General features: G+C 62.7%; 48 protein-coding genes and 1 pseudogene (1 of these 49 running past the window's edge). 9 read left to right on the top strand and 40 right to left on the bottom strand.

Annotation, left to right across the window (positions count from 1 at the left end; translation table 11 throughout):
• Nucleotides 1–162 carry the 3' end of a LysR family transcriptional regulator gene (locus tag ACTHL0_RS11955; protein WP_440566949.1) on the top strand. Its footprint begins 741 nt before the window's first position, so 162 of the gene's 903 nt are visible here — the last part of the coding sequence; its start codon lies off the left edge, out of view; the stop codon is at nucleotides 160–162.
• On the opposite strand, the gene ACTHL0_RS11950 is transcribed toward ACTHL0_RS11955, so the two are convergent.
• The 18 genes from ACTHL0_RS11950 to ACTHL0_RS11865 all read right to left on the bottom strand — a co-directional run bounded on the left by ACTHL0_RS11950 (nucleotide 159) and on the right by ACTHL0_RS11865 (nucleotide 21604).
• On the bottom strand, nucleotides 159–1571 hold the full coding sequence (locus tag ACTHL0_RS11950; protein WP_440566965.1) for an efflux transporter outer membrane subunit: 1413 nt from the start codon (nucleotides 1569–1571) through the stop codon (nucleotides 159–161). The two genes, ACTHL0_RS11955 and ACTHL0_RS11950, sit on opposite strands and share 4 nt — an antisense overlap.
• A gap of 23 nt (nucleotides 1572–1594) precedes the next feature.
• Entirely contained in the window at nucleotides 1595–2737 is a 1143-nt protein-coding gene (locus ACTHL0_RS11945) for an efflux RND transporter periplasmic adaptor subunit (RefSeq protein ID WP_440566964.1), read from the bottom strand.
• A gap of 167 nt (nucleotides 2738–2904) precedes the next feature.
• Nucleotides 2905–6075 (bottom strand): efflux RND transporter permease subunit, encoded by a 3171-nt coding sequence (locus ACTHL0_RS11940; RefSeq protein WP_440566948.1) that lies wholly within the window; start codon nucleotides 6073–6075, stop codon nucleotides 2905–2907.
• Between the two features lie 24 nt (nucleotides 6076–6099).
• Entirely contained in the window at nucleotides 6100–7077 is a 978-nt protein-coding gene (locus ACTHL0_RS11935; protein ID WP_440566947.1) for an extracellular solute-binding protein, read from the bottom strand.
• Between the two features lie 24 nt (nucleotides 7078–7101).
• Nucleotides 7102–8232, bottom strand: coding sequence for a 3-deoxy-7-phosphoheptulonate synthase (locus ACTHL0_RS11930; RefSeq protein ID WP_440566946.1), 1131 nt, complete (start codon nucleotides 8230–8232; stop codon nucleotides 7102–7104).
• Between the two features lie 93 nt (nucleotides 8233–8325).
• The gene (locus ACTHL0_RS11925; protein WP_440566945.1) at nucleotides 8326–8883 is read right to left on the bottom strand and encodes a chromate transporter; all 558 of its coding nucleotides are present in this window, start codon (nucleotides 8881–8883) and stop codon (nucleotides 8326–8328) included.
• Nucleotides 8880–9542 carry a chromate transporter gene (locus ACTHL0_RS11920; protein WP_440566944.1) on the bottom strand — a complete coding sequence of 221 codons (663 nt, stop codon included), beginning with the start codon at nucleotides 9540–9542 and terminating at the stop codon, nucleotides 8880–8882. The genes ACTHL0_RS11925 and ACTHL0_RS11920 overlap by 4 nt, the downstream gene beginning before the upstream one ends.
• A gap of 7 nt (nucleotides 9543–9549) precedes the next feature.
• Nucleotides 9550–10377 carry a c-type cytochrome gene (locus ACTHL0_RS11915; RefSeq protein WP_440566943.1) on the bottom strand — a complete coding sequence of 276 codons (828 nt, stop codon included), beginning with the start codon at nucleotides 10375–10377 and terminating at the stop codon, nucleotides 9550–9552.
• Nucleotides 10378–10414: 37 nt separating this feature from the next.
• Nucleotides 10415–11581, bottom strand: coding sequence for a bifunctional 2-methylcitrate synthase/citrate synthase (gene prpC / locus ACTHL0_RS11910; protein ID WP_440566942.1), 1167 nt, complete (start codon nucleotides 11579–11581; stop codon nucleotides 10415–10417).
• Between the two features lie 66 nt (nucleotides 11582–11647).
• Nucleotides 11648–13324, bottom strand: coding sequence for an AMP-binding protein (locus ACTHL0_RS11905; RefSeq protein ID WP_440566941.1), 1677 nt, complete (start codon nucleotides 13322–13324; stop codon nucleotides 11648–11650).
• Nucleotides 13325–13352: 28 nt separating this feature from the next.
• A complete protein-coding gene (locus tag ACTHL0_RS11900; protein ID WP_440566939.1) occupies nucleotides 13353–15854 on the bottom strand; it encodes a lantibiotic dehydratase in 2502 nt (833 codons plus the stop codon).
• A 2-nt stretch (nucleotides 15855–15856) separates the two neighbouring features.
• On the bottom strand, nucleotides 15857–16735 hold the full coding sequence (locus ACTHL0_RS11895) for a hypothetical protein (RefSeq protein ID WP_440566938.1): 879 nt from the start codon (nucleotides 16733–16735) through the stop codon (nucleotides 15857–15859).
• A complete protein-coding gene (locus ACTHL0_RS11890; RefSeq protein ID WP_440566937.1) occupies nucleotides 16732–17664 on the bottom strand; it encodes a DUF692 domain-containing protein in 933 nt (310 codons plus the stop codon). The genes ACTHL0_RS11895 and ACTHL0_RS11890 overlap by 4 nt, the downstream gene beginning before the upstream one ends.
• Nucleotides 17665–17751: 87 nt before the next feature.
• Nucleotides 17752–17925, bottom strand: a complete 174-nt coding sequence (locus ACTHL0_RS11885) for a hypothetical protein (protein WP_440566936.1) — start codon at nucleotides 17923–17925, stop codon at nucleotides 17752–17754.
• A gap of 29 nt (nucleotides 17926–17954) precedes the next feature.
• A complete protein-coding gene (locus ACTHL0_RS11880) occupies nucleotides 17955–19103 on the bottom strand; it encodes a M50 family metallopeptidase (protein WP_440566935.1) in 1149 nt (382 codons plus the stop codon).
• Nucleotides 19100–20053, bottom strand: a complete 954-nt coding sequence (locus ACTHL0_RS11875; RefSeq protein ID WP_440566934.1) for a class I SAM-dependent methyltransferase — start codon at nucleotides 20051–20053, stop codon at nucleotides 19100–19102. The genes ACTHL0_RS11880 and ACTHL0_RS11875 overlap by 4 nt, the downstream gene beginning before the upstream one ends.
• Entirely contained in the window at nucleotides 20041–20793 is a 753-nt protein-coding gene (locus ACTHL0_RS11870; RefSeq protein WP_440566933.1) for a methyltransferase domain-containing protein, read from the bottom strand. Before ACTHL0_RS11870 ends, ACTHL0_RS11875 begins: the two co-directional genes overlap by 13 nt.
• 121 nt (nucleotides 20794–20914) lie before the next feature.
• Entirely contained in the window at nucleotides 20915–21604 is a 690-nt protein-coding gene (locus tag ACTHL0_RS11865; RefSeq protein ID WP_440566931.1) for a sterol desaturase family protein, read from the bottom strand.
• A 520-nt stretch (nucleotides 21605–22124) separates the two neighbouring features.
• On the opposite strand from ACTHL0_RS11865, the gene ACTHL0_RS11860 reads away from it, so the two are divergent.
• From ACTHL0_RS11860 to ACTHL0_RS11850, 3 genes are all read left to right on the top strand, one after another.
• Complete coding sequence (locus ACTHL0_RS11860) at nucleotides 22125–23357, top strand: AAA family ATPase (RefSeq protein WP_440566930.1); 1233 nt, start codon at nucleotides 22125–22127, stop codon at nucleotides 23355–23357.
• Nucleotides 23354–25168 carry a cobaltochelatase CobT-related protein gene (locus ACTHL0_RS11855; protein ID WP_440566929.1) on the top strand — a complete coding sequence of 605 codons (1815 nt, stop codon included), beginning with the start codon at nucleotides 23354–23356 and terminating at the stop codon, nucleotides 25166–25168. The genes ACTHL0_RS11860 and ACTHL0_RS11855 overlap by 4 nt, the downstream gene beginning before the upstream one ends.
• Before the next feature lie 158 nt (nucleotides 25169–25326).
• A complete protein-coding gene (locus tag ACTHL0_RS11850) occupies nucleotides 25327–26280 on the top strand; it encodes an alpha/beta hydrolase family protein (protein WP_440566928.1) in 954 nt (317 codons plus the stop codon).
• A gap of 133 nt (nucleotides 26281–26413) precedes the next feature.
• Here the strand turns inward: ACTHL0_RS11850 and ACTHL0_RS11845 are convergent, their stop codons facing one another.
• The 9 genes from ACTHL0_RS11845 to ACTHL0_RS11805 all read right to left on the bottom strand — a co-directional run bounded on the left by ACTHL0_RS11845 (nucleotide 26414) and on the right by ACTHL0_RS11805 (nucleotide 36939).
• Complete coding sequence (locus ACTHL0_RS11845; protein WP_440566927.1) at nucleotides 26414–28126, bottom strand: methyl-accepting chemotaxis protein; 1713 nt, start codon at nucleotides 28124–28126, stop codon at nucleotides 26414–26416.
• The gene (locus ACTHL0_RS11840) at nucleotides 28060–28401 is read right to left on the bottom strand and encodes an L-rhamnose mutarotase (protein WP_440566926.1); all 342 of its coding nucleotides are present in this window, start codon (nucleotides 28399–28401) and stop codon (nucleotides 28060–28062) included. Before ACTHL0_RS11840 ends, ACTHL0_RS11845 begins: the two co-directional genes overlap by 67 nt.
• Nucleotides 28402–28464: 63 nt before the next feature.
• Nucleotides 28465–29991 (bottom strand): UxaA family hydrolase, encoded by a 1527-nt coding sequence (locus ACTHL0_RS11835; protein ID WP_440566925.1) that lies wholly within the window; start codon nucleotides 29989–29991, stop codon nucleotides 28465–28467.
• Between the two features lie 23 nt (nucleotides 29992–30014).
• Nucleotides 30015–31148 (bottom strand): mannitol dehydrogenase family protein, encoded by a 1134-nt coding sequence (locus ACTHL0_RS11830; RefSeq protein WP_440566924.1) that lies wholly within the window; start codon nucleotides 31146–31148, stop codon nucleotides 30015–30017.
• A 37-nt stretch (nucleotides 31149–31185) separates the two neighbouring features.
• Nucleotides 31186–32196: a zinc-binding alcohol dehydrogenase family protein gene (locus ACTHL0_RS11825; RefSeq protein WP_440566923.1), complete on the bottom strand. Its 1011-nt coding sequence runs from the start codon at nucleotides 32194–32196 to the stop codon at nucleotides 31186–31188.
• A gap of 66 nt (nucleotides 32197–32262) precedes the next feature.
• Nucleotides 32263–33279 (bottom strand): aldo/keto reductase, encoded by a 1017-nt coding sequence (locus ACTHL0_RS11820; protein WP_440566963.1) that lies wholly within the window; start codon nucleotides 33277–33279, stop codon nucleotides 32263–32265.
• Nucleotides 33280–33378: 99 nt separating this feature from the next.
• Nucleotides 33379–34326: an ABC transporter substrate-binding protein gene (locus ACTHL0_RS11815; protein ID WP_440566922.1), complete on the bottom strand. Its 948-nt coding sequence runs from the start codon at nucleotides 34324–34326 to the stop codon at nucleotides 33379–33381.
• Between the two features lie 38 nt (nucleotides 34327–34364).
• Nucleotides 34365–35396: an ABC transporter permease gene (locus ACTHL0_RS11810; RefSeq protein WP_440566921.1), complete on the bottom strand. Its 1032-nt coding sequence runs from the start codon at nucleotides 35394–35396 to the stop codon at nucleotides 34365–34367.
• Nucleotides 35389–36939 carry a sugar ABC transporter ATP-binding protein gene (locus ACTHL0_RS11805; protein WP_440566920.1) on the bottom strand — a complete coding sequence of 517 codons (1551 nt, stop codon included), beginning with the start codon at nucleotides 36937–36939 and terminating at the stop codon, nucleotides 35389–35391. Before ACTHL0_RS11805 ends, ACTHL0_RS11810 begins: the two co-directional genes overlap by 8 nt.
• Nucleotides 36940–37171: 232 nt before the next feature.
• Between ACTHL0_RS11805 and ACTHL0_RS11800 the strand changes: the two genes are divergently transcribed.
• Both ACTHL0_RS11800 and ACTHL0_RS11795 read left to right on the top strand, forming a co-directional pair.
• The gene (locus ACTHL0_RS11800) at nucleotides 37172–37873 is read left to right on the top strand and encodes a FadR/GntR family transcriptional regulator (protein ID WP_440566962.1); all 702 of its coding nucleotides are present in this window, start codon (nucleotides 37172–37174) and stop codon (nucleotides 37871–37873) included.
• A 291-nt stretch (nucleotides 37874–38164) separates the two neighbouring features.
• Nucleotides 38165–38911 carry a methyltransferase domain-containing protein gene (locus ACTHL0_RS11795; RefSeq protein ID WP_440566919.1) on the top strand — a complete coding sequence of 249 codons (747 nt, stop codon included), beginning with the start codon at nucleotides 38165–38167 and terminating at the stop codon, nucleotides 38909–38911.
• An 80-nt stretch (nucleotides 38912–38991) separates the two neighbouring features.
• Here the strand turns inward: ACTHL0_RS11795 and ACTHL0_RS11790 are convergent, their stop codons facing one another.
• The 3 genes from ACTHL0_RS11790 to ACTHL0_RS11780 all read right to left on the bottom strand — a co-directional run bounded on the left by ACTHL0_RS11790 (nucleotide 38992) and on the right by ACTHL0_RS11780 (nucleotide 43910).
• The gene (locus tag ACTHL0_RS11790) at nucleotides 38992–42096 is read right to left on the bottom strand and encodes an efflux RND transporter permease subunit (RefSeq protein ID WP_440566918.1); all 3105 of its coding nucleotides are present in this window, start codon (nucleotides 42094–42096) and stop codon (nucleotides 38992–38994) included.
• Complete coding sequence (locus ACTHL0_RS11785) at nucleotides 42093–43214, bottom strand: efflux RND transporter periplasmic adaptor subunit (protein WP_440566917.1); 1122 nt, start codon at nucleotides 43212–43214, stop codon at nucleotides 42093–42095. The genes ACTHL0_RS11790 and ACTHL0_RS11785 overlap by 4 nt, the downstream gene beginning before the upstream one ends.
• A 78-nt stretch (nucleotides 43215–43292) precedes the next feature.
• Entirely contained in the window at nucleotides 43293–43910 is a 618-nt protein-coding gene (locus tag ACTHL0_RS11780; RefSeq protein WP_440566916.1) for a TetR/AcrR family transcriptional regulator, read from the bottom strand.
• Nucleotides 43911–43997: 87 nt separating this feature from the next.
• On the opposite strand from ACTHL0_RS11780, the gene ACTHL0_RS11775 reads away from it, so the two are divergent.
• From ACTHL0_RS11775 to ACTHL0_RS11765, 3 genes and pseudogenes are all read left to right on the top strand, one after another.
• Complete coding sequence (locus ACTHL0_RS11775) at nucleotides 43998–45467, top strand: efflux transporter outer membrane subunit (protein WP_440566915.1); 1470 nt, start codon at nucleotides 43998–44000, stop codon at nucleotides 45465–45467.
• Nucleotides 45468–45630: 163 nt separating this feature from the next.
• Nucleotides 45631–46437 (top strand): oxidoreductase, encoded by an 807-nt coding sequence (locus tag ACTHL0_RS11770; protein ID WP_440566914.1) that lies wholly within the window; start codon nucleotides 45631–45633, stop codon nucleotides 46435–46437.
• A 20-nt stretch (nucleotides 46438–46457) separates the two neighbouring features.
• Nucleotides 46458–46678 (top strand): annotated as a pseudogene (locus ACTHL0_RS11765) (hypothetical protein); the annotation flags it as partial.
• 19 nt (nucleotides 46679–46697) lie between these two features.
• Here the strand turns inward: ACTHL0_RS11765 and ACTHL0_RS11760 are convergent.
• The 10 genes from ACTHL0_RS11760 to ACTHL0_RS11715 all read right to left on the bottom strand — a co-directional run bounded on the left by ACTHL0_RS11760 (nucleotide 46698) and on the right by ACTHL0_RS11715 (nucleotide 57352).
• Nucleotides 46698–47825: an aminotransferase class V-fold PLP-dependent enzyme gene (locus ACTHL0_RS11760; protein ID WP_440566961.1), complete on the bottom strand. Its 1128-nt coding sequence runs from the start codon at nucleotides 47823–47825 to the stop codon at nucleotides 46698–46700.
• Nucleotides 47826–47914: 89 nt separating this feature from the next.
• A complete protein-coding gene (gene ptsP, locus ACTHL0_RS11755) occupies nucleotides 47915–49915 on the bottom strand; it encodes a phosphoenolpyruvate--protein phosphotransferase (RefSeq protein ID WP_440566913.1) in 2001 nt (666 codons plus the stop codon).
• 57 nt (nucleotides 49916–49972) lie between these two features.
• Nucleotides 49973–50350, bottom strand: a complete 378-nt coding sequence (locus ACTHL0_RS11750; protein WP_440566912.1) for a PTS glucitol/sorbitol transporter subunit IIA — start codon at nucleotides 50348–50350, stop codon at nucleotides 49973–49975.
• A gap of 18 nt (nucleotides 50351–50368) precedes the next feature.
• Entirely contained in the window at nucleotides 50369–51397 is a 1029-nt protein-coding gene (srlE, locus tag ACTHL0_RS11745) for a PTS glucitol/sorbitol transporter subunit IIB (RefSeq protein ID WP_440566910.1), read from the bottom strand.
• 27 nt (nucleotides 51398–51424) lie between these two features.
• Nucleotides 51425–51979 carry a PTS glucitol/sorbitol transporter subunit IIC gene (gene srlA / locus ACTHL0_RS11740; RefSeq protein ID WP_440566908.1) on the bottom strand — a complete coding sequence of 185 codons (555 nt, stop codon included), beginning with the start codon at nucleotides 51977–51979 and terminating at the stop codon, nucleotides 51425–51427.
• 88 nt (nucleotides 51980–52067) lie between these two features.
• The gene (locus tag ACTHL0_RS11735) at nucleotides 52068–52484 is read right to left on the bottom strand and encodes a transcriptional regulator GutM (protein WP_440566906.1); all 417 of its coding nucleotides are present in this window, start codon (nucleotides 52482–52484) and stop codon (nucleotides 52068–52070) included.
• 145 nt (nucleotides 52485–52629) lie between these two features.
• Entirely contained in the window at nucleotides 52630–53964 is a 1335-nt protein-coding gene (locus ACTHL0_RS11730) for an acetoin dehydrogenase dihydrolipoyllysine-residue acetyltransferase subunit (protein ID WP_440566905.1), read from the bottom strand.
• Nucleotide 53965: 1 nt separating this feature from the next.
• Nucleotides 53966–54973 carry an alpha-ketoacid dehydrogenase subunit beta gene (locus ACTHL0_RS11725; protein ID WP_440566904.1) on the bottom strand — a complete coding sequence of 336 codons (1008 nt, stop codon included), beginning with the start codon at nucleotides 54971–54973 and terminating at the stop codon, nucleotides 53966–53968.
• Nucleotides 54970–56010, bottom strand: a complete 1041-nt coding sequence (locus ACTHL0_RS11720) for a thiamine pyrophosphate-dependent dehydrogenase E1 component subunit alpha (RefSeq protein WP_440566903.1) — start codon at nucleotides 56008–56010, stop codon at nucleotides 54970–54972. The genes ACTHL0_RS11725 and ACTHL0_RS11720 overlap by 4 nt, the downstream gene beginning before the upstream one ends.
• A gap of 10 nt (nucleotides 56011–56020) precedes the next feature.
• Nucleotides 56021–57352 carry an NAD(P)H-dependent oxidoreductase gene (locus tag ACTHL0_RS11715; RefSeq protein ID WP_440566902.1) on the bottom strand — a complete coding sequence of 444 codons (1332 nt, stop codon included), beginning with the start codon at nucleotides 57350–57352 and terminating at the stop codon, nucleotides 56021–56023.
• Between the last annotated feature and the right edge of the window lie 319 nt (nucleotides 57353–57671).

The raw sequence follows: 57671 nt of genomic DNA, 5'->3' as shown, positions 1-57671 counted from the left end.
AACGACGCCGTCGTCGACGGCCTGCTCGTGCCGATCTTTCCCGACTGGACCTTCGAAAAACGCTTCGCCTTCCTGATGTGGCGCGACGATCCGTTCGTCGCCCCACGTGTGCTCTCGTTCATTCAGTTCCTGACCGACCACTTCGCCAATGGGCATGGCTAGTTCGGGGCCTGCTCCTGCCAGCCCCCGCCAAGCGCCTTTGCCAGAAAGACGAACGTCGCCAGTTGGCGGCCATGAACGGTCACTTCCTGTTCACGGCTCGTCTGCAGCTGCTGCTGTGCACTGATCACGTCGATAAACGCTGTCATGCCGTCTGTATAACGTTCGTTCGCCATATCGACGAGGCGGCGCGCATCGTCGACAGCCGCATGCGCCTGGCGCGCGGCGACGTCGAGTACCGCGAGGCCGGTGACGCCATCCTGCACCTGCTGCATCGCGTCCAGGACGGTCTGTCTATAGCGCGCCTGTGCTTCGGCATAGCCGGCCCGCGCAAAATCGACGCGCGCCCGGCGCTTGCCACCGTCGAACAGCATCGACTCGGCCGATGCACCCACCGACCACAACAGCGCCGGCGCACTCAGCATACTGGCGAAGCGCGTCGCTTCCCAACCGATGCCCGGGTTCAGCACCAGACTGGGAAAGTACGCGGCGCGTGCCACGCCGATGCGGGCATTGGCCGCCGCCATCACGCGTTCGGCCGCCGCGATATCGGGCCGCCGCTCGAGCAGCTCGCTCGGCAACGCCGGCAAGATGGCGGGCGGCGCAGTATGGGTCAACGACACCACGTTCGGCGCAATCGAGAATGACGACGCGGGCGCGCCGACAAGCGCCGCCAGCGCATGCTCGTATTGCGCACGCGTGGCGACGAGCAGCTGCGCCTGCGTGCGTGTCGCATCGAGCTGCGTCTGCTGCTGCAAGACATCGAGGCCCGATACCGCGCCCAGATCGTGCCGCCTGCGCACGTAATCGAGCGACTGCTGCTGCAGCGCAATGAGTTGCGCCAGCACATCGCTTTGGGCATCGACGACGCGCAGCGCGACGTAGGTGGCCGCCACGTCGGCCGTGATCACGAGCCGCGCGTTGGCCAGATCGTCAGCCGCCGCTTGCGCCGAAGCATTCGCCTCTTCCACTTCGCGACGAATGCGCCCGAACAAATCGAGCTCGTAGCCCACGCTCGCGCGCAGCACGACGTCGTTCTGCACGGTCGAGAACGTCGACACCGCATAGTTGATGCGTGGCCGCTCGGCCGAAATCTTCTCGCGCGCCACCTCTGCCTGCATGCCGAGCTGAGGGGCCTGCGCCGATGCGACTTCGGCGAGACTCGCACGCGCGGCATCGTTATGCGCGCTCGCCGCGCGCAAGGTCTGGTTCCCGGCCAGCGCGGCGGCTTCGAGGCTGTCGAGCTGCGCGTCGCCGAAGCCACGCCACCAATCGAGCGCGAGCGGCGCATGCGCGGGTACCGCCGCATGCCAGTAGGCGTCGCCAGCATCGATGCGCCACGTCGCAGGCATCTCCACATCGGGCCGCCGATAGTCGGGCCCAGCCGCGCAGCCGGCAAGCGCCGCCAACATCGGCAACCAACCCCAGCGCACGTTCACGCGTGCCCCTTCGCCGGAGCGGGATCGCGCGCCGATGCCGGTGCCGGCGCCGGTGCGGCGATGACTTTGTCGCCATCAGCCAGCGAATCCCCGGGATTGACGATGATCTGATCCTTCGGCGTCAGCCCACTCTCGATTTCGAGCGACTGTCCCAGATCGCGTGCGATCACGACGGGCTGCAAATGCACGCGACCGTCGCTACCGACCACCGCCGCACGCGGGCCTTCGGCGCGAAACAGCAGCGCGTTGCCGGGCACTTGCAGACGGGCGTGCGGCGTATCGGCGAACGCCACCTGCACGTAGGCTCCCGGCATCAATGCACCATCGCGGTTGGACAGCGTCACCTCCACCTGCATCGAGCGCGTCGTCACGTCGATGGCCTGCGCCGTGTGCGTGACGGTACCCGCGAACGATCGTTGGGCGAGCTCCGCCTGCGTGACAACAACGTGGGCGCCCGGCGCCACGCCTTGCGCATAGGCTTGCGGCACGTCGATATAGACGCGCAGCGGGTCCGTCTGTGCCAGGGCGAACAGGGCACGACGCGTACCGCCGTTACCTGCGTCGACGAGATCGCCGACATCGACGTTACGCCGCGTCACGACGCCCGCGAACGGCGCGACGATGCGCTTGAACGACTCGAGCTCACCAAGCCGCTTGACGTTCGCATCGGCCGCGGCAAAGCTGGCTGCCGCTTCGTCGTAAGCGCCCGAGCGTTCGTCCAGCTCCTGCTGCGAGACGGCGTCGTGCGCTCGCAGCGCGCGCCAGCGCGTCAGCGAAGTTTTCGCGAGCGCCAACGTCACGTTCGCCTGCCGCCGCTGCGCGAGCGCCTGGGCCAGTTCCTGATCGATCTCGGGCGTATCGAGCTCGGCCAGCAGTTGCCCTTCACGCACGCGCGTGCCGATGTCGGCATACCAGCGCTTCACGTAGCCGTTCGCCCTTGCGTAGATCGGCGATTCCACCGCGCCCCGCAAGGTCCCCGGCAGGACGAGTGCATCGCCGTGGCGCGGCAGCGCCGGCTTGACGACATAGACATACTCGCGCTGATTGCCGGCCGATGCGTCGGCCAGCGCATGCGTGCGCTCGATGCCCTCCACGACGGTCCGGGCCGTCAGCGCGACGATGACGATGGCGATCGACATCGTCGCGATGCGCAGACGTCGCCGTACCGTCTCCTCCGACGGCAACGGCGCGGCGCCGCCCACGCCGCCCAACCGCAACGTGCGGGATGCGTCGGGTGCAGCCTGCAAGCGCTCGGTGTTCAAAGATTCCAGAGAGTCGTCCATGTCGTTGCGTTTTAAATGGATCGTCACCGCGCGTGCCGCGCAACTTGCTTGCGTGCAAGCCGCCCATGCAAGACCGAGAACACGAGCGGCACGAATACGAGCGTCGAGACCGTCGCGAACAGCAGGCCGCCGATCACAGCGCGCCCGAGCGGCGCGTTCTGCTCTGCTGCTTCACCGATGCCCAGCGCCATCGGCAACATCCCGGCGATCATGGCCGTCGCCGTCATCAAGACGGGCCGCATCCGCGTCGCCCCGGCTTCGAGCGCGGCGGCGAGCGGCGCCGCGCCCGCGGCCAGCCGCTCACGCGCGAACGAAACGACGAGAATGCTGTTGGCTGTCGCCACGCCGACAGTCATGATGCCGCCCGTCAGCGCGGGCACCGACAAGCGTGTGCCGGTCAGGAACAGCATCCACGCAATGCCGGCCAATGCCGCAGGCAACGCGCTGATGATGATCAGCGGATCGAGCCACGACTGAAAGTTGACGACAATCAGCAGATAGACAAGCACAACCGCGACGGCCAGTCCGATGAGCAACCCCGAGAACGACGAACGCATCGTCTCGACCTGACCGCGCACGTCGATGTCCGAGCCGCGTACGAGGGATGGCCGCGCTGCCGCGACGAGCTTGTCGATCTCCCGCGCGACGCTGCCGAGGTCGCGCCCTTGCACCGACACCAGCACGTCGAGTGCGGGCCGGATGTTGTAGTGCGATACCTCGGCCGGCAACGCGCGCCGCTCCACGTGCACCAGATTGCCGAGCAGTTGCGGCCGCACCGTGCCGCTCGGTGCCGTCACGGGGATGCGCATGAGACTGTCGAGCGAGGCTGCATCGTATTGCGGCATCTGCACACTGAGCGGGTACTGCACGCCGTTGTGCTCGTTCAGCCAGAACGCCGGTGCCGTCTGCGAGCTGCCGGACAGGGCGACGAGCAGATTCTGCGCGACGTTCTGCGCAGTCAGATCCAACTGCTGCAAGCGGGAACGATCCATCTGAAAGAGGAGCGTCGGCTCGTTCACACGTTGCTGGATATGGACATCGACAGCACCCGGCAGCGAACGCATCGCCTTCATGAGGCGGCTCGCCACGGCGAAGTTCGCACGCTGATTGGCGCCGGTGATCTGCACGTCGATCGCCGCTGGCAAGCCGAAGTTCAAAATCTGCGTCACGATGTCGGCCGGCTGAAAGAAGAACTCGACACCCGGAAAGCGCTGCGGCAGCAGCGCGCGCAAGCGCTCGACGTAGCGTTGCGCGGGCGCGTGGTCCGGCGCCAGCGCGATCATCAGCTCGCCGTCGAACGTGCCGATCGTGCCCGCGTTGCTATACGACAAATTGATTCCGCTGTACGGCAATCCCAGGTTGTCGAGGATCGGGCCCCGCTCGCGTACCGGCACGACGTCGCGCACGACGCCCTCGACTTGATCGGCCAGGCGCGCGGTTTCCTCGATACGCATGCCCGTCGGCCCTCGCATATGTAGGCGGATCGCCCCTGAGTCGACCGACGGAAAGAAATCCATGCCGACGACAAACAGCAGCGCCGTGGACAACAGGCAGCCGCCCAAAAAAACGCCGCCGAAGCGGCCCGGCCGCCGGAGCGCCATCGTCAGCAGCACGACGTAATGGGCATGCAAGCGGTCGAACACGCGCTGAAAGCGCCGATGCACGCGCGCAAACAGCGAACTCCCCGCTTGCTGCGCGTCGTCGGTGTGCATGGGCGGATGTTGCGTCAGCAGCAGTGCGAGCGTCGGCACAAGTGTTCGCGATAGCAAATAAGACGCGAGCATCGCGAATACCACTGCCTCGGCGAGCGGCACGAACAGGTATCGCGCCACGCCTGTCAGAAAAAACATCGGCACGAACACGATGCAGATCGACAGCGTCGACACGAATGCCGGTACGGCGATCTCGCCCGCGCCATCGAGAATCGCCTGACGCAGGCTGCTGCCTGTGTGCAGGTGGCGCTCGATGTTCTCGATCGTGACCGTCGCATCGTCGACGAGAATACCCACGGCCAGCGCGAGCCCGCCCAGCGTCATGATGTTGATGCTCTCGCCGAGCGCCGACAGGACGATCAGCGAAGCCAGGATCGACAGCGGAATCGAGATCGCGATAATCAGCGTACTGCGCCAGTTGCCGAGAAACAGCAGCACCATCGCGGCCGTCAGGGCCGCGGCGATCAGCGCTTCGCGCGCCACGCCCTGCACCGCCGCCTTCACGAACACCGATTGATCGAACAGCGAAACGATCTTCAGATCGGGCGGCAGCGATTGTGCGACGTGCGGCACCAGCGCGTGAATCGCGTCGACGATCGAGAGCGTCGACGCTTCTCCGCTTTTCATCACCGACATCAGCACGCCCCGCCGCCCGTCCTGCCGCACGACATTGGTCTGCGGCGAAAACCCGTCGCGCACGTGGGCCACTTCGCCGAGGTAGGTCGTCGCCCCGTCGATGGTGCGCACGGGAATGCGGTTCAAGCCGTCGATCGTGTCGGGCGAGGCGTTCGTCATGACCGCATATTCGGTTGCCCCGATCTTCGCCGTGCCGCTCGGCAGAATCAGATTCTGCACGTTGACGGCATTGATCACATCGCTCGGTGTGAGGCCCTTGGCCAGCAGCGCACGCGTGTCGAGATCGACCGAGATCACACGCGGCTTGCCGCCGTAGGCGAACGGCACGACGGTGCCGGGAATCGTCACAAGTTGCGGGCGCAGGAAGTTGGTCGCCGCATCGTTGAGCGCCTGTTCCGACATCACGGGACTCGAGATGCCTAATTGCAACACCGGAATGCTCGAGGCCGAGTACGTGAGGATCAAAGGCGGCGTGGCGCCGGGCGGCATGAAGCGCAGTTGCGCCTCCTCGGCCGAAACGGCCTGCGCCATCGCCGTGCGTACGTCGGTGTGCGGCTGCAGAAACAGCTTGATGATCGCGATGCCGGCCAGCGACTGCGACTCACTATGCTGGATATTGCTGACCAGCACGGTCAGATTGCGCTCGTTCGCAGTCGTGATACGGTTGGCCATTTCGTTGGCCGATAACCCGCCGTACGTCCAGATCACGCTGATGACGGGGATGTCGATGTCGGGCAGCACATCGACCGGCGTGCGCACGAGCGTCAGCGGCGTCGCGAGCACGATCGCGAGCGCCATGACGATGAACGTATACGGCCGCGCGAGGGCGAGCTTGACGATCCACATTGCGTCGTTTCCGCGCCGGTACGGTCAGTGCGAAAACAGCGCGGCAAAGCGTTTGAGCACGGTATCGCGGCTCGTCCCGCTATCAGCCGCCTGGCGCTGCGGCGCAGGCAGCAGCTTGATCGCGTCGAGCCCGGGGCGCTTAGCCTCTACGTCGTCGCGCGCGGGGATGATGAACTCGTCGGCGACGTCTTGCTGGCCTTTGCGCGACAGCACGAAATCGACGAAGCGCCTGGCATCGCGCACCTCACGCGTGCGCTTCATGATCATCATCGGACGCGCGGTCGCGATCGTGCCGGAGCGCGGGAAGATCACCTCGATCGGGGCGCCGTGCGCCTTGTCTTCGAGCGCCGTGTGGTCGGCCACCGCGAACAAGGCTGCTTTTCCGCCCTTGAGCACGGCATCCATCGCCTGCGCATTGGAACCCGAAGGCGTGAGGCCGTTCTCGCGCAGCGCGGCGAGCAGCGCCCAGATATCGGTGCCGTGCTGGCCGTCGAGCGCTGCGATGAGATCCAGCGACGAGCCCGATTGCGCGGGATCGACCGTGCCGATACGGTCGCGATAGGCCGGAGCGGCCAAGTCGCTCCAATCTTCGGGCCGCGGCGTGCCGCTGTCGGTGCGCCACACGAGCGCGAGCGTCGCCACGCCCTGCGCAATGAATTGCGGCGTGCGATAGGCGCTGGCGACATGCTCGTAACCGGCGGGCCGATACGGCAGTAATTCACCGCGCCGGCTCATCTCGAGTGCGGTATCCCACGAGCCGAGAATCACCACGTCGGCCGGCGCCGCGCGCTGATCGGCCAAACGCGCGAGCACTTGCCCCGTGTCCCCTTGAAAGACGTTGACCTCGATACCCGTTTCCTCGCGGAAATCCGCCGCGAGCCGACGAATGAGCGGCGCGGGCCCGACGCTATAGACGGTCAACGCTGCCGCATCGGCCGCGGCCGTCGCACATATGAGCGCCGCACAACACGCGCTGAAAAGTCGCATAAAGGGTTGTTTCATCGGTATCGATCGAGCCGCGCTTGTTCAAGCGTTAACGAGTGTTTCCAGATTGGGCAGGCCGCCGAGCCGTGTGCGCCGGGCTTGGCCGGCCGTGCGCCGATGACGTACCGCCAGCGCCAGCTGCTCGACCACGCGCTCGGTGTCGGCCCAGCCGATGCACGCATCCGTGATGCTCTGCCCGTACACGAGTTCGCAGCCTGCCCGCAGATCCTGACGGCCGTCGACAAGATTGGACTCGATCATCACGCCCACGACGGCCGCGTTGCCCTCGGCCACGATCCGCGCCAGGTAATCGCAGACGAGCAGTTGGTTCGCATGACGCTTGCGGCTGTTGCCGTGCGACGCATCGATGACCACGCGCTCGGGCAAGCCGCGCTGCGCGAGTGCGGCACACGCCTGCGCGATGCTCTGCGCGTCGTAATTGGGCTCCTTGCCGCCGCGCAGCACCAGATGGCAGGCCGCGTTGCCGGTCGTGCCGATCGCCGCCAGCGTGCCGTCGGGTGAGACCGAAAGGAACTGATGCGGGCGGCTCGCCGCCGCCAACGCATCGGCCGCGATCGTCACATTGCCGTCGGTGCCGTTCTTGAAGCCGATCGGGCACGGCAACCCCGAGGCGAGCTGTCGATGGATCTGCGACTCCGCCGTGCGCGCGCCAATCGCGCCCCACGCGACAAGATCACTTAGAAAGTGCGCGGCTGCGGGTTCGAGGAATTCGGTCGCCGCCGGTACGCCCAGCAAATTGATATCGATGAGCAGGCGCCGCGCAAGCCGCAGGCCGAGCCGCACATCGCCGCTGCCGTCGAGCAACGGATCGTTGAGCAGACCCTTCCATCCATCGATCGTGCGCGGCTTTTCGAAGTAAGTACGCATGACGATTTCGACGTCGTCCGCATACACGCGCCGCAGCGCCGCGATTTTTTCCGCATAGGCGAGCGCCGCGTCGACGTCATGAATCGAACACGGCCCGACGACGAGCGCCAGACGATCGTCTTCGCGCGCGACGATCGCGCCCAGTGCGCGCCGCGCCCGTTCGACGGTGTCCGCGGCCGCCGCACCGGGCAACACGGTGGACAGTTCCGCCGGGGACGGCAGCGGCGCGACATCCGCGATCCGTCCACCGTAATCGGCACTGCGGGGGTCATGGTCTCCGTTCATGTTTTTGGCCTCGATGATCGTTGGATGCAACGCACGTACGCCTGCGTCGCGTCAAATTCCAAATGTCGAATGTCAAATGTCAATTGCAAAACATCAAACGAGCCCCACTGCGCCGAGCAGGCAGCCCGCCGCGATGAGATAGATTGGATTGAGACGCCGCGTCATCGCGATGCCTGTCGCCGCCGCCGTCAGTAGCAACGTGCGCACCCAGCGATCGTCCATGTGCGAAGCGCCGACCGACAAGATCCAGCCCGTCGCCAGCACGAGCCCCACGGTGAGCGGCGCCAGCGAGCGCCGAATCAGCTTGTGCCATTCGGTGCCGCTGTGGCGTGCGCCGAGCGTCTCGACGGCGAACGCGAGCAGCGACGTCGGCCCGCACATCGCACCGATCGAGGCCAGTGCGCCAGGCAGGCTCGCGACCCAGAAGCCGTACATCGCCACGATCTGCACGTTCGGACCCGGGGCCGCCTGCGCGAGCGCATTCAGCGCGATGAAGTCCTGATCGGTCATCAGACGTAGATCGTCGACGAGAAAGCGATGCATCTCCGGCAACACCGCGCTTGCACCGCCGAACGCGATCAGCGAGATCAGGAAGAAATGCAGCGCCAGCACGCGCGTCAAGCTCAGGTTCAGGTTCAGGTTCAGGTTCACGACGCCCGCCCTCCCTGCTTGCCGCCGTCGATGCCGCGGGCCGCCGAGCTGGCGTGCCTGCGCATCGCGAATTCGCAGGCGATCGCTGCGGGCACGAGCACCAGCATCACGTCGACGAGCGGCAGATGCAAGACCGCAATCGCGATGAAAGGCAACGAAGCGAGCACGATCGTGTGAATGCGACGGGTCAACGCGCGCGCCAGGCGCAGGCCGGTCTCGATACTGAGGCCCGCGGCCACCGCAGCCATCCCTTTCAACGCACCATGTACCTCGGGCAGCTTGCCGTACCACCGGTAGAGCAGCGCGAGCGCGATCAGAATGACGAACGGCGCAAGCAAGAGGCCAGTGACCGCGGCCAAGGCTCCGCGCCAGCCGCACCTTCGCGCACCGAACATCACGGCGAGGTGCGTCCCGTTCGCGCCTGGCAGTACCTGGGCGAAGCCAAGCAGTTCGGTAAATTCCTGGTCCGTCAGCCACGCTTTCGTATCGACGAGCGTCCGCCGCGCCCACGGCAGGATGCCGCCGAAGCCGCACATCCCGATCGTGGCGAACGCGGTGAACAGCGCGGCGGGCGAAATCGGCGCCGGCAGGCGTCCATGCGACGACACGCCCGGCCCGGCGAACGTGTTCAGATTGGAGGTTGTGCTCTCGCCTCGCATCGCGTGCTCAATAACGGGCATCGGCGGGCTTGCCGCCCTTGGGCCAATCGTTGACCTTGGGTGGAAAGTCGGGCCGCGGCTGCTGCGTCACATAGGCCGCCACGTCGACCGCCTCCTGATCGGTCAGCGTATCGCCCCGGCCGAGCGGCATGTTGTGCTTGATGAACGCCGCAGCCGGGCCGAGCCGCGCCATGCTCGCGCCGATGTTGTATGACGCGTCGCCCCACAGCGGCGGAATCGAGAATGTGCCACCCGTGCTCATGCCCTCGCCGTTCGCACCATGGCACGACGCGCATTGCTGGGTATAGACGGCTTGGCCATGCACCCGGTCGGGCGTCATGTTCGAGATGTTCTCGATCTTTCCCATGCCACGGCCCGCCACGAACTCGCCGCCCTTCACGCCGCGCGACAGAAAGGCCATATAGGCGAGCAGGCCGTTCATCTCGGGCGAATCGAACGCGATCGGCGTGCCGTTCTCGGAGCGCACGAAGCAGTTGTTGATCCGCTGCGACAGCGATTCGACGGTCGCGCTGCGCCCGCTGTAGGAAGGCATCACGCCCGTGATGCCCCCCCATGGCGACGCCTTCGGCTGCATTCCGCCGCCGATATGGCAGCTCGCACACGATATTGCGTTGCCGGACACATGGCCCGGTGCGTAGTGCGGTGTGTCGAACGTGATGTTGCGCCCGAGCACGATCGCATCGGTATCGGGGCCCGGCGGCAGCGCGGCAATACGCGCGTCGAGATCGTCGTCCCCATACGCCGCACCGGCGGCCAGTGCCGACAGCACGGCCGCCAGCGCAAGCATCGACGCATGCTTTCGCTTCAATTGCATTGAGTCTCTCCTCGCGTAGATCTTGGTGTTCTTGGTGCTATGGCCGCGCATCGAGCGGCACGAAGCGTTGATTGTCCGGGCCGACGTAGTTCGCGTTCGGGCGAATAATCTTGTTGTCGATGCGCTGCTCGATCACATGCGCGCTCCATCCCGAAGTGCGCGCGATCGCAAAGATAGGCGTGAACATCGCCGTGGGCACGCCCATCTGGTTGTAAGCGATGGCCGAGAACCAGTCCATGTTCGGGAACATCCTCTTCGTGTCGCGCATCACGTGCATGATGCGCTCGGCGATGTCGAACATCTTGCGGTTGCCCGCCGCGTCGGACAGGCGTTCGGCCACCGAACGGATCACCTGATGGCGCGGATCGGCCACCGTGTATACGGGATGGCCGAAGCCGATGATGACTTCCTTCTTTTCGATGCGACGGCGGATGTCCTCTTCCGCTTCGTCGGGCGTGTCGTAACGCTTCTGGATCTCGAACGCGACTTCGTTCGCGCAACCGTGCTTGGGCCCGCGCAGTGCGCCGATCGCGCCCGTGATGGCCGAATAGAAGTCCGAGCCCGTGCTCGCGATCACACGTGCCGTGAACGTCGACGCGTTGAATTCATGCTCGGCGTACAGGTTGAACGAGGTGTGCAGCGCGCGCACCCACGGCTCGGGTGCGGGACGGCCGTGCAGCAGGTGCAGGAAGTGGCCGCTGATCGAATCGTCGTCGGTCTCGACGTCAATGCGCCGGCCGTTCTTGCTAAAGTGAAACCAGTACAGCATCATCGACCCGAGCGATGCCATCAGGCGGTCGGCGATGTCGCGCGTGCCCGAGATGCCGTGGTCGTCTTTTTCCGGCAGCACGGTGCCGAGCACCGACACGCCTGTGCGCAAGACATCGAGCGGGTGCGCACCGGCCGGCGTCGCTTCGAGGGCCTGCTTCACGGCCGCGGGCAGGCCGCGCAACGACTTGAGCTTGGCCTTGTAGGCCACGAGCTCCACCGCGTTCGGCAGCTTGCCATGCACGAGCAAGTGCGCGATCTCTTCGAATTGACACACGTCGGCGATATCGAGAATGTCGTAGCCGCGATAGTGCAAGTCGTTGCCCGCGCGGCCCACCGTGCACAGGCGCGAATCACCGACCACCACGCCTGACAGCGCAACGGACTTCTTGGGCTTGAAGCCAACGGGCTCCGATGCAATCGCACGCTCATCCATCGTGGGTTCTCCTTGTGTGTTCTGAGGCTGGCTCAATCAGCTTCATCAGCTTCATCAGCTTGATGACTAAGTGGAAACAGGTGTCCCTGCAACGGCTTCGCGCAGCGCCACCGCGAGCCGCGCGCGTAGTTCGTGTTTCTGGATCTTGCCCGTCGATGTCTTGGGCAGCGGCTCGAAGCGGATCGCCTTCGGCATCTTGAAACCGGCCAGCCGCGTACGGCAGTGCGCGATGAGTTCGTCCGCGCTCACCTGCATGTTCGGGCGGATCTCGACGAATGCGCACGGCACCTCGCCCCACTTGTCGTCGGGCATCGCGACCACGGCCACCGCGCTTACGGCCGGATGTTGATAGAGCGCGTTCTCGACGTCGATGCTGGAAATGTTCTCGCCGCCCGAAATGATGATGTCCTTGCTGCGATCCTTGATCTGCACATAGCCGTCGGGCCATTGCACGGCCAGATCGCCAGTGTGAAACCACCCGCCCGCGAATGCCTTGTCGGTCGCCTCCGCGTTGGCGAGGTAGCCCTTCATGCACAGGTTGCCGCGGAACATCAATTCGCCGATGGTCGTACCGTCGGCGGGCACGGGCTCGAGCGTGTCGGGATGCCTGACCGTCAACCCGCGCTGCAATTGATACGCCACGCCCTGCCGCGCGCGGTGCGCCGCGCGCTCCGCGGAATCGAGCGCAGCCCATTCGTCGCGCGGCACGCAGATCGCGGCTGGGCCGTAGGTTTCCGTCAGGCCGTAGCCGTGCGAGGGCACGATGCCCAGCGTTTCGAGCCGATCGATCAATGTCGGCGAGGGCGCGGCGCCGGCCAGCAACGCGTGCACGGCGCGCGCGCCGCGTGCATGCCACTGGTCGAGGCGCGCGTCGATTTCGTCGGCGAGCAGCGTCTGGACGATCGGTGCGCCGCAATAGTGGGTGACGCCTTCGGCGCACATCAGATCGACGACGCGCGCCGCATCGACGCGCCGCAAGCACACGTTCGCCCCGGCACGTGCGGCCAGTGCCCACGCGCAGCTCCAGCCGTTGCAGTGAAACAGCGGCAGCGTCCACAGGTACACCGGGTGCATCGGCATATCCCAGTCGAGCACGACGCTGAGTGCACTGAGCGCCGCGCCGCGATGATGCAGCACGACACCCTTGGGCTTGCCGGTCGTGCCCGACGTGTAGTTCAGGGCGATCGCGTCCCACTCGTCGAGCGGGCGCAGCCACGTGAAATGCGGATCGCCGCCGGCGAGAAAGTCTTCATAAACCGTCCAGCCGTGCATGTGGTCTAGCGAGAACGCGACCGGCGCGACGGGATCCATATCGACGATCACGCGCAGGTGCGGACAGGCCGCTTCGATCTCGAGCGCGCGCACCGCGAACTCGACATCGACGAGCAGCACCTTCGCCCCGCAATGCCCGAGCATATAGACGAGCGACGCGGCATCGAGCCGGTGGTTCAGCGCGGCCAACACCGCGCCGGCCATCGGCACGCCGAAATGCGCCTCGATCATCGCTGGCGTATTCGGCATCAACACGGCCACCACGTCGCCACGTTCGACCCCGGCCTGCACGAGCGCACTTGCGAGGCGTCGCGTGCGCGCGTAGGTATCGCGCCAGTTACGGCGCACGGGACCGTGCACGACACCCGGCCGGTCGCCGTGCACCTCGGCCGCACGCGCGATGTAGTCGAGCGGCGTGAGCGCGGCAAAATTGGCGTCACGACGCGGCAAATCGGCTTCGCTGTCGCTCATGAGGCTTCTCCGAATCGAACACCACGCTTCACGACAGGGCTTCTTCGTCGTGTTGCCGAACAGGGGCGGCAGCCCCCTCGTCGCCGCTGCTGCCGACGATCGACGTGCGGAACTCCGCGCAGAACGCGCCGCGCTCGTCGGTCAACCACACTTGGTGCGGTGCCGGCAGCATCTCCGAGACGCCGAGCGTCGTCGCACGTGCCGAAACGGAAGTCAGCGCATCGAGCGAAAGCGGACAGTCGAAGTCGACGAATACAGGCTTGGGCTCCGTGTCGGCCTTGACGAAAATGTGGCGCGGCAAGCCCAGCGCGCTCGCCCAGCGCCGCCACGCGAGAAAGGCCGGCATGCTTTCGCCCACACGCTCGGCGATCGGCAGCTCGCTCGCTTGCAGCGTCCACGTACGGCGCTTGACAATCGTGCGGCCCAGCCGGATACGATCGGCGATGCCCGCGCCCAGCACGTCGGCGGCCAGCGCAAATGCGGCGCGATGGAAGTCGCCCGGCAGCACCGTCAGCAGATGCTCGATCAGTCCACTCGTACCGTCTTCGACGAACAGCGTGCCGTCCTGTTCGATCAACCTCAGCCGCGCCGCCGGCACGCGCCGCTCGCCGGGTACGCGTGCGCTCGCGCCGGGCATCTCGACTTGCCACAGCTCGGGCACATCGAGCCAATCGATATGCGAACGCTGATACGTACTGTCGGAATCGGCCGCGACCATGCGCGAACGGCCGAGCGTGTCCCGCACCTCGTCGCGGACGTTGTCCTGGTAAGGACAGAACGGCTGTGCCACAGGCTGCGATACCGTGTGCACGGTCGGGTGCACCTCGCCGATCACGAGATCGAACTGTCCGGCGCGAATCGCTTCGACACTGGCCGCCGCGATCAGGAAATCGGGGGAGTGGACGCGCGTGCCTAGCGGCTGCGGATCCTGCGCACACACGCCCGCTTGTTCGAACGCCGACACGAGCCGGGAGAGGTCGCCGGCATCGAGCGCGATCTCGCCGTCCACGGCTCGCTTGTCAGCCACTACGCTGCTCCATGCCGCGCGCAACAGCGGACGCAGGACGGAAACCGTCTCCTCGGCCACGCGGTGACGCTGCAATTCGCGCGCAAACGACAGCAAGTCGTGCCGCACCGTCACGTCACCGTTCGCCCGAATGCGCACGTAGGCGGCGCAGACCTGCGTGGCGATCGCACCGGCCAGCCGATCGTAGAGCGCCATCAGCGGCACCAGCTCGGTATCGATCGCGCGCCGTACGTCACCCGCAATACGCACACGCACATTGCGCGCACAGTCTTCGTAGAACGGAAAACGGCCAACGTACATCTTGCCTTGTTCGCGGCTCACGTCGATGCCGTTTTCAGCCAGTAATGTCTCGCAATCGGCAAGCGCCGCTCGCCGCTCGTCGAGGCCGCCCGTTGCGAAGCGTTGACGCTCGCGCTCCAGCGCATCGAACAGCTCGCGCCAGAAGCGCGTGCGCGGATGGCCCGCGTCGAGGTGCGCGAGGTAGGTGCGCAGGGCACCGAGCGGGTCGCTCAACCCCGTCGCGACACGCACGCCGCGCGTGGCGATGCCCTTGGCGAGCACGCTGTCGATAGCCGCATCGACGTTCTGTTCGGTCACCCCCCGCGCGATGCAGCGCTCACGCAGCAGCGTCCGTTTGATGCCATGCGCCCGTTGCGCTTCGAGTTCGTCGAGCACGGCAAAGAGCGCGCCGTCGACAGCGATGCGTCGATTACCCGGCGCATGCAGCGCACCTTCCACCAGGGCGCAGGCAGGCGATAGCGAGATCGGCAGCGTCTCGCCGAGCACCGGGTCTTCCGACATCGCCATCGCCACGCGCGAGATGACCCAATGCTCGAAGTAGGTGCGCCGCTCGCCGATCCAGCCGCCTTCGCCGGCAGTCACGTCGAAGGACGACGCACGATCGTCAGCACGATCCGCCGGCCCGAATTCGCCCCAGGCGATCGGCCCGAAAAAGCTCGTCGTATCGTTCTTCGCGCACAGCCGCTGCACATAGCTCCACGCCAGGCGCAAACGCTGCCGCATGCGGTTGTCGACGCGTTCCGGCGAACATTCAGCCAACGTCTCGACGCGTTCGAGCGCGCTCGGGTTGGACAAGAACACGGCCTCGCGCAGCAGCGGGTCGCGCAACGTCTCGAATAACGCGCCACGCGCCTGCGTCGCAGCGGTACCGAAGCTCGTTTCAAGCGCAGCGCTCAATTGCGCAAGCTCGGCGCGTTCGGCATAGAACGGTTCGAGTTCGGCAGCCGCCAGTGCGGTTTGATCGACGGGCCAGTCCTTGGCCGTCAATGGCATGCCCTCGGTCAGCTTGCGCACGACCTTCAACGCCGCGGGCGAGCCGGCCTTCAGCAAACCTTCCCGGATACGCTCGATGCGCGCCTCGATGGATTCGGTCAGTGCGTAAAAGCGCGCGACCGACTGCGCGTCGAGCCGCACCGCGAAACGCTCGAGCCAGCTGATCGGAAAGCCTGCCGAGCGCATCCAGAAGAACGACGAAAGCGACATGGTTATCCCCGCGAGACGTCAATGGCGCGACACTGACGCAGCAGCTCGAATGCGCGCGCATCAGCGTCGGTAACCGGTGCCAGGCCGCGTGCGGCCAGCCGCGCGTTCAGCGCCGCGCGATCGGCGGGCTGAACGAGCGCGTCATGAATCTGTGCGGCGCGCTCGGGCAACATCCCGAAGCGGTGTGCGCGTTCATCGTCGACGTAGTACGCGACGTACACACCCGGCACTGCCGGCAGCGGCTCGCGCCCGAGCGTGCCCTTTTCGCGCAGCCATTTCGCGAGCTGCGTCGATGAGCGATACAGCTCGCAATACGGCGAACGCACCCAGACGATGCTCGCATCGTCGAACTGCCCAGCCGATGCGCTCGCGCTGCCCGTGGCTTGCTTGCGCGCCGCTTCATCGAGGGCTCCCACGCGCCGCAGCATCGTCACGGCGGCCGCTTCGAGTCCCATCAAATCGGCCATGCCGGGCAGGCGTACCGCGGCCGCATCATTGCGCAGAAAGGCCAGTGCCTCAGCGCAGTAGGTATAGACGAACGGGCCGTAGTCACGCCAACCCACCGTATCCAGGAACCCCGCCCCAAGCTCGTGCACGTCATGGCCGTCAGCCAGCAACGCACGCAGCGTCAACGGCGCGCCGTTTTCCAGCGCGTTGAGGAACGAATTGCGCATGCGGAAGCGATAGTTCTCGACGAACCAGCGCGCACCCGAGGCTTCGTTTGCGTATTCGCGCGCGACCGCGTATTCGTCGTCGGTCAGCGAGAAGCGCTGCTGCAGGTCATCGACCCGGCCCGCGAGCACGGCAGAGGCGAGCGGCTGCTCGCACATGATGCGGCGCCAGGTGAGCCAGACCGTTTGTGCGTTCAAGTTCGCGTTCATGCTTGCTCCGCCATCGTCGACATGTCGTGCCGCGCGCCGTTATGGCGATTCCAGATTTCGCGCGCACGGGCGAGATCGCCCGCGATCATGTCGTGATCGGCCTGCGCCGTCGATTGGCCCAGCACGCGCGTCCCGTCGTGATGCGCCTGCCCTTGGAATTCGAGGATGACGGCAGCCGGCTCGGCGCGCGACAGCACCTCTTCCAGCAGTTCCCATACGGGCTCCGGCACCTTGCTGTCGTGCCAGTCGTGATAACTGCCCCCATACCAGCTGCCGCCCGCGAGATGGATCGCGATCACGCGATCGAGCGGAATCGTGTCGAGGTAATCGGCGCATGAGAACCCGGCGAGGTTCACCGAGTTCGTATAGATGTTGTGCAGATCGAGATGCAGGAATGTGCCCGAGCGTTCGACGAGCCGTGCCATGAATTCGGCCTCGCGCATTTGTGCGCCGGGCGTCGGCATATAGTAGGCCGCGTTCTCATGCGCGAGCGGCATGCCATACGCTTCCTGCACGGCCGCGGCGCGGGCGGCGCAGCGTTCGATCTCTGCGGTCGAGAACTGGATGGGGCTGCTCCAGATGTCGAGCCACGAGTGATCGCCATAGAAGCAGTGGTTGGCCACCCACGGGCTGCCCAGCGCCTTGGCGAGCGGCACGTGGCGCCTCAGCGCAGCCGTCTCCTCGAGCGGCGCAAAACCGAAATCGCAGCCATAGTTCGAATGCGCGAGCAACCGGCCGCGCCCGCGAATCTTCTCGAGTTGCTCGCGTGCGGCGGGACGCATCAGATACGGACCGTCGAGCGGACCCATCAGGTTGTCGAGCAGCACTTCGAATACGTCGACTTCCATGTCCTCGAAGGGAAACCAATCGAGGATCTCCGGGTTGTATTGCAGCCCGACGCCGATGGCGGACGGCTTCGCAAATGTCATGATGGCTCCAAAAGGGGAACGCCCCCAGGCTCGGTGCGCTTGCGCAACGGCATTACACGCGCGTTGGCATGGGGGCCTGCGTTCGCATCACGCGAAGACCTTGCTTTCGATCACCTCGATATCGTCGAGCGAAAAGTCTTCAAAATCCTGCAGCGCTTCGGCTGGCTTGCCTTCGCCCGTGCCCGCGCTCTGCGGTGCGACGCTCGCTTGCATCTCGGCTACGAGCGGGTTCTGCTCTTGGGAAACGGTCGTGTCGTTCATGAGATCCTCCGTCAACAGTCAACAAACAGTCAGTGGGGTTGAAAAGCGGACACAGCAGAAACCGCGATGCGTGCGACGTTGGCCCACACGATGAGCCAGCCGCCCAGGGTGCCGATGACCATGGCCGTGTAAGTCAGCGTCTCGCGCCGCGTGAGCGATACGCGGCGTCCGCGCACGAGCGCCATGAAGGCCGAAAAGGCGCGCTGACGCAGCCGTGGCATATTCATGAGCTCGGTCATCGCCAGGTAGCCGTCGCCGTTGAAGATCGGCAGCAGCGTCGGAATCAGCGCGATCGACGGGCTCGCGATCGCGACCGTCGCAGCGTAGCGCGCCGCGCTGCCGGGTGCCGCCCATGCCCAGACGAAGACAGCCACCGCGGCAAACACGAGGCTCGCAAATGGGCCGGCAAAAATCGTCACGGCCCGCGCCGTCTTGTCGAGGCGGCTCCATTCACGCTGCACGGGCCACGCCCAACCTGTCGCGATGACCACATAAACGGCTACCCCGATCTCCGTCACGCGCACGCGATAAGCGCGGCAAGCGAGCGCATGGCCGAACTCATGCACGACGATCGACGCGATCACGACCGCGTAGTGAATCGGGATCCAGGCGAAGCCCGACGAATAGATCGATACCAGATCGTGCGCGAACGCGTGCCCGTCCAACCCGAGCAGCACACACGCCGCCGCGACGAGCGCGCCAAACGCGCAAAATGCCGTGCGCGTCGCAAGCCACGGCATGCGCGCCATCATCGCGTCGAGCGTGTCGTGCGGATCGAAGCGAAACAAGGTGATCATCAGCACGCGCTTGAACGGCCCGTAGGTAATGCCGGCCGATTGCGAGCGCGGTTTGCCCGCGCTTGAAGCCGACGGCCGCGACGGATCGGTCAGGATGCCGAGTGCGAGCATGCGCTCTTCGAATTGCCTGACGGTCGCCGTCGACGCACGCACCGCGTGCTCTTCACGCAGCCGCTCGACGATCCGATCGATCGAGCACATCCCGTCGAACATGCGCGCGACCAGCAGCTCGCGCTTGCCGAGGACGAACGACTCCTCGGAATCGCGATCGCGTAGCACGAAGCGCTCGGGCTGCCCCGGTTCGACGAGGGACTCGATGTCGAGGTCCTCGCGCAAGCGCGTGTAGCCGCCCGCGATCCGCTGAGCGATATCCGAGTTCAACCGCATGCTCCCGGCAGCATGGCGGCGACGGCCCGCATTTCCGTGCGCTCCTCGGCCGCGCCTTCGCGCGCCGCGGCGGCGAACGCTTCCTCGCTCAACGGCTCGCACGCCCGGCCCAGCACATAGACGCCACCCGGCCGTGTGGGCCCGGTCAGCGGCTCGTCGGTCGAAAGAATCGGCTCCCAGCCATGCTTGCGCATCAACAGGCCGATGCTGCGCAACGTCAGATAGCGCCGATGCGTATGGCTGAATGTACCGAGCGCCACGCCGCCGCGCAGCGCGCGCCCTTCGATGAACAGCAGTCCCCCGGCGCGGCTCGCAAGACGACAGAGCGCGAGCGTGCGATTAACGTCATGCACGTGTTCGAGCGATCCCGTGATCACGACGAGATCGAAGTGCGCTTCGGGCAGCACCATATCCTCGGCGCCAACGGTCTCGATCTTGAGCTTCAGATGGCGGGCACCGTACTCGGCATAGCCTGCGTCCGGATCGGTGCCAAGCACTTCCCAGCCGCGCTTGGCGAACGGCACCATCAAACCGCCCGCCGAGCAGCCGACATCGAGCAAACGCCCCGAGGCCGGCAAGTAAGATTCCAACGATTGAAGCAGCCGCTCGCCCCGCCGCAGTTGATCGACCATGAAGGCGCGCTCGGGCTCGGTTGCGCCGAACAGGTTCACGCGATAGTGCTTGCGGTAGTACGCGTCGTAAAAGGCAGGCTCGAAGCGCGGATTCTGCATGACGAAGCCGCACGTCTCGCACATGACGACGGGCAGTTTCCAACGCCGTCCCTGTCCGATTTCAACGTCGTCCACCAGCGTGGAGAAGTGCGCATCACCGCACACATCGCACGGCTGCCCGGCGCATTCGTAGTCGTCCTCGACACCGACGGCGCGCAGATACGCGCGCACCTGATCTTGTTGCGCCTCGCTCGTTTCGCTCACTTGATACATAGGAAACCTTCGAAGCAGATGTGCTTGAACACCGTCACGACGTCGCTGAACCCCGCGCGCTTGAGCATGTCGACATTACCTGCCGTCGAGAACGGCTCGAGCACGCCCTTCAGGCTCCGCGTCTTTTGCATAATCTGCTCGCAGTCGTAGCCTTGCTTGAGCTTGTACTCGTTGTACAGCGCCACCGCGATGTCCTGAAAACGCGCATCGGGCGCGCGCACCTTCTCGAACAACAGGAATGCGCCCCCCCAATTCAGGCTCTCGTAGACCTTATCGATGAGCGTCTGGCGCAGCCGCGGCCGGATGAACTGCACCGTGTAGTACGCGACCATCAAGTCGCTCTTCTCATACGGATGCAAGTTGATGTCGTCGACGAGGAAGTTCACGTTCGCCATCGGGTCCGCTTCGTTCGCGGCCGTCTTGCGGGCTTGCGCGATCATGTCGGGCTCGACGTCGATGCCGATCCATTTGGCGGTGGGACCATGGCGGCGAGCGAGCTTGCGGGTGAGCGCCCCCGTCGAACAGCCGAGCTCGTAGCAGACCGAATGCGCGCTCACGAAGAAATCGCTGATCTCCGCCACGAGCTCGTGACCTTCCGCATAGCGCGGCACCGATTTCGACACGTGGTCGTCGAAGTGCTTGGCGGTCTCCCCGGCAAACGTCCATGCGGCGTTGCCCGTGACGATCGAATCGCCGACGGAGGCGACCTTCAGATTGGTGTCCATCAGATTCGTGTCCATACTCACCTTTGTCGTTTCTGCTCGATTTCGAGGCGGCACGCCCTTGCCGACGCGCTGTCGGAACAACGCGGCTTGGGACGGCCCTAAGGAAAAGGAAGTGCGAGAGACTGATTGGCCGGCGCTACGGATGCGGCTGGATGCGAAAGTCGCGCTGGCCGCTGCGGCTACGCTTGCCGCTAAGCCATGCATCGGCCCAGCGCTTGACGCTGATCGGCAGGAACGGCAGCAGATGAAGCCCCGCGAGCGAGTAATCGGGATGCTCGTCGAGCCCGTTCGTGAAGCCGGGAGGACGGCGCGTGACGGCGCAGCGCGTACCGGTGAAATAATCCCACACGCTGAGAATGGCGCCGTAGTTCGAATCGGTGAAGTTCTGCGTGCGGCCGTGATGGATGTTGTGATAAAGCGGCGTCACGAACACCTTGCCGAGCCACTGCTCGAGCCGGTCCGGCAGGCGGATGTTGCTGTGGTGGAAGACCCCATAGCAGAACACGAATGCTTCATAGGCCCCGACGGTCTCGGGCGGCACCGCCAGGAGAAAGAGCACGGGCAGCTTCGTGGCGAGCGCGAAGAACTTCTCGGCGAAATGATTGCGAATGCCTGTCGTCACGTCGAGATGCTCATCGATGTGATGAACGGCATGGAAGCGCCACAGCAGCGGAATGCGGTGCGCGAGCATATGCTGCAAAAAATGCGTGAGATCGAGGATCAGAAAATCGATGAAGAGCGCGAGCACGCCGTGATACCAGTCGGGCCGATGCAGGCGATAGGGGACATCGCGCACGATATAGAGCACGAGCGGTGCAATGACCATCGGTGAAAATATGAGCTTATACGTAATTCCCAGGCCAAAATTATTGACCAGACGGTTACGTCTATTTCCCTCGAAAATGATTCGAGGAAAAATTCGCTCAAGAATAAAGAAGGCCGCAAAGACGCCGACCGAAACGACCAACGACATGCTGATCGTTTGAGGCAAAATGGATTTCAAAATACCCTCCTTCAGGCCAGGGCAGTGCATTTGAAATGAATCGACGCCATTCGCAGCGCTCATCTGATCGTGCGGCCATGTATCGCCAAAAACGATGGAGTCGCCTCCAATCCTCGGACGCTCGATATATGTGTAGAACCGATAAGCATATGCGCTGCTACGATAAACACTAACCATCGGGTGCGCAAGACGCTTACCGGGCTCGCTCAATTGTTTCCAGGTGGAAACGGAAGCGGCTGATTCCCAGGGCATCGACCTACTATAAAATCGAGGTTGATCTGCCAATTATGTCAGTTGACAGCGATGCGCCACGCAATCCCAGTCACAATTACCGGGCAATACCATGACTTCACCAGAATTGACCGAAAACGATTCGCTCGGCTTTTATCGACGTGCTACCGAAGCGGGCGAGCAGTGGTGGCGCGTCACCATCGGAGATCGTCCGCATACGTATCGCATCGAGCAAGGCATCGGCGACACACTCGGTGATATCGACCTCGTCGTCGATGCTGAGAATCTGCGTGCGAAGCTCAAGAAGTGGCATCGGGAGGGCTTCGTCTCTGACGCGCAGGCACCGCTGCACGAACAGAGCGCCGATGCGCGTATCGCATTCATGAGCGAGCTTGCACGCGTGGTCCCCCAGTACCGCCCTGCCAAGTCGGATCGGAACGAAAGCGGCGATGGCAGCGACGCTTCCCCGCTCGTCAACGTGCGTATCGGCACGATTGAGTTCCCCTGCGGCGCCGGTCATGCGCTCGTGCCGCGCATCAATCCGGCCTATCTGTTCTCGCCACGCTTCGAGGACATCGTCCTGGATATCCTCGAGAACAAGCGCGTCATGCTGATCGGCCACACAGGCGCCGGCAAGACGAGCTTCATCGAGCAGGTAGCCGCCCGCGCACGCTATGGCGTGTTGCGCTCGAATATGAACGGTCAGACGACAGCCGGTGACTTCGTCGGCTTCTGGACCGTCAAAGGCGGCGAGACGATCTGGGTCGACGGCGTGCTGCCCACGGCGATGCGTGAGGGGCTTTGGCTCATCGTCGACGAGATCGACTTCGCGGAGCCATCGATTCTGGCCGCGCTGACCGCCGTGCTCGAACCGCAAGGACGCCTTGTGCTGAAAGAGAAAGGGCATGAGATCGTCGAACCGCATCCCGATTTTCGCCTGTTCGCAACGGCCAATGCCGTCGGCGCCATGAGCCGCTTCCGGCATCTGTACCAAGGCGCCAACCTCATGAATGAGGCGTTTCTCGATCGCTGGCGCGTCTACCGGGTCGACTATCTGTCGCCCGAGGAAGAAGCCGACGTGTTGGTGCGCACGCTCGCACCGCATCTGACACGGCCGCTGGCCGACACGCTGGCACGCATCGCCGCCGAGTGCCGGGCAGCCTTCGTCCGCGAAGACTTGTCGAGCGCATTCTCGACGCGGCGTCTGATCGACTGGGCCGAACTCATGCTGCGTACCGGCGATCCCGAGCGCGCGGCCGAGCCCGCCATCTATGCGAAGGTCGCGCCCGAAGACGCGGCGTTCATCCGCGCGATCGTGCGTCACCACATCGCACCGGACTCATGAGCACGACACGGGCAGCACGGCCTATCCGTCCCGCACACGTCGCGCGCGAGCAAGAGGGCTTCGGCTTCGAATCGACGCTCGGCAAGATCGCGCGCGTGATCACCGGAAGCTATGGCGTCTCGGTCGCCTTCAGCCCCGAAGGCCCGCGCGTCGAACAGGGGCGCATTGTGATACCGGATCGAGCCGGTGATGAAACGCTGGAAAAAGATGTGCTCGTCGGCTACTTGGATCTTCTCGCCGCTCGCGCGAAATATTCATCGCTCGATGCGCTCGCCGCGCAACCCGCCGGCGTAACGGCCGAGCTCGCGCAAGTCATTGAGGACCAGCGCGTCGCGTTGAGGCTGATCGAAAGCTATCCCGGCGCGCGCTGGTTTCTGGGCGCGCTGCGGGCGCATGGGGCGCGGCAAGCGGCACAGCGCTGGCCACGCTTGCATTGGCGCGCTCGCCTGGTATGGCGCATCGAGCGCGCGCTGTGGAACGAAGCGCCGGGCGAGATCGAAGCGCAAAGTCATTCACTGACCGCTGCCCTGCATGCGGCCGGCGAACTGATCGATGCCGCGCGGAACAGTCGCTCGACTCGGGAAAGCATCGAGCGTGCGCAAGCGATCGTTGCGCGTGTGCGTGCGCTATCGGCCGGCGACGCGAACAATATGATGTTCACGACGCAAGCCGCCGAAGATATCGAAACCGAGCGGGCGGCCGCCACGTTCGAATCGTTCGACGACACGTTCGCGCTCGACGCCCCGCTTGCAACTGACGACTGGCAGGCGGAAGCCCCTGGACGCGCATCGGACGCTTCGTCGCACGAAGCGGTCGGCATGGGGCGTTCACCGCTCGGCGCAGCGGTGCTCGATGAAGCCGAAGCCGCGCGCGAGGCGAGCGACATGGAAGGCCGGGCATCTCATCGCGCCAAGGCCGGCCTCCGCCCACAGATGTCCGTCCCGCTGGCTACCGAGTTCGACGTCGAAACCGATCTGACCGGCGCAGGCGAGCCCACGGCCTGGCGTGCACTGCGGCAAGCCGCACGCGCCCAAACGGCGTCACTGCAAGACCGGCTCGAACGCGCGCTGAGCGCCGACGAACGCATCCGCTGGCGCCGCGAGCAGGAGCGGGGAGAGATCGATCGCGCCGCGCTGGCCAAGCTCGCGACATCGCCGGGCTACCGCACACCGTTTCGCAAGCTGCATGCGATCAAGGGCCGCGACGTGGCCATCACGTTGCTGCTCGATCGTAGCGGTTCGATGGCGGGCAGAAAGATCGAGCTCGCTCAGCGCTGTGTGGCCGCGCTTGCCGACGCGCTGACGCAGTTATCGTTCGAATGCGAAGTACTCGGCTATAGCTCGGTCGATAGTGCGCCGATGCGAGCATTGCTCGAACGCCAGCGTACCGCCGGCGCCGATCTGAGCCGCTACAACCGTTTCGTCGAACGGCTCGATTTGAAGATCTACAAACGCTTCGGCTCGCCTGAGCTCAGCGGCCTTGCTTGCATCGATTGCGGTTATGAGAATCCCGACGGGGAAGCACTGGCCTGGGCCGCCGCCCGGCTGGCCGAGCAGCGCGCCGCACGCCGCGTGCTGATGGTGTTCTCCGACGGCTACCCGTCGACGGGCGACGGCGATCCGCAAGTGCTGCGCAGTGATTTGCGCGCACGTGTCGCAGCGATTGGCGCACGCGGCATCGAGCTTGTCGGGGTGGGTGTGCTGACCGATGCGGTGGAGTCGTTCTATCCGCACAGTATTGTGGTGAGCCGGCTCGCCGAGCTGGCGCCCACGGTGTTCGGTGTGCTGAGTCGTATGTTGCTTGAGCGGTAGCCCAACCGATAACTCGTCCTCCAGTAGCTGAGCAAGCGTAGGGTCAAATCAGAGTCAACGCGCTGATCTTGTCGTTGACGCAGGTAACGGGTATGCAGCCCACGCGGCGAGGAGGAACGATGCCCATCTTAAGAACAGCCCTCGTATCCGCTTTCTGCTTGATCGCAACACTGGCCCATGCGGCCGGCTTTCGTCTCATCACAGTGCCCGCCGAAGCCGGCGCTCCGATGCTCCGAGCAGCCGTATGGTCGCCTTGTCTCGAGCCGGCGGGTGAGGTGAAAATCCGCACAACGACGCTCCCCGCGACACCTGACTGCAGGGTGTCGGGCGAGAAACTACCGTTGATCGTGATCTCGCATGGGTACCAAGGATCTTTCATCAGTCACCATGACACTGCGGAAGCACTCGCGGACGGTGGGTTCGTTGTGGTTGCGCTCAACCATCCAATCGACTCAGGCGGTGGCGATATGAGCCATGCCGACACCCTCGCCGCATTAACGGACCGTCCAGCCGACATCAAGAGATTGATCGACTACATGCTCACCGCATGGCCCGATCATCAGAAGCTCGATCCCGACAACATAGGATTCTTCGGTTTTTCGAGGGGCGGTTACACGGGCCTGGTTGTCGCCGGCGGCGACCCCAATCTCCAAAAGATGACGGCGTTCTGCGCGAACGGCTTTCCGAAACCCATCTGCGCCCAACAGCAAGGCGATGAAATCCAAGCACAAGCGCTCGTGCATGACCCGCGAGTCAAGGCCCTTGTCATCGCCGATCCTGCGTTCGGTCCATTGTTCGACACACATGGCTTGAAGGACGTAAAGATTCCGATTCAACTTTGGGAATCGGAGCTGAGCGGAGAAGACAAGACCGGCGGCGAAGTGATGCCTGACTACGTTTCAGCGATCGATCACGATCTACCGATAAAGGCCCACTACCATCTCGTGCGAGATGCGGGCCACTTCGCCTTTCTTGCACCTTGCTCGGCCGAATTGGCGAAGAGACTTCCCAGGATATGCTTGGATAAACATGGGTTCGACAGAGTCGCCTTTCATCAGCAATTCGACGCCGCCGTATTGGCCTTCTTCCGGAAGTACCTGGTACACAACTGACCCACTGACGGTGCGCGCCCCCGAGCTCCGCACCTCAACAACGCCCGCCGGCAAAGGCCATCTGCGGGCGAAGCGAAAACGTTGTTCTTTGCACGCATACCAATCGGCCGCGGAGGGTAGGACGCCTTCTCGCTTAGACGCTAGCCATTGCACCCGGGACTGCATCAATCGGGACCAATTTGAACAACGCCACGGCATCCGTCAGCACCGATGCCTCTCCTTCGAGAGACGTCGCCGCCGCGCTCACCTCTTCGACCAATGCCGCATTCTGTTGCGTGGCGACATCCATTTTTGTCACGGCATCGTTGATATCCGCGATGCTGAGGCTCTGCGCTTGGACTGCGGAACAAATGTCAGCCGTCAACCCGTTGACGGTTTCGAACGACGACACGACGTCTTTCATCGTTTCTCCCGCGCGGTCGGCAAGCGCGGAACCTGCTGAAATTTTTTCGACTGTCTCATCGATTAGCAGCTTGATCTCCTTAGCCGCATCGGCGCAACGTTGCGCGAGGCTCCGTACTTCATGCGCGACAACCGCGAATCCACGTCCGAGATCACCCGCGCGCGCCGCCTCAACCGCGGCGTTCAGCGCAAGAATGTTCGTCTGAAACGCAACGCTGTCGATCAGGCGCACGATTTCCGCGATCTTGGTCGAATGAACGGCGATTCCTTGCATCGTCTGAACCACTTCGCTCACCACCTGACCACCCGCGACGGCAGTACTTGACGCGTGCAGCGCGCGTTGACTGGCCTTATCCGCGTGCTCAGCGTTGGTCTTGACGCTGTCCGTCAGTTGCTTCATGTTTGCGACCGTACGCTCCAACGACGCCGCCTGCAGTTCGGTACGGCGCGATAGATCCGCGTTGCCCGATGCAATCTCCTGCGCACCCACTCCAATCGTTTCGGTGCCGTTTCTCACACTTCGCACCATCGCGACTAGCGAATCCTGCATCGCCTTGAGATCGGCGAGTACCGCGCCCATTTCGTTGCGGTACTCGATTCGGATTTCTCCGCTCAGGTCCCCAGATGCGATGCGCCGTAGATGAGTCATCGTTTCGGAAACAGGATGCACAACGACGCGTATCAGCATCGCTCTCGCAAAAAGGCCGAGCACCAGTGCCACCACCGACGTCGCCGCGAGCAGCCCGATCATCCTGCGAAACCTCGTCTGCGCTTGCGCATATCGTGCGCCCTGCCCTTCCACGACAGCGTGCTCCCTGTCGTTCACACCGGCTTCGTAAACCTTCGCAAGCAATTCCGACTCCTTGCCCTGCAACGTCTTGAAGCTGCCGATATTCATGCTCTCCAACGCCCGGAGACCGGGTAGCACAACCTTGTCGACCACGGCGCGGCGCTGTGCTTTCAATAGGTTCGCCACTGCCAGTGCCTGCGGATCGGCTTCCTGCAATTGGACGAAGCGCTCAAACGAACGCTCGGACTCAGCGATCCCGCGACGGGCAACGGCCAGAAGATCCGGTTGAGCATCACCTAGCGCATAAAGCGCCTGATAACTGTCGAGTGATATGCGAGCGCGCTGCAACACCGCATCGCTCGTCTGCAACGCCGCAAGCGACTGCGTATCCCTCTCATACATCTCGCGCAAGGCGTCGTGGCTCAGTTTTAGCGCCCCGGCACCCGCCAGGATCGATATAAGCAAAATCGCAAAGAACGCAGAGATGACCAGCGTAATGCTCATTCGAAAAGAGAGATGCTTCAACATAGGTTCCCCGTCGCCCGCTCTATATCGTTGTTGTCTGGTTCTGGTGATGCGCGGACACGCTACCGCTGCTGTTGCAAATCGAATATCCGATCCATCGGCACCCACTTTTGTCCGGCCGGTGTCCAAGGCGTGGGCGCCTGAAATTCCCACATCAGCGTTTCCCATTGTTGAACCACGGGATTATTCAACGCTCCCTGGGCCATTCGATCGGCATCGTAGCGGGCATCGTCCGTGTCCATGATCATGAACAAACGCGTTCCCAGACGATAAATTTCCATGTTCGTGACCCCGTGCTCGCGTATGTGACTGAGCACATCGGGCCAAACCTCGCGATGGAAATCCTCGTATCGGGCGATGAGTTCGGGATCGTCTTTCAGATCCAATGCAAGACAGTAACGCATGGTCCTTTCTCTTATGAATGACCGGTTATGCAACTAGAGGAGATTGCGGCTCACGATGGCCGTCTACATGACGCTGCCCTGCATCCAGGGCACGAACTCGCGATCGCCTATGCCGTTCATTTCGCTGCAGGTCCGCTGCCCCGACGCCACCGCCAGCATCAGCTGAAACAGTTGCACCCCGGCCTCCTCGACACTGAGCGTTCCATCGACGATCGGGCCGCTGTTGAAATCCATATCGGAGCGCATCCGCTCGAAGAGCCCCGTGGTCGTGGCCACCTTGATCGTCGGAACGGGTTTCGAACCGAACACCGAGCCTCGCCCCGTCGTGAAACAGACAAGGTTCGCCCCGCCCGCGATTTGTCCTGTAGCCGATACCGGGTCATAGCCCGGCGTGTCCATGAACACGAGGCCCGGCTCATGCACCGGCTCGGCATAGTCATACACCGCGCTAAGCGCCGTGCTTCCTCCCTTCGATACCGCGCCAAGCGACTTCTCGAGAATGGTCGTAATTCCGCCCGCCTTGTTCCCCGGCGACGGATTGTTGTTGAGTTCACCGCCTCCCGCTGCCGCATAGCGCTCCCACCAACGCAGCTTTTCGAGCAGACGGCCGGAGACGGCACTGGATGCGGCTCTCGCCGTCAGCAAATGCTCGGCGCCATATATTTCCGGCGTTTCTGAAAGGATCGCGGTCCCGCCGTTACGCACGAGCAGATCGACGGCAACGCCCAGCGCCGGGTTCGCCGTTATGCCCGAATACCCGTCGGAGCCACCGCATTGCAGCCCTAGCTTCAGCTTCGACGCTGACACCCTCGTGCGCGTTGCCCGATTCGCGACGTCGAGCAATTCCTGGACAATCGCAATGCCGCGCCCGATCGTCTCCCGCGCGCCGCCTTCTTCCTGGATGACGAGCGTTCGAACCGGACATGAGCCGAGCGGCCCCAACATGTCGGTCATCGCTTCGACCTGATTGACTTCGCAACCGAGGCCCACGAGCAGCACCCCTGCAAAATTGGGGCTTTTCGCGTAACCAACGAGCGTGCGGCGTAACAGCGCGATGCCGTCTCCCGTCGACGACATCCCGCATCCGCTCTGATGCGTGATCGGCACGACGCCATCGACATTCCCGAGCGACGCAAGGGCATCGCCCTTGAATGCATCGGCGATCGCGTGGCAGACACTGGCCGAACAGTTGACACTGGCGATCACGCCGATGAAGTTTCGCGTGCCAACCTGCCCGTCGGATCGCTCGAAGCCCATGAACGTATCCGAGCCTTCGGCGCGGACACGCTGGACGACCACCCCGGCCTGCGGCTGCCCCTGCTCGTGTTGCTCGGGCATACCGACGTTATGCACATGAACGTGCTCGCCGGCCGAAATGTCTCGCAACGCGATGCCAATGGTTTGGTGGTATTTGCACACGTTCGCACCGCTGGCGATGTCCCGGGTCGCCACCTTGTGGCCGGCGGGAATATCCGACAGCACGCCCAGCCGACGGCCGCCTACGTCGACGTCATCGCCTTGGGCCAATGAGCGCAGCGCCACCGCCACGTTATCGTCGCCGTGCAGAAGTACAACGCTCCGATCCGTCATGATTGATGCCTAATCTTCGTTTATTAGATGAGCCCACGCGCGCCAAGCAAGCCACGCAAGCGCGGTTGAGCGTTTTCCATCGACAGCGAATGCGCCAGTTCGATTAGTGGCAGTACTCGCCGTTTGAGCTTCGCCACGTGGTTTTGCGCGATGTCCGCAATTCGGTGATCGAGATAGGGATTGCCGAACCGCTCGCGAACGCTGCTGAGGTAGTCTTCGGCCTGAACGCGCATGCCCATTGCCTCGAAGACGGGCAAGACTTCCTCCTGCCACACCGCTTCGACGTCAGCGCGCATACGCGAATCTTGCATCGCATCGAGCACCGTTTCGGACATCGAGCGCTGCTCGGTGAGCCACTGCTCCGCCAGCCAGGTATGGCCGAGGTTGAGAAAAAAGAGTTTCAACCGCTCATGGGTTCGCAAGTCGTCCGTCAAAACCATGCTCTCGTGGGTGCAGGGCAACTCCATTCCCGCGCGTCGCTCGATCGCCCAAAGGGCGTATGGCTCGGCGACTGCACCGACGGGATCGATCGGCTCCGACACGATTCGATCCACGAGTGAGTTCACCCAGACACATCGATCCCGAATGTACGCGATGAAAGCATCGGGCAACGACCATTGCGTCGCTAAACCGACCACGATCGCGCGCAGCGTATCGCCGTTGTTCTCCACCAATTCACAGGGGAAAATCGACACGCCATCGCCAGCGCGTTCGCGCCAACGCGAATGCAGCAATGCGAGCAGCTTCGCGGGATAGCTGCGCGGCACAGATCCGCCGTCAGAAAGCATATCGACGGAATCTTTGTCATCGAGGCGATAACCCGTGTCGCCGGTGTTCGATACGATGACCCTGACATCTTCGATCGCTGCGCGGCGGACTTTTGCCCAGTCGCGATCGGCCACCCATGCGGAGCGGATCGCATTGCCGACGACAACTTTGTCGACGATGTCGCCATGCTCTCTGCCCCGAATGCGTACCGGATAGCCGGCTTGCCGCGACAAAGCGTCAACGCGTGCGTGACTGGCGGGGTTGCCGGTGGTCTGCACGACACTGATGCCACCGATCGCATCGCCGCGCTCCAGCGCTTGCGAGACAAATAACGCAACGTGCGCTAAGAGGAACCGGCTCGTGCCGAACTGAAGTATGGGTTCACTCATGCTGGCTATCCTGAACGTCCCACGGCATTTGATTGGGTCAGCATTCGACCAAAGCCTTCACCACGGTCTGCCCCGTCTCCAACAAGCGCGGAAACGCCTCCGGAACGTCGGCAAGCCGCATGCGATGCGTGTTCAGTGCCTGATCTGGAATGCGCCCCGCACGCATGGCTTCCACCACGGTCTCGAAGTCGGCGGTCGTGGCATTGCGGCTGGCGAGCAAGGTCATTTCGCGCTTATGAAACTCCGGATCGGAGAACGTCACCTGCCCCGGCACGATCGAGATCAGCGTGTATTTTCCGCCGTGCGCGACAAACCCAAACCCACGGTTCATCGCGTCGATATTGCCTGTCGCATCGAAGACGACATCGAAGAACTCATTGTTCGTGATCGCCGCAAGTTGTTCGGTGTCGGTGGGACCGACGGCGACGGCAGCATCCACCTTCAATTCGGATTTGCACAGTTCCAGGCGGTCGGAACGCGTATCGAGACACGTGACATGGGCGCCCCGCAGTTTCGCAAAGATCATGGCGGCCATGCCGATCGGGCCGGCCCCGACCACCAGCACGCGTTGATCGGCCAATACATCCGCCCGTCGCACCGCATGTGCTCCGATCGCCAAAAACTCCAGCATCGCGGCCTGATCGAGCGTGACGCCCTCGGCCTTGTGAACGAACTGCGCGGGTACGCTGAGATATTCGGTCAGTGCGCCGTCGCGATGCACGCCCAACACCTTGATGTCCACGCAACAGTTGGTCTTGCCTTGCCGGCAGGCAACGCAATGCCCGCAAGACAGATACGGCATCACGTAGACGCCATCGCCCGGCGCAAATCCCGAGCCATGGTCCGCCTCGGCTACCACCCCGGAAAACTCATGCCCCATCACACGCGGGTACTGCAGATAGGGTTGATTTCCGGTGAAGATATGCAGGTCGGTACCGCAAATTCCAACGCGAGATACGCGCAGCAATACTTCGCCGGCAGCCCGAACGGGTGCATCGATTTGCTGTGCGCGCAACACACCCGGTGATTCGCAAATCACGCTAAGCATATGGATTCCTCTTTATCAAATCATGCGCGGCGAAGGAAGTCGCCTACGCTATAAAACCTGCCTGCGTCACAGGTGCGCCTGCGGTACAGGGACATTGGCGGCAATCAGTCCCTCGTTGAGCAATGATTGCCAATACTGTCCGGGTATGGGCCGCTCGAGCCATGCGATGTTCTGCTGCAATTGCGCAACACTGCGCGCGCCGACGACACACGAAACGACAGCCGGGTGAGCGAACGGAAATTGCAGCGCCGCGGCCGGCAGCGGGACGTCGAACCGCGCGCAAACATCGGTTAAGTGCTGCACTTTTCTGACCACTTCGGCAGGGGCATCGCCATAGTTGAACTTGCCATTGCCGGCGAGTACACCGGAATTGAACACCCCTCCCACGACGATTGCGGTTTCCGCACGCACGCAAGCGTCGAGCAACGGCTCGAGCGCGGTTTGCTCAAGCAGTGTGTATCGTCCAGCGAGCAGGACGACATCGAGCGGCACCTCGTTCATCGCATCCACGACGATCTCCCACTCGTTGACACCGAGGCCGATCGCGCGCACCGCACCGCTTTCGCGCAATTGCGCCAAGGCGCGAAAGCCGCCGCCTTGCGTGAGCTGAGCCCAGTAGTGCGTGTGGCGCTCGCCATGCGTCATCGCCCCGATGTCATGCACGTAGAGGATGTCCAGGCAAGCCATGCCAAGCCGCTGCTGACTGTCCTCGTACGAGCGCATGATGCCGTCGTAGCTGTAATCGAAGGCAGGCCGAAAAGGCGGCGGCTCGGCCCACCCATCGTCACCGGGCCGCACACCGGCATCGGGACGCATCAGACGGCCCACCTTCGTGCTGAGCACGAAGGCGTCCCGATCACGTGCAGCGAGCGCCTGTCCAACCCGTCGTTCTGAAAGCGTATAGCCGTAATACGGCGCGGTATCGAAATAGCGCAGGCCGGCGGACCATGCGGCATCGACAAGCGCTTCCGAATCGGCCCACGATATAGGACGATACAGACCGCCGAGTTGAGAGCATCCGAGCCCTAAAGCCGTCAGTTCCAACCCACTGCGCGGCAAGGCACGTATTTCGCGAGCATTGATCATCGGGTGAAGCGTTCGTGAACAGGTGAATCGTTGAAGGGGTGCCGCAGTTGGACCGCGTCGACCGCGTACGTTCGTCGACGCAGCCCAAAAGCGTCGTCAATAAAGGACGTTCTTCGCCGTGGGCGAATCGAGGTTTTGCTTGTCGACCATGACGACGCCCGTATCGATGTCCTTCGCAACGGGCTTATGTTCGATGATGTTCACAACCGTCTGAATCCCCTTGTATCCCATCTGATAGGAGCCTTGAACGGCGATCCCCTGGATCGTCCCGTCGCGCACGAAATTTTGCAGATCCTGATTGCCGTCGAACCCGATCGCCACCACTTTGCCCGCCTTCCCGGACTGTTTCAGTGCTCGCCCCACGCCAATTGCAGTCGGCTCGTTGGCACCAAAAATCCCCTTCAAATCGGGATTGGCGGAAAGAACGTCGGTGGTCTGATTCAGTGCCGTCGCCATCTGAGACTGCGAGTAGTACGGGCCGACGATCTGCAGCTTCGAATGTGCCGCGAGGTACTTCTTGAAGCCGCCGACACGTCCGATTTCCGATCCCGCGCCCGGCACGTAGGACATGAGTGCGATCTTTCCGGTCTGACCGACGCGGTCGATCAGCGCCTGCGCGCAAAGTTCGCCGGCCTTCTCGTTGTCGGTCGACAAGAACGACTGGTAGTACTGCTTGCCGGCGTCGGACAGCGCGGAGTCAACCACCACGACGGGGATGTGCGCCTCCCACGCTTTCTTGATAGCCGGCACGAGCGCATCGGGATCGGACGGTGCGAGCACGATACCCGCGACGTGGCGATTGACCGCGTTCTCGACCATGTTCACTTCATCCGCGATATCGGATTCGGCTGCCGGGCCTTGGAAGGTCATCGTGTATCCCTTCGTGGCGCCCATGGCGGCCTTCGCGCCCTTCTGCACGTTTTGCCAGTAATTCGAATTGACCGTCTTGACGATCACGGCGATCTCGCCGCCTTCCGCATACGCGCCCGTGCTGAATGCCGCACACAACAATGCCGATACTGCAAAAATCGAAAGCCTGCGCATGTCTCGCTCCTCTTTTCTCATGGTTGAACTACGCTTGATTACCGCTTTTTGCTACGCAACTGATCGATCCAGACGGTGCCGAGAATCACGACGCCGATGATGATCTGCTGGATGAAACTCGATACGCCGTTCATGTTCAGGCCGTTGCGCAGCACGCCAATGACGAACGCGCCGATGGCCGTGCCCGAGATCGTGCCCACGCCCCCCATCAACGACGTTCCGCCGATCACGGCACTGGCGATCGCATCGAGCTCGTACATGACGCCTTCGTTGGGCTGCCCGGTCACGAGACGCGACATCAACACGCAGCCGGTGACGCCGGCCAATGCGCCGGAGAGCACATAGGTGAACATCGTCACGCCGCGAACGTTGACACCGGACAGACGCGCCGCTTCGGGGTTGGAGCCGACCGCATAGATGTGCCGGCCGAGCGAAGTCTTCGATAGCAGGATGGCGCCCGCGATGAAGAACACCACCATGATGACGACGGGATAGGGAATGCCCGGAAACGTCGTATCCGGAAAGCCGTCGGCCCCGATATGCGAAACCCGGAACAAGGCGCCGTTGCCCAGGACACCGAACGCATTGCCGAGGTCCGAGACCGGGCGTGCTCCCGTAATCTGCAGGGCAAGCCCTCGAGCGACCAGCATCATGCCGAGCGTTGCGATAAACGGCGGCAACCCCATGCGCGTCACGCACATGCCGTTGACGTATCCGCACAGTGCACCGACGAGCACGCCGCAAAGCATGGCAACGGGCACCGGCATGCCCGCCTTCGCGAGCAATGCGGCCGAAACGCCCGCGAGCGCCAGCACCGAGCCGACCGACAGGTCGATACCGCCGGTGATGATGACGCAGGTGGCGGCAACGCCCAGGTAAGCGATAGACGTCACTTGCAAGCTGACGGTCATCATGTTGCCGACAGAAAAGAACGCCGAGCTGGCGACCGAAAATGCGATCACCAGTGCAACGAGGCTGCCTAAGGCTGCGAACTTTTGAATAAGGTCGCGGCGCCGCTGTCGGGCCGAGCGGTCGGCGCTCTGACTACGATCCGATGTCATTTCAAGCATGGGTACGCCCCGAAGCAAAGTGCATGATCTCCTCCTGACTGGTTTGTTTAGTTTCGAGAACGGCCGTGATCCGGCCTTCATGAAAGACTGCGATCCGATCGGTCATGCCAAGCAGCTCGGGCAGCTCGGAGCTGATCAGCACGACACCGACGCCGTCCGCCGCGAGCCGATCCATCAGCCCGTAGATGGCGAACTTCGCTCCGACGTCGATCCCGCGCGTGGGCTCGTCGAAGAACAAGATCTTCGATCCTCGATACAGCCATTTGCCGATGACGACCTTCTGCTGATTGCCGCCCGACAAGTTGCGAACGATCTGCTCGACCGACGGTGTGCGAATCGCCAGATCGCGCACATAGCGCCCTGCGATCGCGGCTTCTTCATCGAATCGCAAGAAGCCCGCACGTGAGGAGACACCGCCTACGTTTGAAAGCGTGATGTTCGCGGCGACAGACATCCCGAGCGCGAGGCCATCTTGTTTGCGGTCTTCCGACAAATAAGCAATGCCGTGACGAATCGCTTCGCGCGGCGAGCGGATCGTCACGCGGCCGCCATGCAACTCGATTTCTCCTTCGTCCAGCCGGTCCGCCCCAAAAATCGCTCGGGCGACCTCGGTACGGCCGGCCCCCATGAGACCGGCGAAGCCGAGGATTTCGCCCTTGCGCAACTCGAAGGACACGGGACCGAATACGCCGTTGCGGCGCAGATCCCGCGCAGTGAGTAACACCGCGTCCGTGGGTAGGGATTGCCGCGCGGGGTAAGCGTCATCGAGGGACCGCCCCACCATCCGCGCGACGATGTCATTCACGGTCAACGTTGCAAAATCGTCCGTCGAGATATACCGGCCATCGCGCAGGACGGTCACGCGATCCACGATCTGCGCCATTTCGTCGAGCCGATGCGAGATGTAAAGAATCGCCACGCCGGCCGCGCGCAGCTCTTGAATGATTCGAAAGAGCTGGACCGTTTCGGATTCGGTCAAGGACGACGTCGGTTCGTCCATGATCAACACGCTCGAATCGAACGAAAGCGCCTTGGCGATTTCCACCATCTGCTGCTGCGCAATAGACAGCGTGCCCACCAGCGTGGTGGGCGCCACGTCCAGGCCGATTCGTTGCAGACAGCGCACGGCGTCCGCATTGAGTTTGCGGGTATCGACGAAGGGCCCGCGCTTCGGCTCCCGCGCGAGGTAGAGATTCTCCGCCACGCTCAGATGCGGAACCAGGTTCAGCTCCTGATGAATGATCGCGATGCCGGCGGCCTGTGCCTCTGAGGTCGAACCGAAACTGACCGGCGTGCCGCGATAACTGAGCGTGCCTTCGTCAGGCTGGTACTGGCCGCTGATGATTTTCATCAGTGTCGATTTGCCAGCCCCGTTCTCGCCGCAGACCGCATGCACCTCTCCCGCCCGAAGGTCCAGACGAATGCCATCGAGGGCGACCACGCCAGGAAATCGCTTCACGACACCTTCAAGACGCAGAATCTCCCGTCCCGGTGCATCCCGATCGGCAACGGCGAGGCTTGGTGAACTGCTGGGCGCTGTCATTACGTCTCCATGTACGGCCAACCTTGTTTGCTGCCTGGTCAGTCCAATTTAGGGTGATTAAAGCGAGATTTCTCTGCTTGGTCAAGCCAATCTTGATTTATTCTCACGCATCTTACCAATAGTAGAAACCCCAACGCGACCGTCAATCGCTTACTGCACAACGGTTCCAGGCCGTCGTGCTAGACTTCGACGCAGGCTGCGTGGCCCGCCGGAGCCCCTCTCTCTCCCTATGATGAAATCAACAGAACCCAAGCGGCTTTACCAATCCGTCGCCACTCAAATCCTCGCGTTGATCCGTCAGGGTGAATTTCCGCCCGGAGAACGTCTGCCGCCCGAACGCGAACTCGCACTGAAGCTGGGCGTGTCGCGCCCTTCGCTGCGCGAAGCGTTGATCGCGCTGGAAATTGGCGGCCAAGTGGAGATCCGGATGGGATCGGGCGTCTATGTGTGCGAGGCGAGCGAGGACGCCGCGGGAACAGTGGGTGCGCTCGGCGATAGTCCGTCGGAACTGATGCAGGCGCGCGCAGCCATTGAAGGCAGTGTGGTCGTGCTCGCCACGGCGCATATGACCGCGGCCATGCTGGATCGGTTACGTCGCACCGTTGAGCGGATGCGCCGGCTGTCCGCCGCAGGGAAGTCGCCTGTCGAGGCGGACCGGCAATTCCATATGTTGATTGCGGAGGCCGCGGGCAATTCAGTGCTCAGCCGCTATTTGGGGGAGTTGTTCGACAGTCGCCATGATCCGATCGCAGCCGCGATGAGGGGCCATGCGGAGAGCGCACAAACCTGGACGGCCGCCGTGCAGGAACATGAGGCGATACTGAAGGCGTTGCAGGCCGGCGATCCGATTGCCGCGCAAACTGCCATACGTGCGCATCTTATGGCGTCGGAAGAGCGGTGGATCAGTGGGGCGTTGAAACAGGGAGGGGAGTAGCTATCTCATTTTTTTCGTGTCTTTTCGTTTGCAAGGTATCCGGCGCGTCATCGTAGACAGCGACGAGCAACGGCGGGCGCACGAGCACGTATGGCCCGCCCGGTACTCAAAAAACGGCCGAGCACCGACAAACGCGATTCGCGAATATCACGCTTTTTTCGTTTTCCGATCCCACGGAGGATGCACCGCGAGGCTACGCTGTTCGCCTCATCTTCGACGTCGGGCAGCAAGCCCGATATCGATGTCCAAGACATCCCTTGCGAAGGCGCAGAGTCACAGGAGCGGTGAATAATGGCTGAACATTCGTGCGTCACCAAGACAGAAAAGTACCGCGTCCAGATGAGCGACGGTCGTCTGTTTCTGCACCTCGCCAATGACGAGCGTGGTGCCATGACGGTGATGGAACTCGCCCAGCCGCACGAACTCCCGGCACTCTATACGCGGAAGATGCTATTGCCGTTGGCCTTCATTCCTTCCCCCGCCGATGTCGTTCTGATAGGGCTCGGCGGAGGCCAGCAGGCTAAATTCATTCATCGATACCTACCTGAACTCAGGACCATCGCACTGGAGATCGACCAGGAGGTTGTCGAGCTCGCGCGAGCGCATTTCGGCCTTCCTGTGGATGACGAGCGGTTGCGCGTGCTGGTCAGCGATGCAGCCGATTTCGTCCGGGATCACGGCGACGAACAGTGCGACTTGATTCTCTCCGATGCATTCGGCGAGGGGTATCGTCCTGTCGATGCTTTGCACTCGGCGGAATTTTATCGGGCGTGTCATCGCATTCTGCGCAGCGGCGGCGTGATGACGGTGAACGTCTTCGAACCTACCGCGATTTGGGCGAATCGTTTTATGTCGACGGTGTCCAGCATCTTCCCCTGCAGAAAGTTCATACCCATCTCGCCCGTCCAAGGCGTCATGGTCCTTTGGAAAGGCCGCCCAGACCTCGACTGGGATGCCGTTCGTGAACGGGCCGCCAAACTGGATGGGAAAGCCAACTTAGGCTTTTCGGCATTTGTCGACGAGTTGCAAAACGAGTAGATGATTGCCCCGCGCAGAGAAGGAGTGTGAGTTGACGGCGCACCGGGGCCATAGTGGCCTCGGTGCGCATCGTGCAATCGCTACGCAATACTGCCCGCGCTCGCACTCACCTCATCGACAGCCCCACTCTCCCCAACCTCCGGTCGAATCTTGAACCAGATCGAATACATCGCCGGCAGAAACACCAAAGTCAAGATCGTACCGGCGAACGTCCCGCCGATCAGCGTATAAGCCAGCGTGCCCCAGAACACCGAATGCGTCAGCGGAATGAACGCGAGCATGGCGGCCAGCGCGGTCAAGATGACGGGCCTGGATCGTTGGATGGTGGCTTCCACCACGGCATGGAAAGGCGTCATCCCCTCGCCTATGTTGTGCTCGATTTGCCCGATCAGGATCAGCGTATTGCGCATCAATATCCCCGAAAGCGCAATGAGCCCAACCAGTGCATTGATCCCGAACGGCTGATTGAACAGCAACAACGTAGGCACCACGCCGATCAGCCCAAGCGGACTCGTCGCGAAAACCATCGCCGTCGCGGACATCGATCGCGTCTGGAAGATGATGATCAGCAAAGTCAGCGCGATCATGATCGGAAACAGCGGCACCAGCGCCTTCGTCGCCTTGCCCGATTCTTCGATCGATCCGGCCTCCTCGATCCGATAGCCGTCCGGAAGCTTCGCGACAATCGGCTGCAACTGCTTCATCATCGCTGTCGATACATCGGGCGGCTGCAGTCCGTCAGCAATGTCGCCTCGCACGGTGATCGTCGGCGTCCGATCGCGACGCCGCAGGATCGGGTCTTCCATCCGAATATCGACTTTGCCAACTTGCGACAACGGGATGCGCTGACCGGCTGCGCCAATCAAAGTGAAACCGTTGATTCGATTCGGATCGAGGCGAATCTCGCCCGCCGACCTCGCGACAACCTCCACGGAACGAATATCCTCGCGGACGTTCGTCACCGGCACGCCCGTCAGGAGAAACTGCAACTGCTGCGCGACGGAGTTCGACGTCAGCCCAACCGCCGCGAGTCGATCCTGATCCAAAGTGAAGTGAAGGGTCGGCATGAGCGGCCCCCAGTCAGTATTCACCGTTCGCATCATCGGGCTCGCCTCCATGACGCCTTCGACCTCTGCGGCGATTGCCCGCAACGTACCGGCATCCGGACCCACGACGCGAAATGCAACCGGATACGGCGAGTAAGGCCCGAACACCAACTGCGTGACACGCACCTGTGCGCCCGGCACCAACCCTTCAGCAATTGTTTTACGCAGGCGGTGTTTCAGCGCCTCCCGCTGCACTTCGTCGTTCGTGCGAATCACGATCTTGGCGAAGGACGGGTCCGGCAACTCAGGCGACATCGCCAAATAAAAGCGCGGCGCCCCCTGCCCGATGTACGAGGTGACGATCTTCGCTTCGGGCTGCTTCGCCAGCCACGCCTCCACCTTCTCCGTCGCCGCGGAAGTTTGTTCGATCGACGTGCCATAAGGCATCTGAACTTCCACCATGACTTCGGGGCGATCGGACGTCGGAAAGAATTGTTTCTTCACGACACTCATTCCCGCCACAGCCACCACGAACGATCCGACCACAATTCCCGCGACCATCCATTTGCGCTGAACCACACGCACGAGGAACCGGCGGAAGCGCTGGTAATTGCGCGTGTTGTAGATCGCCTCATGCCCGCCTTCGATTTTCGGAATGTCGGGCAGCAGCTTCACGCCGAGATACGGTGTGAAAACGACAGCAACGACCCACGAAGTGACCAGCGCAATACCGACGATCCAAAACATGTTGCTCGTGTATTCGCCGGCTGTCGATCGCGCAAAGCCATTCGGCATGAAGCCCACCGCGGTCACCAGCGTGCCCGAGAGCATCGGTGCGGCCGTGTGACTCCACGCGTACGCCGATGCCTGAACGCGGCTGTAGCCCTCCTCCATTTTCACGACCATCATCTCGATCGCGATGATCGCATCGTCGACCAGCAGCCCGAGCGCCAGGATCAGCGAGCCCAGTGTGATGCGATCGAAGTTCTTCCCCGTTGCAGCCATGACAACGAACACGGCCGCGAGCGTGAGCGGCACCGCCGCCGATACGACGATCCCGACACGCCAGCCCATGCTCGCGAAACTCACGATCATGACGACGAGCAACGCGACGAAGAACTTGATCATGAATTCGTCGATAGCCGAGTGGATATTGACGGCCTGATCCGTGACCTTCGTCAGGCTCATTCCCAGCGGCAAGCCTGTATTGATCTTCGCCACCTCCTGATCCAGCGCTTGCCCGAGGTCCAATCCGTTCCAGCCGTCACGCATGACGACCCCCAAAAGCAATGCCGGCTCGCCCTTGTTGCGAATCTGGAAGGTGGCCGGATCTTCGTAACCGCGCTCGACGGTAGCGACGTCCGACAGCTTCAGCGTTCGCCCCTGAACGACGATCGGCGTATCGCGAATCTTTTGCAGTTTGTCGAAGGCACCGTCGACACGGATGAACACTTGCGAGCCCGATGTATCGATCGAGCCTGCCGGTGTCAGCACGTTCTGGCCGTTCAGCGCCGCGAAGATTTGCAGCGGCGTAACGCCGAGCGTCGCGAGCCGATCGTGCGAGAAGGAGATATAGATTCGTTCCGCTTGCTCGCCGACGATGTTGACCTTCTTGACGCCCGCCACGTGAAGCAATCGCTGACGAAGCTGTTCAGCATCACGGACGAGCAGCCGTTCGGGTTGTCCTTTCGCCTTGAGCGCAAACAATGCAAACGTCACATCGGAGTATTCGTCGTTGACGATCGGCCCAATCACGCCCGCCGGTAAATTTCCGGCTTCGTCGGAGAGCTTTTTGCGCGCCTGATAGAACTGCTCGGGCACGTCGCCGGGCGGGGTGCTGTCGCGCAGCGTCACGGTCGTGAAGGCGAGCCCGGGACGCGTATACGTTTCGGTGCGGTCGTACCACCGCAATTCCTGCATGCGTTTTTCAAGCGGCTCGGCGACCTGATCCTGCATTTCCTGCGCGGTGGCCCCCGGCCATGCCGTAATGACCGTCATCGATTTGACCGTGAACGGCGGGTCTTCGGCTCGCCCAAGTTTGAAGAAGGCGACGATCCCGGCAACCGAAATCAGGATGATCAAAAACAGAGTGACGGAGCGCTCGCGAACCGCGAGGGCCGACAGATTGAATCCGCTCATCGCGTCGCTCCCTGCTGTCCGATCGAAGCCGCGGCGATCCGATCATCGAGTAGACGCACTTTTTCGCCTTCGTGAAGCAGTTGTGCGCCAAGCGCCACGACCTGTTCGCCTTCGCGGAGGTCTCCAGTGACAACAGCGGTTTCCGTACCGAGTGCCGTGATGTGAACCTTATGCCACGACGCATGCGCCGGCGATCCGGCGATCGTCCACACACCGGTGCCCGTGCCCGGATCGAACAATGCGCCTACCGGCACCTCCAAGACGGACGCTGACTGTGCGGTGTCGCGCGAGAGGTTGAGGGTGACGGTGGCACCGAGCGGCGCGTCCGACAGCGCTCCGCCCAGGACGTATCTCGCCTCGAACGTGCGGGTCAGGCGATCGGCGGAATCCGACAACTGCCGCAACGTAGCGGGTACCGTTTTTCCGTCGGTGCCATAAAGCCGCGCCTGCGCAACGGAGCCGGAAGCCGGGCGAAGCGTTTCGGGAAGTTGAACGACGGCCTCGCGCGGCCCCGCGTGCGCGAGACGCACAACGATCTGGCCCGCGGTGACGACCTGCCCCGGCTCGGCCAGGGTATCGACGATGACGCCGTCGGCGTCCGCAAGGAGTACGGCGTAACCGGACGCATTGTTCGCAACGTCCGCCTGGGCTTTCGCGGCTGCCAATTGCGCCTTGGCCGAATCGGCGGCCGCCTTGAGCTGTTCGTACGTCGACACCGAGACGGCGCCCGCCGCCACCAGGCCACGGTACCGGGCTTCATCGTCTGCGGCTTGCGTAGCTCGCGCCTGGGCAGCGTCCACCAACTGCTGCTGCGAACGCGCCTGGAGGCCGAGGTCGACAGGATCGATCCGCATCAAGGGCTGACCGCGTTTGACCGTCTGCCCGATGTCGACCAGACGCTCGATGACTTTTCCTTGAACGCGGAAGCCGAGATCGCTTTGTACGCGGGCGCTTACGACACCCGTGAACGAGCGGCTTGCCCCCGGAGCCGGCTGGACCGCGGTTGTGCGCACGAGCGGAGCCTCAGTGCGCGGATCAGCAACATGGCCCTCACCGCACGCCGCAAGCGCGAACGAGGCTAGGCTCAGTGTGTAGAAGAGATGACGACGCGCAAACATGAGGTCGCTCCTTGCGACGAGTAGGAGACCTCATTCTGATACGAGTGACCAATACAGTCAATGGTCACAATGAAAAATTTATGGGGCCAGGCTTCTGAGGACAAGCCCCGTGAGCTGGATCGTCGCCTCTTCCGCCGAATCGAGATTGTGCTGAAGCAGCAATGGGTTGAAGTACGGCTTCATGACCAGGAAGATGGCGTTCACCGTTTCATCGAGCGGCGTCTTGCGCTCGAATTCCCCCGTTTCGCGCCCCAGCAGCACGATGTCCGACACCTGTTGCCGGATCTGCTGCTCGTAGCCCTTGACCGAAGGCCACGGTGTGCCGGCCGCCACCGCAGCGATGTCGTAAAGCTTGCGGTCCTGGAAGAAGAGTTGGCTCCCAGAGGCCGTCAACACCTTGAAAATACGACGGAATTTGTCCGTTGCGCTGCCCGCCTCGCTGACCGCCCGGTTCACGGTTTCGATGATGGTGGCCAACCGATTGGCGCAAATGACTTCGCCAATTGCCTGTTTGGAGTCAAAGAACTTATAGATGTAAGCCTTGGAAAAACCGATTTCCTTCGCGAGGTCGGAGACGGTGGTCTTTTCGTAGCCGTATCGACTGAAGTATTCGGTCGCGGCATCGACGATCTGTGCGCGGACTTCGTGTTCGGTGGGGCCACGGGATGGCGGTGCGGATGGGGTAGGTTTGTTCATGTCTCCAGCTTAGCTTCTCAGAGAGTGATTGACAACCAGTGACCATATTGTATATTAGTCACCAACGGATCACTTTCGAGGCCCCCCATGTCTTTGCATCGCCCGCTTCTTCTCCTGCTGAGCGCCGCCGTGCTCTCCGCCTGCGCCGTGGGTCCCGACTACCGGCAGCCGGACGTTCCGCTCGCGCAAAGCTACAGGGTGCGGCCTCCGGCCGCCGCGGCTGCTGAGGCTGCGACGCCTGCCGACCTCTCGGTCTGGTGGGAGGGCTTCAACGACCCGCTTCTCACCCGCTATGTGTCGGAAGCCCTCGCCCAGAATCTGGACTTGGCTCAAGCCACCGCACGGATCGATCAAGCTCGCGCGCGCCTGGGTGGTGCGAATGCCGCGCTGCTTCCCTCGGCAACGGTTTCCGCCTCCGCCGCGCGGGCGTATCAATCGATCGATACGCCCGAAGGCCGGCTGCTCAATGCGACGCCCCATTACCAGCGCTGGGGCAGCGAGTACGAAACCGACCTCGAGGCCGGCTGGGAAATCGACGTCTTTGGCGGCTTGCGCAGACAGCGCGAAGCCGCGCTTGCGGATTATTCCTCTACGCAAGCATCGGCCGTTGCCACGCGGCTTTCGGTCGCTGCGCAGACAGCCGACATCTACGTGACGATCCGTGGCCTGCAAGCGCGCCTCGATATCGCAAACGAGCAGGTCAAGACCCAGCAGGATCTACTCGCGAGAGTCAAACTTCTGCACGCGCACGGCGCCGCGGCCGACTATCAGGTTCAACAAGCGCAAGGAACACTCGACCAGGTTCAGGCCACGATACCGCTCCTCGATGCAAGCCTTGATGCGGCGATGAATTCGCTCGACGTCATGCTGGCCTCGCCGCCCGGCACCCACCGCGCGGAGCTGGGCACCGCGGCGCCGATCCCCGCGGTGCCCGCCATTTCCGACATGGGTACCCCGGCCGATCTGCTGCAACGACGTCCCGATCTGATTGCCGCCGAACGTCACCTCGCTGCATCCAATGCGCGGATCGGCGCTGCGATCAGTGAGTACTATCCGAAGCTCTCGCTCTCCGCCATGCTCGGCAGCGCGACGGCGATATCGGCCAGCACGCTCTTTACGGGCGGCGCCACGCAGGCGGCAGGGCTCATAGGATTGCGCTGGCGCCTGTTCGATTTCGGACGCATCAACGCTGAAGTAGGCGAGGCGAAGGGCAAGGATGCGGAGGCGCTTGCAGGCTATCGCCAAGCCGTGCTTCGCGCCACCGAGGACGTCGAGAATTCGCTGTCATTGCTCGTTAATCGACAGGCGCAGACCACCACGCTCGTCCATGCGGAATTGTCTTTGTCGAAGGCAAAGAACGCCTCGGCGGCCGCATACAGCAGCGGCGCGGCCAGCTTTATCGATGTGCTGCACGCCGATGAAACCTTGCTGCAGGCGTCGGATGCGCGAGCGCAGGCGCAAACGGAATCGGCTCGCGCGGCGATTGCGACGTTCAAAGCGCTCGGCGGCGGATGGGACGTGCCGATGCATCGCGCACAGCTTGCATCAGGCAACTAGTCGAGAACGTCCGTTCATTCAGCGTGCAGCCTGCCGGCCTTTCCGAATCATTCCATTCATTTGAATCGCAATGAAAAGTGGCGCCTGCGCGCCTCAACTTGGGCACCACTTGTTCGCGCGATCGATTGAGTGGCGCCCTACCCCACGTATCGGAGTCATTCCCATGAAGAAGAAAACCGTATTGATCACCGGTGCGTCCTCCGGTATCGGAGAGGCGACGGCCAGGACGCTGGCTAACGCCGGCTACCGCGTGTTCGGCGGCGTGCGCAGGCCTGAAGCTGCCACCGCCATTACCGGTGTCGAGTTCATCAAAATGGACGTACAGGATGAAGCTTCCGTCGCATCCGCGGTCCATGCCGTACTCGAAAAGGCCGGACGCATCGACATCCTGATCAACAATGCCGGCGTTGCGCTCGTCGGGCCCGTCGAGGCCACGAGCGACGCCGAGGCAAAGGCGCTGTTCGATGTGAATGTCTTCGGCGTGCTGCGTGTCGTCAGGGCAGTCTTGCCTTCGATGCGCGCCCATCGCAGCGGGTTGATCGTCAATGTCAGTTCCGTACTCGGCTTCCTGCCCGCCCCATTCATGGGCCTTTACGCAGCCAGCAAACATGCGCTCGAAGGTCTGTCGGAATCGCTCGATCATGAAGTGCGCGGCTTTGGCGTGCGAATCGTGCTGCTGGAGCCGAGCTTTACGCAGACGAAGCTGGACACGAATGCAACGTTGACCCGGACCGTCATCGACGATTACGCCACGGCGTTCGCGAAAAGCGCCGATGCGGTACGGCAGCAAGTGACCAGCGCCCCGCCGCCCGATGAGGTAGCGAAAAAGCTGTTGGCGATCGTCGAGGGTAGCCATCAGCTCAGGCGTCCGGCGGACGGCCGGGCGAAGCTGCTCAGCGTCTTGCGCCGCTTTGCGCCTTCCGGGCAGGTGGATAAAAGCCTGCGGCGGGCTTTTGGTCTGCAGGCTTAATGACGCGCGTTCTATTCCCGATGTCGCTCGGATCGCTGCCGCAATCGCGGCTGAAATCGGCGAGCGGCCTGTTCAACTTGATGCGCAATCTCGGTGGTGCGATCGGCAACGCCGTTAGCGCAACGATGCTGAACGACCGGCTGAACTTTCACTAGTATCGCTGTGCTTTGTCGTCGCGCTTGCCGCGGTGATTTTCTCCAAACCGATTTCCGTGGGCGCGCCGCCCCCGGACGCACACTGAGCGCTCCCACGCAATAGCATCAAAGAATCCTGTTCAATGCACTGGCGAACCTGGCAACCGCACCTTCAATATCATGCAGTTTGTCCAAGCCGAACAGTCCGATGCGAAAGGTCTTGAAATCGTCGGGTTCGTCGCATTGCAGGGGAACGCCAGCGGCAACCTGCACGCCGGCATCGGCGAACTTCTTTCCGGATCGGATGCCGTCGTCGTCGGTATAGCTGACGACGACACCGGGTGCCTGAAAACCTTCGGCCGCTACACTCTTGAACCCTTTTTCGGCCAAGAGTGAACGAATGCGCTTGCCGAGTTCGAGCTGCTCGGCCCTCACCTTGTCGAAGCCGTATGCCTCGGTTTCCTTGATGACATCGCGCAACGTCGAAAGGCTGTCCGTTGGCATGGTGGCGTGATAGGCATGTCCGCCGTTCTCATAGGCTTCCATGATCTGCAGCCATTTGCGCAGATCGCAGGCGAAGCTGGTGCTCGTGGTGGCGTCGATTCTCTCGCGGGCGAGCGGCCCGAGCATGACCAACGCACAGCAGGGCGATGCACTCCACCCTTTTTGCGGCGCACTGATCAGGATATCGACGCCGGTGGCCTGCATATCGACCCAGACTGTGCCGGAGGCGATGCAATCGAGGACGAACAAACCGCCGACGGCATGTACGGCGTCGGCCACCGCGCGCAAATAGGCATCAGGCAGTATCATGCCGGATGCGGTTTCGACATGCGGCGCGAAAACGAGATCCGGTTCGTGTTCCTTGATGGCGGCAATTACTGCTTCGATCGGCGCCGGTGCATAGGGGGCCTGCCTTCCGGCTTCGATCGGACGCGCTTTCAATACGGTCGATTCGGAAGGGATACGGCCCATATCGAAGATCTGCGACCAGCGGAAACTGAACCAGCCATTGCGGATGACCAGACACTTCTTGTTCGTCGCGAACTGCCGGGCAACGGCTTCCATGCCGAACGTCCCGCTGCCCGGCACGACAACGACCGATTGAGCGTTATAGACTTTTTTAAGGGCACCGGAGATGTCGCGCATGACCCCCTGGAAGCGCTGCGACATATGGTTGATCGAGCGATCCGTGTAAACCACTGAATATTCGAGGAGCCCTTCGCTGTCAACATCGGGAAGTAAACCTGGCACGCTCGCCTCCGGTAAACGGTGAACAATTTCAGCAGTATCGCTCATTTCGTGTTGAACGCTGCGGCGGGTTCGTCCGGATCGATGCGGCCTCACGCAGCATCGCGCTGGGTCCCTTCAATTTCCGTAATGACCTTCTTCGCACGAAGGATAGCCGAGGGGCTCATGCTCAATTCGTCGACACCGAGGCTGACCAGCGTCGGTATCATCTCCGGCCGCGACGCCGCTTCACCGCACACCCCCACACTGATCTTCGCGCGCCGCGCCGCTTCGCATACGATGCGGATCGCCTGCAACACGGCGAGGTGATCCGTCCGATACAACGAAGCAAGACGGGGATTCATGCGATCGACGGCCATGATGTATTGCGTGAGATCGTTCGTGCCGATCGAGAAGAAATCGGACTCTCTCGCCAAGAGATCCGCCGTCAGCACCGCAGCCGGCGTCTCGATCATGATGCCCAATTTCGGCTGGCCGTGAGCGATGCCTTTTTCGGTCAATTCGCGCGACAAGCGCGCCATGATTGCCTTCGTTCGACGAACCTCTTCGATATCGTCCACCATCGGCAGCATGACGCATAAATTGCCGTGCACCGCGGCCCGCAGCAGCGCACGCAATTGCGGCTCGAATATCTCGGGGCAGTCCAGGCACATGCGAATCCCCCGCCAGCCGAGGAAAGGGTTTTCCTCTTCGGGGAAGCGCACGCCGGGCAGCGGTTTATCCGCGCCCGCATCCAACGTGCGGATGATGACCGGCCATGGTGCGAACGCGCCGGCAAGCGTCGAATACACTTCGTACTGCTCATCTTCGGACGGCACCCGGCGCTGATCCATAAACAGCAATTCAGTGCGAAACAACCCAACGCCCATTGCGCCGGCAAGCTGAGCCGCTTCGATTTCGGCGAGCGATCCGAGGTTGGCCGCAACCTGGATTGTTTGACCATCCTGCGTGCGCGGTTCGACTTCCCGGTATGCAACCAGGCTCGCTTGTGCCTCGCGCTGCGCATCCAACCGCTTCGATATCGCCTGCTCGAATTCCGGCGAATGATCGAGCCACAGTTCGCCTGTTCCGCCGTCGATCGCTACCCGCGCGGCCGAACGCAATACGTCGCGATCCGCCGCCACGCCAAGAATCGCAGGAATCCCGTGCGCACGCGCAAGGATCGCAACATGCGAGGTCGCGCTGCCCGACGTGCAGACGATGCCGAGAATATTCCGCAAATCGGCACGTGCCAGATCGGGCGCACAGAGTTCCTCAGCAAGCACGATGCTGGGGCCGGGCAATTCGCTGAGCGAGGGCAGCGGCTTGCCAAGCAAGGATGCAGCCACCGCCCGCGTCAGCCCGCGAATGTCGTCGGCACGGCTGCGCAGGTACTCATCGGGCAACGTCGCAAATGCCACGGCGAGATCGAGCCCGCATTTCAGCGTTGCAGCTTCGGCGCTCCACTGGGAAGACACCAGCGCCCGGATCGCACCGGCAAAGTCGTCGCTTCGCGCCACTTCGGCGATCGCCTCGAAGATCTCGTCATGCTCGGCTGCATCGCCGCGCGGCGCCAGCATCGCACGCAGTGTGTCCTCGAGTGCCGTGCCGAAGCGGTGCAATTCGCCGGCTACCTCGTGCGGCGCGACGGATTGTCTATCGGCGACGATCTCCTCTCTGAAATAGGCATAGGCCTGCCCGAACGCCAAGCCTTCGCTTGCCGGGACCCCCTTGAATGAAAGGCCCGATCCATCGGCAGACGGCGCGTGGGTGCTCGCTGCATTCGGCGTCGTACCCGGCTGCTCGACAGCAACAGCCGGGCCGCAGTCTCCGGCATCGCCGGTAGCCGGCGCCGAAATACTCGCGTCGGCGAGAAATTCCGCCAGCCGCCCCAGCGCTTCGCGTTCGTCGTCGCCCTCCGCGCGCAAGACGATCTGCTCGTTCTGCTTGATGCCCAACAGCATGAGTTTCACTGCGCTTTTTGCGTCCGCCCAGGCATCCCCTCTGCCAATCTTCAGCGAGCAGGTGAAGCGCTTGGCGAGCTTGGCGAATTGCGTGGCGGGACGCGCGTGCAACCCCTCATGTACTTTGACAACGACTGGTGTCTCCAGCATGACGTGCCCTTTCCAGGATTTGGCAAAACAATCGATTCAACCTCTGCTGAGCAGAGATCACGCGTCGACGATCTCAATGATCGTGCCGCTTTTCATCCCTTCGAAAAGCCGTGCGCAGTCGACTTCCGACACGCATATCTCGCCAGGGCGATCCGCATTGCGCGAGCCGTTGAAATTGAGCACGACGTGGCCCAATTCGCTGACTTTGTTCCATGCCGTCGGCCCCACGGCCGTCACGATCGCCGAGCCTTCCCCGATACGCAGAATGGATCCGATCCGCGGCACGTCGCGGCTCGCCTGCTCCACCCGGTGTAGAACGGACACTTCAGCCAACTCCGGCGGTGCACCGTCGGAGTACAGGATGAGTACACCGCCCTCGAGCAGCGCTTGAACTTCTTCTCCGATCGCCGAGATCACAGTTTTGTAGTAATGCATAGTCGTTCCCGAAATGAATCAAAGGGCGAAACTTGCCACCCATGCGATGAGTACCGAGACCGGTCCCATGATTTGCCGGCTGATGAGCACCGCCGGCACGCCGATGCGGATCGTGTCCGGCTTGGCTTCTCCGAGCGCCATCCCCACCGGCACGAAATCGCAGCCGACTTGCGTGTCGTAGGCGAACAATGCCGGCAGCGCCATCTGCGGCGGCACGGTTCCGTTGCCGATCGCGGGCCCGATGATGGCGGCGCCGATCACCTGCGCGATCACCGCACCCGGGCCCAGTACAGGAGAGAGAAAAGGCAGCCCGCAAATCGCCGACAGAATCACCAGCCCGACGATATTGCCGGCCAGTGGCGACAACACATGCGCGAGCCCGACCCCGACGCCCGTCGAATTGATGATGCCGATCAGCATCGTCACGAACGCCATGAACGGCAGGACGTTCCTGATCACGGTGTCGATAGCCTTGCGGCCGCTGTTGAACAGCACATTGACCACGCCGCCCATCCCGCGCCCGATCGCCGTGATCCAACCGACGATTCCGCCCGAATGGACCGGCTCTGATCCCGCACCGGCGATGGCGGCCGTGGCAGTCGCGCCCGCGGCAGCTGTCGCGGCAAAGGGCGCCGCCATGGCGGCAGGAACGGGTGGCGCCGCATCGTCGTCGATCGCATGCAGACTGGCGAGGTCGACACCCGATACATAGATGTCTTCGGTAATGAACTGCGCCAGCGGCCCCGACTGCCCGACGGGGCTCAGATTGACTGTTGGAATGCGCTTACGCGGATAAACGCCGCATCGTGCCGTGCCGCCGCAATCGATGACTACCGCGGCGATCTCGGATTCAAGCGGCGGATTGCGGAAACCGTCGACCACGACTGCGCCTGTCATTTCCGCGAGCCGCGCGGCCACCTTCGGGATGTCGCCGCCGGTCACGGCCACGATCTTGTTGCGTTCGAGCGTCGGCGTGATGATGAGCGGGCCACCCCAGCCGTTCGGTCCCTTCTCGATCCGTACGGCGCGATAAGTACGTGTGTCCATGTCTTCCTCCAGTGTCTTTTGTGGTGATTAGAGCTTGAGCCCTTCGCGCTTCGCGATCATCCGAGTGATCCCTTCAGTCACGATGCCCTTCAATAGATTCACCACCAGGCCGACACCGAGGTAAAACAGCGCAAGCTTTGGAAGGGAGAATGGCGCGGCGTGATTTTCAGCGAGTTTGGTAATGCCGGCCGCCACCCCGAGCCACACGAACAGCTCTCCCGGGTTGCAGTGTGGGAAAAGGCCGGTAATGGGATGACAAAGCGATACGGCCGAGTCATAAAACGCCGGCTTGTGTTTTTCTTCGAGAAAGACGCCGAATGTATAAGCCATTGGGTTGGTGAGAAAGAACATCGCCAGCAACGGCAACAGCGTATAGCGCGTGATGACATTCTTCGAGAAAAAGCGTGCGAGACCCTGAATGCGTTGCTCGCCAACGAGTGCGATGATCGTATAAACCGCCGTCAACAGTACGATCAATGTCGGCAGAATCCCGGTCACGAAACCAACGAATGTCTTGCCGCCCGCATTGAATACGCCGATAAACGCCTCGGCGGCGTGAGTCATAAAATCCAAAGGATTCATGCTGTTCTCCTGATATGGAACACCGTATTTACTGAGTTATTGTGTAATTGTCGAACTGAAACAAAGGATGCAACGGTAAGAATTTCGGCTAAAACACCTGCGACAGCGACCGCTCCTGGCGTTCGCTTGCCGTCCGGCATGCGACTTCGAATGCTTTTCCCAGCGCCTGCTTTACGCCCGTGGCAAGCGGCGAGACCGCGACACGCCGATTGAAGTCCGTCGCATCGCCACGTAGATCGTCGAGCGCCTTGAAGCGCGCAAAAACGGAGAGGCCCGACATACTGAGGACCTTGCGCACGCGGGCCTCGTCGTCGATGACGACAATGGCAATCGCGCCCCGCCCGAGCCTGGCTTTGAACGAACCCGCCCCGAGAAATCCGCTGTTCCACTCCGCAGCCGTCCTTTGAACGACGCTACGGTAGTGGCGCAACTGCACCCACGAAGCCATGACCTGCAAAGCCCACATCAATGCAAGCAGCAACAAACCAAGCCGGACGAGTTCCATTGCCTGTCTCCTTGCCGTCGCGGCCACTGGCCGAACCCGGCGGGGGCCGGGCGTCGCTCGCGCCCGGCTGTTGAGCGTTGGGTCTACTTATTAATGCATATATCGACGAGGATGTATCGGGGAAGACGCTGAAATGCGCGCGCCGCTAACGCATCAACTGCTCGCGGATCACACATGCCACGTCCCCCGCCGCCTCGATTTGCGGAAGATGCCCGACGCCCGCGAATCGATGTTGCGCAACCGTGCGCGGAAGGCGATCGGCGTGCGCGATCGGCAAGATCCGATCGGCTCCGCCCCATATCACACGCACGGGCATGCGCAAGTCAGACAGCAACGGTGTCAGATCGATCTGCAATCGGCCGTCGCGGAAGAAAGCGGCGGCCATCCGTTCAAGCGTCTGCCGCCTGCCGGGGCGACGGAGTTGCTGTTCGGCCGTGGCAACAAACGCCTCATCGATCAGCGATGCGTCTTGCACGAGTTCCTCCAGCCAGGGGCTTAGCGTGGCACGATCGGTCGATTTCGTCAGGCCGTTGATGAAGGCCCAATTACAACTTTCTCCAACGCCGGCCGGGGCGATCAACGTAAGCGACCGCACGGCGAGCCGCGAAGACGCGGCCAGTTGAGCCGCCACCGCGCCGCCAAACGAGTGCCCGACGAGGTGCGCGGGCTCCGCATATTCTTCCCGCAATACGGCTTCGATCGAATCCGCGATTGAATGCAGCGAGAGCGCATCGCCGTCAGGTGATTTTCCATGCCCCGGCAAATCGATCGCCAGTACACCGATATCGGCAAGCAAACCCGCCTCGCGCATCGCGTGCAAGAGTGGCCGCCAGCTGTTGGATTCGGCGGCGAAACCGTGCACCAGGACGATCGTAGCCGCATTTCCCTCATGCAGCCATATGCGATTGAGGCGAACCGACGAATCTGCCGGACCAGGCGCTTGCTGCAGAAACGACAGCACATCGCTTTTGACGATCCGCCCGTGCGGGCCGGATCCGCTGACTTCCGCGAGTGCTATGCGGCTTTTCCGTGCGATTTGACGGGCGGCCGGCGTCGCCCGGGTTTCCGTCCGGGAGTCCGCCCGCACGTCGCCGGCGGTTGTCGCGGCCAATTCGCGTTCAGCCGGTACGGGAGGCGGTTCGGCGACCGTCGACGAAAACGCGGGCGCTTGCGCAGTGGCAGCCGGCGCCGCTACTTCCGATTCCGGCTCCGATGTCGGCTCCGCTTCCTGCACCGCCTCGCCGCTCGCGTAGATCCAAGCGATAACGGTGCCAACCGGCACGGTGTCTCCCACGCTCGCGCTGACCTTGCGGACGATGCCCGAGGCGGGCGACTCCACTTCCATCGTCGCCTTGCTGGTCTCGATGTCGAACAGCGGCTCGCCCGCTTTCACCGAATCGCCTTCGCTCGCATACCATGCGGTAATCGAGCCCTCTGTCATATCCATGTCAACGCGCGGAAGAATGACCTCTGTCGGCATGTCAGATCCTCCCGCCGACGAGCCGCCGTGCCGCGTCCACGATATCGGCAACTTGCGGCACCGCGGCCCTTTCGAGCTGCGGGTTGTAGGGAAGCGGACAGTCTGCGCCGCCGAGCCGAACGATCGGCGCATCGAGTGCATCGAATGCCGCGCCCTCGCTGACGATCGCCGCCACCTCCGAACCGATGCCCAGTTGCTGCACGCCCTCATACACACACATCAGCCGCGATGTTTTCCGGACGCTATCGATAATCGTCTGACGATCAATGGGACGGATACTACGCAGATCGACCACCTCGACGTCGATCCCGTCCTGCGCCAGGGTCTCGGCGGCTTCCAGTGCACGCACGCTCATGATCGATGTTGCAACGATCGTCGCGTCGGTGCCGGGCCGCCGAATCACCGCCTTATCCAGCGGTTCGAGGTAGTAGCCCTCCGGGACAACGCCCTTGCTCTTGTACAGCAGCTTATGTTCGAAGATCATCACCGGATCGGGATCGTCGAGCGCGGCGAGCAACATCCCTTTCGCGTCGCGCGGTGTGCTGGGCTGAACGACCTTGAGACCCGGTACATGTGCGAACCATGCTTCGAGGCTTTGGCTGTGCTGCGCCGCGGCGCCCGTCCCCGAGCCGGCCGGGAAACGCATGACGACCGGTACCGAGACACCTCCGCCCAACATGTATCGCATCTTCGCGGCCTGATTGACGATCTGCTCCATCGCCAGTGTGGCGAAATCCGAGAACTGGAATTCATAAACGGGCCGCATGCCGGTCATTGCGGCACCCACCGCAATGCCCGCACCGGCAAGCTCGGCAATAGGCGTATCCATCACGCGCTCGGGACCAAAACGCTCGTAAAGGCCACCCGTCACCTGAAAAGCGCCGCCATATACGCCGATATCCTCTCCCATCAGGAAAACCCGATCGTCGCGTTCGAGTGCAATCGCGAGCGCTTCGTTGATCGCCTGCGCGTAGGTCAGTTCACGCGCCTGGCTCGTTGCCGTATTCATTGTGGTATTCCTTGTCGCGTCGATTCCGGTGCGCCCGTATAGACATCGCGCGTGAGTTCGTCGATGAGAGGCGAAGGACTTTCCTGGGCGAATTCGAGGCCGGCCTTGATCTCGTCCTCCACCTCCGCCCGCATGGCTTGCACCGCTGCAGCATCGATGAATCCGCTTTCCAGCAGCTGCTTTTCGAAGAAGGTGATCGGATCGCGCGCTCCCCACGATTCGATTTCCTCGCGCGTGCGGTAGCGGTTGCGATCGCTTTTCGAGTGGCCGCGAATGCGATAAGTCTCACACTCGATCAGCGTCGGCCCGCCGCCGCCCCGCGCGCGCGAAATGGCCTCGTCGGCGACTTGCAGCACATCGCTCAAACGGTTGCCGTCGACGGTCACGCCAGGCATGTCGTACGATGCCGCACGTTGCGAAACGTGGGTCACCGCCGTGGAGCGCTCGACCGACATCGACATCCCGTATCGGTTGTTTTCGCAGACGAAGATGACGGGCAGATTCCAGATCGCCGCAAAATTCAACGATTCGTGGAAAGCGCCTTCGTTGTTCGCGCCGTCCCCGAAGAAACACACGACGACCGAATCGCGGCCCTGCTTTTTGATCGAGAGCCCGGCCCCCACGGCAATCGGAAGCCCGCCGCCGACGATGCCGTTGGCACCCAGATTCCCGCGGCTGACGTCGGCGATATGCATCGAGCCGCCCCGGCCATGACAGTAGCCGGTTTCCTTACCGAAGAACTCGGCGAACATCCGCTTCGGATCCGCGCCTTTACCGATGCAATGGCCGTGGCCGCGATGCGTGGATGTGATGTAGTCGTCGTCGTTCAGCAGCATCGTCATGCCGATCGCCGACGCTTCCTGCCCGATCGACAGGTGCATCGTGCCGTGAATGAGCCCGCGCATATAGGCCTGTTCCGCGCTCTCTTCGAAACGACGCACGAGAATCATCTTTTTGAGCGCATCGCGCAGCGCCGCTTCCGGAACGTTCCGGAAGATTGCGGGCATGCCGTCGACTTTGTCTTCAACGTATCCCATGAATCGCCCCTTAAGCAGCCGCTCGGCGCGCGCCGAGCACCATCTCGTCCTGCAACTGGCGCAGGCGTACGATCGCCGCGTTCGGATCGACGGAGCAGTTTTGCCTCGTCAGCAGCTCGCCTTTCCGGATCGGCTGCTTGACGGTGCCGCCTTCGAGCAAGCCGCACGGAACCGCGTCCTTCGCGAAGGCATCGTCGGCTGCCAATGCCCACGCGCGATAGGTGTATTCGCCGATCGCATCCAGATGCTCGCCCGGCTTGAGATCGCGTTTCGCCACGGCACACACTTCCACGACGGGTACCGGCAGTGGCCGCATGTCGGCTTTGCCATAGAGTGCGGCGCGCGCGCAACTGAGCGGCACCTCGAGACTCGTCAGGTGATAGGGGCGATAGAAGGTGTAGTACGGTCCCTTGCCGAGCTTCAGATCGTGCATGCGCTCGCGTAGACGCGGATGCGCCAGTTCGGCCACGACGAACACGCCCGGGGCCACACCCTTGCCGATCGTGTAGTCGACCACCCCTTTGCGGCTGAGAATGCCGCCATCCGCAACGGGGCACAACACGTCGTGAAGTTGGTCCAGTGTGGCCGACGGGCCATGCATGCCCGGAACGTCCGGCACGAGACCGGTCGCATTGCCGATGGCCGCCATTTCCACCGCGGTCTTCGAACCATCGACGAATTCCACGAGCATGCGAGGGTTCATGTTGCGCGCTTTGGCTTCCGCGGCGTAGTCGTCAGGCGTCGCATCGACGTTCAGCGGATTGTTCTTCCCTTTGCCGGCGGCGACGATCGGATAACCCAGTGCGCTCACGAAATCGATCAACTCGATGGTCGAACTCGGCTCATCGCCGGCGCCGAGGGTGTACACCACGCCCAGGCGTTCGGCCTCGCGGCGCAGGTAGGCGCCGATCGTCACATCCGCCTCGACGTTCATCATGACGAGATGCTTGCCATGCTCCATCGCGAGCAGGCCGATTTGCGCGCCCACGGCGGGTTTGCCGGTGGCATCGATAACGACATCGATCTGATCATGCGTGCAGATCGACGCCGCGTCCTGGGTAATGGCGATGGCGCCCGACTCGATCGCCTTCGAGATGCCGCTCCCGCTGTCCACCACGCGGTAACCATCGTCGGCTTGACGTGCCACGCGCACTGCGTCGCATGCTGCCTCGACGCGCAAATCGGCGATCGCACCGATCTCGAGCCCTTGCATGTGCCCCACCTGAGTGACGATGTCCGTGCCCATTTCTCCGGAACCGATCAAGCCGATCCGGATAGGCTTGCCCGCTTGCGCGCGAGCCTGCAGAGAGGCAGCGAGGCCGCTTGGGATGATGTTCAACATCAGCAATATCTCCTGAAATTAGGGCCCGTGCAGGCGCCGAACCTGGCTTTTCCCGAGAAGGCGGCGCTCGCCTTCAGCGGATCCGCCATATCGGTTTCTTGGGTTGTTGCGTGTACATTTGTCTTTTATACTAGTCATATGTTCACGCAAGGGCAAGCGCCAACACGACGAAAAGTCGTTTCTCAGGGTAAGTTCGGATGAGGTGGGAAAAGCGAGGGAACGAGGGAAGGATGTCGCGGGCCGCCCGGGAGGGCGGCGCGGGGCCGGCGGACTGTTAAAAGTTGGTTCCGGGGCGACGAGGGCAGTTAGGCCCCCCCCG

The organism is Trinickia sp. (assembly GCF_051961175.1).
Classification (GTDB): Bacteria; Pseudomonadota; Gammaproteobacteria; order Burkholderiales; family Burkholderiaceae; genus Trinickia.
This window is presented reverse-complemented; position numbering and strand designations above follow the sequence as displayed.

Coding starts and splice junctions, on each gene's coding strand:
- ACTHL0_RS11810 (WP_440566921.1), bottom strand. CDS start 35,396: ATGCTTGAAATGACATCGGATCGTAGTCAGAGCGCCGACCGCTCGGCC.
- ACTHL0_RS11800 (WP_440566962.1), top strand. CDS start 37,172: ATGAAATCAACAGAACCCAAGCGGCTTTACCAATCCGTCGCCACTCAA.
- ACTHL0_RS11840 (WP_440566926.1), bottom strand. CDS start 28,401: ATGCGTTACTGTCTTGCATTGGATCTGAAAGACGATCCCGAACTCATC.
- ACTHL0_RS11855 (WP_440566929.1), top strand. CDS start 23,354: ATGAGCACGACACGGGCAGCACGGCCTATCCGTCCCGCACACGTCGCG.
- ACTHL0_RS11815 (WP_440566922.1), bottom strand. CDS start 34,326: ATGCGCAGGCTTTCGATTTTTGCAGTATCGGCATTGTTGTGTGCGGCA.
- ACTHL0_RS11725 (WP_440566904.1), bottom strand. CDS start 54,973: ATGAATACGGCAACGAGCCAGGCGCGTGAACTGACCTACGCGCAGGCG.
- ACTHL0_RS11775 (WP_440566915.1), top strand. CDS start 43,998: ATGTCTTTGCATCGCCCGCTTCTTCTCCTGCTGAGCGCCGCCGTGCTC.
- ACTHL0_RS11770 (WP_440566914.1), top strand. CDS start 45,631: ATGAAGAAGAAAACCGTATTGATCACCGGTGCGTCCTCCGGTATCGGA.
- ACTHL0_RS11875 (WP_440566934.1), bottom strand. CDS start 20,053: ATGTATCAAGTGAGCGAAACGAGCGAGGCGCAACAAGATCAGGTGCGC.
- ACTHL0_RS11950 (WP_440566965.1), bottom strand. CDS start 1,571: ATGTTGGCGGCGCTTGCCGGCTGCGCGGCTGGGCCCGACTATCGGCGG.
- ACTHL0_RS11920 (WP_440566944.1), bottom strand. CDS start 9,542: ATGCGAGGCGAGAGCACAACCTCCAATCTGAACACGTTCGCCGGGCCG.
- ACTHL0_RS11750 (WP_440566912.1), bottom strand. CDS start 50,350: ATGCATTACTACAAAACTGTGATCTCGGCGATCGGAGAAGAAGTTCAA.
- ACTHL0_RS11885 (WP_440566936.1), bottom strand. CDS start 17,925: ATGAACGACACGACCGTTTCCCAAGAGCAGAACCCGCTCGTAGCCGAG.
- ACTHL0_RS11895 (WP_440566938.1), bottom strand. CDS start 16,735: ATGAACGCGAACTTGAACGCACAAACGGTCTGGCTCACCTGGCGCCGC.
- ACTHL0_RS11795 (WP_440566919.1), top strand. CDS start 38,165: ATGGCTGAACATTCGTGCGTCACCAAGACAGAAAAGTACCGCGTCCAG.
- ACTHL0_RS11715 (WP_440566902.1), bottom strand. CDS start 57,352: ATGTTGAACATCATCCCAAGCGGCCTCGCTGCCTCTCTGCAGGCTCGC.
- ACTHL0_RS11900 (WP_440566939.1), bottom strand. CDS start 15,854: ATGTCGCTTTCGTCGTTCTTCTGGATGCGCTCGGCAGGCTTTCCGATC.
- ACTHL0_RS11825 (WP_440566923.1), bottom strand. CDS start 32,196: ATGCTTAGCGTGATTTGCGAATCACCGGGTGTGTTGCGCGCACAGCAA.
- ACTHL0_RS11935 (WP_440566947.1), bottom strand. CDS start 7,077: ATGAAACAACCCTTTATGCGACTTTTCAGCGCGTGTTGTGCGGCGCTC.
- ACTHL0_RS11830 (WP_440566924.1), bottom strand. CDS start 31,148: ATGAGTGAACCCATACTTCAGTTCGGCACGAGCCGGTTCCTCTTAGCG.
- ACTHL0_RS11730 (WP_440566905.1), bottom strand. CDS start 53,964: ATGCCGACAGAGGTCATTCTTCCGCGCGTTGACATGGATATGACAGAG.
- ACTHL0_RS11890 (WP_440566937.1), bottom strand. CDS start 17,664: ATGACATTTGCGAAGCCGTCCGCCATCGGCGTCGGGCTGCAATACAAC.
- ACTHL0_RS11865 (WP_440566931.1), bottom strand. CDS start 21,604: ATGGTCATTGCACCGCTCGTGCTCTATATCGTGCGCGATGTCCCCTAT.
- srlA (WP_440566908.1), bottom strand. CDS start 51,979: ATGAATCCTTTGGATTTTATGACTCACGCCGCCGAGGCGTTTATCGGC.
- ACTHL0_RS11945 (WP_440566964.1), bottom strand. CDS start 2,737: ATGTCGATCGCCATCGTCATCGTCGCGCTGACGGCCCGGACCGTCGTG.
- ACTHL0_RS11720 (WP_440566903.1), bottom strand. CDS start 56,010: ATGGGATACGTTGAAGACAAAGTCGACGGCATGCCCGCAATCTTCCGG.
- ACTHL0_RS11870 (WP_440566933.1), bottom strand. CDS start 20,793: ATGGACACGAATCTGATGGACACCAATCTGAAGGTCGCCTCCGTCGGC.
- ACTHL0_RS11860 (WP_440566930.1), top strand. CDS start 22,125: ATGACTTCACCAGAATTGACCGAAAACGATTCGCTCGGCTTTTATCGA.
- ACTHL0_RS11805 (WP_440566920.1), bottom strand. CDS start 36,939: ATGACAGCGCCCAGCAGTTCACCAAGCCTCGCCGTTGCCGATCGGGAT.
- ACTHL0_RS11780 (WP_440566916.1), bottom strand. CDS start 43,910: ATGAACAAACCTACCCCATCCGCACCGCCATCCCGTGGCCCCACCGAA.
- prpC (WP_440566942.1), bottom strand. CDS start 11,581: ATGGATGAGCGTGCGATTGCATCGGAGCCCGTTGGCTTCAAGCCCAAG.
- ACTHL0_RS11930 (WP_440566946.1), bottom strand. CDS start 8,232: ATGAACGGAGACCATGACCCCCGCAGTGCCGATTACGGTGGACGGATC.
- ACTHL0_RS11915 (WP_440566943.1), bottom strand. CDS start 10,377: ATGCAATTGAAGCGAAAGCATGCGTCGATGCTTGCGCTGGCGGCCGTG.
- ptsP (WP_440566913.1), bottom strand. CDS start 49,915: ATGCTGGAGACACCAGTCGTTGTCAAAGTACATGAGGGGTTGCACGCG.
- ACTHL0_RS11735 (WP_440566906.1), bottom strand. CDS start 52,484: ATGGAACTCGTCCGGCTTGGTTTGTTGCTGCTTGCATTGATGTGGGCT.
- srlE (WP_440566910.1), bottom strand. CDS start 51,397: ATGGACACACGTACTTATCGCGCCGTACGGATCGAGAAGGGACCGAAC.
- ACTHL0_RS11835 (WP_440566925.1), bottom strand. CDS start 29,991: ATGACGGATCGGAGCGTTGTACTTCTGCACGGCGACGATAACGTGGCG.
- ACTHL0_RS11790 (WP_440566918.1), bottom strand. CDS start 42,096: ATGAGCGGATTCAATCTGTCGGCCCTCGCGGTTCGCGAGCGCTCCGTC.
- ACTHL0_RS11785 (WP_440566917.1), bottom strand. CDS start 43,214: ATGTTTGCGCGTCGTCATCTCTTCTACACACTGAGCCTAGCCTCGTTC.
- ACTHL0_RS11940 (WP_440566948.1), bottom strand. CDS start 6,075: ATGTGGATCGTCAAGCTCGCCCTCGCGCGGCCGTATACGTTCATCGTC.
- ACTHL0_RS11905 (WP_440566941.1), bottom strand. CDS start 13,324: ATGAGCGACAGCGAAGCCGATTTGCCGCGTCGTGACGCCAATTTTGCC.